Genomic DNA, 57,671 nt, shown 5'->3' on the forward strand with positions numbered 1-57,671 from the left:
CCTACTATTTTTTTATTTATTTGTTTTTCTGACTTTAAACCTAAAAAATGATTAAGTTGCTCTTGAGAATAATATCTTGTTCCACCTTGTGTTACATGAGATGGCTTTAATATATTTTTCTTATCCCAATTCCTAAGAGTTTGAATAGTCTTTCCTATTCTGTTTGCAAATTCTCCTATTGAGTAATATTTCACAACTTATCACCTCAATAAGATTATATCATAAATAGAAATATATTTTTACAGATTTTTATAGATTATTTTTAACTGTTAAAAACCTCCAAAATCAAATTCTACTAATTATACCATATTCATAATATTCTCAACAACCCTCGTCATATAAAATAAGCGATAAAGATTAAAACATAACTGTTAAAAAATATAAATAATTATCCACGTTATACATAGAAAAAAGAGAATAGTATTAATTAACACTACTCTCTATTATCTCCTTTTTGTACTTATAAGTATTAATATTAATGATAAATTCTTTAACTACGATTCTATTACTAGCTTTAGCTTACTTTATTCTTTAATCTTAATTTATCAGCAATAATTGCTATAAATTCTGAATTAGTAGGTTTTCCTTTTTCACCATGAACTGTATAACCAAATATTCTATTTATAGCATCTATTTGTCCTCTGCTCCAAGCTACTTCTATAGCATGTCTTATTGCTCTTTCAACTCTTGATGCTGTTGTATTATACTTCTTAGCTATTGATGGGTATAATTCCTTTGTTACTGCTGAAAGTAATTCCATATCATTAACTACCATTGTAATAGCTTCTCTTAAGTACATATATCCTTTAATATGAGCTGGTACACCTATCTCATGAATAATACTTGTTATCTCTGTTTCTAAATCCATAGGTTCCTTACTAGTTGCTGCTGCTTCTCTTTGAACTAATGGAACTTGATTCATTCTCTTCTCAGATTCTACTACATTATTATTTACAACTACATTTGTACTAAACATTTCTCTTATTCTCTTTGTGAATATATCCATATCAAAAGGCTTTACTACATAGTAATCAGCACCTAATGTAATTGCTTGTTGAGTTATCTTGTCTTGACCTACTGCTGATAAAACTATTACCCTTGGAGTCTTAGGTAAATCCATATTGTTTAATCTCTCAAGAACACCTAAACCATCTAAATGTGGCATAATTATGTCTAGAACTACTAAATCTGGTTGTTGGCTCTCTATTAATTCAAGAGCTTCTCTCCCATCTTTAGCTACCCCTGTTACTATAATGTCTTTTTGATTAAGTAAATAGTCATTTAAAATATTACAGAATTCTTTATTATCATCTGCAATTAAAACTGAAATTTTTGAGTTTTCCATGATTTATTACCCCTTTTCCCTTATTATAAATTAATCCTCATTTTCTATAAAAAATTTTTTTAATTAGCTTATTAAATTTTATAGTATATTATTATTATTTTGGTCATTAAATATCCTCTATTAGAATATTCTGTTTTAAAAGCTCTTCCACTATTTGTAAATTATACACCATTTTTAAAATTAAGTAAAGGGTTTTTGTTAAAATATTTAATCTTTTTACATTTATTGTTAATATACCATTTATTGTGATTTTTTATGTTCTTTTTTATAATCATCTATTCAATAACACCTGCATCTTTAAGCATCCAATCTATATATATACCATAACCTACATCAGGTTTATTAATTAAAACATGTGTAACTGCTCCTACTAATTTCCCATTTTGAATAATAGGACTACCACTCATTCCTTGAACAATTCCTCCTGTTCTCTCTAGTAATTCCTTATCTGTAACTCTTATTATCATGCTTTTAGCACTAGGTTTATCTTGATCATATAGTTTCATAATCTCTATATCATATTCTTTAGGACCTTCATTATCTATAGTTGCTATAATAGATGCTTTACCTAATTTTATTTCATTTCTAAAGCCAACTTTAATTCTTCTTATGTTATCTGATAAATCTATTGTATCATACACACTACCAAATATGCCACAATTAGTATTTTTATTTATAGTTCCTATTGGTTTGTTAGAATCTATAAACATTCCTTTCAATTCACCTGGAGAACCTTTTTCTCCTTTTTTAATGCTTATAATAGATGCATCTAAAAGTTTTCCATCCTTAATATTAAAAGCTTTGTTAGTATCTACATCTGTTACAGGATGGCCTAATGCTCCAAATCTATGAGTTCCTTCATGATAAAAAGTAAGTGTTCCAACACCTGCTGTTGAATCTCTAACCCACAATCCTATCTTATATTTATTATCCTCTTCCTCTACTAAGGATATTTTCTTATTAATTGTATTATTTTCTCTTTTTACTTCCACATTAATAGTATTGTTATTATTATCTTCTAAATAATCTATTAATGTTTTACAATCTTTTATCTCTATGTTATCAACCTTAGTTATTATATCCCCTATTTCAACACCAGCTTCTTTAGCTGGGCTTTGAAGTATCTCTTCATTTTTATACACTTCCGAGAACCCAACAACTAATACTCCTTCTGAAGATAACTTAACACCTATACAATTACCTCCTAAAACAACGTCTATATCTTTATCCGGAGATACTGATGTTGTTATAGATGACATATTAGTTGAATTATCCTTTTCACTGTCTATTTTAGGATATGTTTCTACATCCGAATATACAGTGGAACCTTTACTAGTATACATATCCTCAACAATATCTGCTGCATCTTTATTCATAGTAACTATTACCAGAATCAAAATTGAGACAACAATAAAGCCTATTAAATTTTTAAATGGTTTCCTCATGATATCTCCTCCTTTGCTTCTGTTTATAAGTTGCCCACATTACATTACTAATATGCTATATTAAGTTTTCTAACACTACCTAATGTTATATCTAATAGGAAGTTATATCATTTTATAATCAAGTATCAATAATATAGTGAAGTTATTCCATATACAATACTGTTCTTATTTACAATGAAACAAAAAAATAAAACCACCTATTCTCAGTGATTTTATTTTTCCCCTATTTCATAAATCTTATGTAGTTTTATTTGATTTTATCTCATTTTTTTTATTTTCTGAAAATCTAAGCATCTCTCTTACATTTTGTAATGTTGCATCTGTTACTTTATCTCCACCAACCATAGATGCTACTTGTTTAATTTTCTCTTCTATAGATAACAATTCAACTTTTGTATAAGTTTTTCCATTTTTCACTTCTTTTGATACAAAATAATGATGATCTGATAATATTGCAATTTGAGGTAAATGAGTTATACACAACACTTGTCTTCCAATGGAAACTTGGTACATCTTCTCTCCTACTCTCTGACCTACTTGACCACTTATTCCTGTATCTATTTCGTCAAATATAAGAGTTCCTATTTCTTCTTTGTCAGCAAATACACATTTTAATGCAAGCATTATTCTAGATAATTCACCACCAGATAAAACCTTCTCTAGAGACTTAAGTGGTTCTCCAGTATTAGTAGATATCATAAAGCACACATCATCAAATCCTCTATCATTATAATCTTCTTGAAGTTCTATAGCAATCTTCATTGAAGACTTTTCTAAACCAACATAGGATAATTCCTTAAGTATTCTCTGTTCTAGAGCCTCACTATATTTAACTCTTATATCGTGTAACTTCTTACCTACAGCCTTCATCTTATCTAAAATCTTCTGTTCTTCTTCCTTAAGCTCTTTTAGAATCTCTTCTGCATTAATAAGATCATTATATTTATTCTTTAGTTCTTCATAATATTCTAAAACTTCTTCTATAGTCTTGCCATATTTCTTCTTATATGTATTAATAACATATATTCTCTCGTTTATTTTCTCCAATCTATCTTCATCATATACTATCTCTTCACTTAAATCTCTAATATCTCTTGATATTTCTTCTAAATTATAATAAGCTTCGGATATAGCACTATTTTTCTCTTTTATTATGTCATAATGATTTTCTATAGATGTTAACTCTGATATGACTTTTGCTAAAGACTCTATTATAGAATTACCATCTTCTCTTCCATTTAACAGCTCATAACTCATATTTAATGAATTATTTATTTTTTCAGCATTCGATAATATATCGAATTCTTCCTTTAATTCTTCTTCTTCATTTATTTTAAGCTTCGCCTTTTCAATATCTTCTATTTGAAACTTAGTGTATTCTATTAATTTTTGATTATTCTCATTTCCATTTATCTTAGATATTCTATTTCTTACCTCTATTAATTCCTCTTTAAATTGTGTGAATTCTTCTAAAGGTTTAGTTATTTCTGCACCTATAAAATTATCTAAATAAGTTATATGTACGTTTCTTTGTAGTAAACTTATATTCTGATGTTGTCCATGTATATCTAATATCTTTTCTCTTATTTTTCTTAATTGTGAAACTATTAAACTTTTACCATTTACCTTTATAACACTTCTACCACTTAAAGTAGATTCTCTAGATATTATCAAGTTATCATCATAATCTATTTCAAATTCATCTAATAACTCGTTTAAGTTATCATTATCTATTGAGAAAATAGCTTCAACATAAGTCTTATCTTCTCCTGTTCTAATTAAATCTTTTGAAAACTTACCGCCTAATACATAATCAATAGCATCTATAAGTATTGATTTTCCAGCACCAGTTTCACCACTTAATATGTTAAAGCCTTCTTGAAATTCCATAGATATATCTTCTATTAATGCAAAATTTCGTATATTTAATTGAATTAACATAAAATTTTTACTCCTTATAATATTAATTTTTCTATCTCTATTACAAGTTTTTCTGCTGCTTCAATACTTCTCACCATTATAAATATTGTATTTTCTCCAGCTATTGTTCCAGCAATATCATCGAAATTAAAACTATCTATGGCTTCTGCAACAGGTGCTGCCCCTGCTGAAACAGTTTTAACAATTACCATTTTATCTATATTTTCAACTGAAACAGTTAAATTCGCTAGTACAGTTTTTAATTTTTCACTTATATCTATATCTGTTCCCTTAGGGGCTTCATATCTATAAGTACCATTCTCACCTTGCACTTTTATAAGCCTTAAATTCTTTATATCTCTTGATACTGTTGCTTGTGTAACATCAAAACCTGCTTTTTTTAATTCTTCAGCTAAATCTTCTTGAGTATTTATTGTTTTAGAACTAATTATCTCTAATATCTTATTGTGTCTTTTTGATTTCACTTTCTTCACACTCTCATTCTTTAGAATTATTTAATATTTTTGACCTTAATACATTAAAATAGTCATAATCATTAAATAAAAGTACCCCAATATGTTTTTTAGCTTTGGTTATAGTTATTATCTCTTCGCCCATAACCTTACTTGCTTTCTGTCCATCTATTGTTAAGTACATTTCTCCCATTCCATTTCTTGGGACAATCTCTATTATGCTAGAGCCTCCAACAACTATAGTTTGCATACTCTTATTATGCGGACATATAGGTGTAAGAGTTATAAGATCAAGGTTAGGATATATAAAAGGTCCTCCTGCTGAAAAACTATATGCTGTTGAACCTGTAGGAGTTGCCACTATAATTCCATCTCCCTTAAATACAGTATATAACTTTTTATCAATATATACTTCACATTCAATCATTCTTGATAACGTTCCTCTAGATAATACTACATCATTTAATGCATTTTCACTTACATCACTAGTAGTACAATTAAGCACCATTCTTCTATCTATAGTATATTCTTGATTTTTTATCTTCTCAATAGCTGAATCTATATTTGATATTTCAACGCTACTTAAGAACCCCAAATTACCTATATTAATTCCAAAAAGAGGAATGCTACTTTCTTTACTTATTTCTCTAGCCACACTAAGTAATGTCCCGTCACCACCTAGAACAATAAGTAGTTCTATATCTTTCGCTAATTGTATAGATTGTGCATCATAAGAATTAAAAACGACTATATCTTCTAGCTCAAAGTTATCTCTAAATTTTTGTTTTACTTCTTCTAATATTTCATTTTCCCTATCTTTAGATGGGTTAATAGCAATTCCTATCTTCTTCATAGCATTTATCCCCTATTATATTTCATTATGTGATGCTTCAACTACATTTTCTACCATATCTCTATTAAAATCACTATGTTTTTCTTGATCTTTTGTAAAGTATACTAAATATTCTATGTTACCTTCTGGTCCTTTTATTGGCGAATAACTTAACCCTAATACATTTAAATTATTCTCAGTTAGATAATCAACTATTCCATAAACTACTTCTTTATGAACATTTATATCTCTAACTACACCTTTTTTCCCTACTTTTTCTCTACCTGCTTCAAATTGAGGTTTAATAAGTGCTACAACCTCTCCTTTACTCTTAAGTAAATTAACTGTTGCAGGCATAATTGTTTTTAATGATATAAAAGATACATCTATTGATGCAAAATCTAAAGGTTCCCCTATATCTTCTAGTGTAACATATCTAATATTAGTTCTCTCCATACATACAACTCTATCATCAGTTCTTAACTTCCATGCAAACTGTCCATATCCTACATCAACTGAGAATACTTTTTTTGCACCATTTTGAAGCATGCAATCCGTAAAACCACCTGTTGATGCGCCTATATCCATACATACCTTATCCTTAAGTACAATAGGAAATTCTTTCATTGCCTTCTCTAACTTAAGTCCACCTCTACTAACATATTTTAATGCTTTCCCTTTAAACTCAATGTTAGCAGTAACAGGTATCTTCTCTCCTGCCTTATCTACTCTCTGTCCATCTACAAATATTTCACCAGCCATTATACTAGCCTTAGCTTTTTCTCTAGATGGTATTATTCCTCTTTCAACTAATAATATATCTAATCTTTCTTTTTTATCTGACATAATGCCTCCACCAAAAATCTATAACATCTGTTTTATTGTTCTGTATATTCCCTCATCATCTAATCCATACTCTCTATATAATTCATCAAGAGACCCTTGAGGTATAAACATATCATCATAAGCTAATATCTTCATCTTACCAGTATATCCTATATCATTTAGGGTATTTAAAACATAAGAGCCAAATCCACCTATCTTCTCGTTATCTTCAACTGTAATGATATTATAATTATTATCTGACAATTCTTTTAATATTTCAAGGTCTAATGGTTTTATAAATGTTGCATTAATCAATGTAATATCTATATTTTCTTCTTTTAGTTTCTTTATTGCCTTCGTGGCAAACTGTGTCATTTTTCCAACTGATATTACTGCAATATTTTTTCCTTTGTTAAGTATTTCCCATTTACCATATTTAATATCTTGTCTCGGCTCTAATGGTAATATATCTTGACCTTTAGGATATCTAATTGCTATTGGCATTTCAGCTTTTAATGCATATTCTAACAAAAGCTTTACTTCCTGTATACACTTTGGTGCAACTATTGTCATATTAGGCATTGAAGATAAATATGATATATCCATTATTCCTTGATGGGTTTCTCCATCATTACCTACTATTCCAGCTCTATCAATTGCAAAAATAACAGGAAGCTTCTGTATACATACATCATGTATAATCTGATCATAAGATCTCTGTAAAAAAGTTGAATATACTGCAAATACAGGTTTTATACCAGAAGCTGCCATACCTGCGCACATTGTAACAGCATGCTCTTCAGCTATTCCTACATCAAAAAATCTATCTGGATATTTCTCAGAATATTCTACAAGTCCTGTTCCACTTGGCATAGCTGCAGTTACCGCAACTATGCTTGAATCTTCCTTCGCTGCTTTAACCATGGCTGAGCCAAAAGCCTTTGAATATGTTTCTCCTACTTTTTTTATAACTTCTCCTGTATCTTTATTAAATGGAGCCACTCCATGAAACTTCTCTGGACTCTCCTCTGAGAACTCATATCCTTTTCCTTTTTTAGTGACAGTATGTATTATAACTGGTCCTGCTATTTTCTTGGCTGTATTAAACACTTCATTCATCTTCTCTATATCATGTCCATCAATTGGTCCTAAATATTTTATTCCCATATCTTCAAAAACCATTGATGGAACAACTAATTGCTTAATACTATCTTTTATTTTATTAATAGAATAGATTAATGACTTACCAAAATCTGAATTACCAAGAGAATTGTTTATATCAGCTTTAAGCTTATTATATGCAGGGTCCATACGTAGATTATTTAAATGTTTAGATAACCCACCTACATTATTACTAATAGACATTTGGTTATCATTTAATATAATAATAAGATTAGTCTTGCGAAATCCCACATCATTAAGTGCCTCAAGTGCTAATCCACCATTAAGTGCTCCATCTCCAATTACAGCTATTACATAATGCTCCTTCTTCTGTATATCTCTTGCTCTAGCCATACCTAAAGCTGCTGATATAGATGTACTACTATGCCCTGTATCAAAAGCATCATATATACTTTCACTTCTCTTTGGGAAACCGCTTAATCCATTTTTCTTTCTTAACTTGCAGAATTGATCCTTTCTACCTGTTAATATCTTATGAACATAACTCTGATGTCCTACATCATATATTATTTTATCTTCTTCAAGATCAAAGGTTTTAAATAAACTTATTGTAAGTTCTACCACCCCTAGGTTAGAAGCTAAATGTCCGCCATTTACGGATACACTATCTATAAGAAAACTTCGTATCTCTTTTGCTAGTTGTTCTAATTCTTGAATGTTTAATAATTTAATATCCTTAGGAAACTTCATTGTATCTAAGTAATTTGTCATTATTATCATTTCCTTTTTTAGTATTCTCTATCTAATAATCTAATTGTCATTTCTTTTAGATAGGTAGTATCTCTATCTATACTATCTAATATAGATATACATGATTCTGTTAATTCCTTGCACATTTCTTTACACTTATCAAGACCAAACATTGTTATAAAAGTTGTTTTATTGCCTTCTTCATCGTGATGTACATTTTTTCCTAACTTGCTAGCATCTCCTATTATATCTAGTATGTCATCTTGGATCTGAAAAGCAAGCCCAATCTTATCTCCATATTCAGATAACTTATCTATATCTTCTTCTGATGCTCCAGCTGATATTGCACCTGATATAATTGAAGCCTTAATAAGCGCACCAGTCTTCTTAGAATGCATATATCTAAGTTCTTCTTCTGTTACATTAGTTTTTTCTTCACAAAGTATATCTACCACTTGGCCACCAATCATTCCTTCACTACCTGCTGCTTCCGCTATAACCTTAGATGCTCTAAGAGCATTTTCACCATTAGCAATAGAATATCTAAACAACTCTTCCATAGCTTCATTAAGCAATGCGTCACCCGCTAATATAGCCATTGCCTCGCCAAAAACTTTATGATTAGTAGGTTTACCACGTCTTAAATCATCATTATCCATTGCAGGTAAATCATCATGAATAAGAGAATAAGTGTGAATCATCTCTATAGCTGCTGCCATCTTAACTACTTTCTTATAATCTTCTTTGTATAATTTATAAGTAAGAATTGCAAATATAGGTCTTATTCTCTTGCCACCAACATTTAAACTATAACTACTAGCTTCATATATTATTTTATTATAAGATCCTTTACCCTTATAATATTCTCTCAAATAGCCATCTATCTCTTCTTTTAACTTATCTATCATTATATCCTTTTATCTTGCTACATAAACATGTATACAAGAACTCCTTTCTAGTTATCTATATCCATATTCTAGTCTTCTGTTTCAGCTTCTACCTCTACTTCTTTATTACCCTTCACTATTGCTATTTTACCCTCTATAGTGCCTAATGTTTTATTTAGTTTGTTAACTAGTTTTACGCCTTGTTCATAAGCTTTTATAGATTCATCTAGATTAAGTTCATCTTCTTCAAGAGATCTTAGTGTTTCTTGAAGCTTATTCATCATATCTTCATAGCTTTCTTTTTTTGCCATAATTCTTCCTCCTAGTTATATTATAGCCTTATACATGAGGTGTAAACTCACCTTGTACTTTTCCATCTTTTAATGTTATAGTTATTTGCTTTGTATCTTTAAGTCTATCTTTTGTAGATATAACTCCTTCATTATCTTCTATTATAGCATATCCCTTTTGTAATAGATTAATAGGATTGTGTGCAACTAATAAACTATTCATACCTATTAATTGCTGTTTCTCTATGTCTATTTTTTTCTGCATAGATAATTGTAATCTCTTATATAATTCTTCAACCTCTCTATAAGAATTAACTACTTTAGTTATAGGTGAATTCAAGTTCAGTATTCTCATACAAGACTCAATTTTTTCCTTCTCAGAAGAAATTATATTTTCTATTATTTTATCTAATGATTTATTACAGTTATCAATATAATTACGTATATCACTTTCTAAAGGCACTGCAAACTCTGCTGCTTGAGATGGTGTAGCGGCTCTAATATCACTAACAAAATCAGCTATTGTATAATCTACCTCATGTCCTACTGCAGATATTATAGGTAACTTAGAATTGTATATAGCGATTGCTAATTCTTCTTCATTAAAGTTCCATAATTCTTCTATAGAACCACCACCTCGACCAATAATAATAAGGTCTACTGATTCTTTTTCATTAAAATATTCTATACCTTGTATTATTTCTTTATATGCGCCTTCTCCTTGCACTTTCGCTGGATATAAAACAATATCTACTAGTGAGCTTCTTTTCCTTGTAACATTTATAATATCATGAAAAACTGCTCCAGTTGCAGAAGTAACTACTCCTATTCTCTGAGGTATTCCTTGTATATTCTTTTTATGATCATCATCAAAATATCCTTGTTTATATAATTTATCCTTTAGTTTTTCATATTCAATATATAACTTACCAAGGCCTTCTTCTTCTATTTCATCACAATATAGTTGCACAGCACCACTTTGCGGATACATAGATATTCTTCCCTTAATGATAACACTCATACCTTCTTTTAACTTCATCTTAAGATTCATAGCATTGCTCTTAAACATAACACAACTTAATTTACCACTAGAATCTTTTATAGAAAAATATATGTGTCCACTATAATGATAAGTTAAATTAGAAATCTCTCCTTTTACAGAGAGATTGTTAAGGATAAAATCATTATCTAATATTCTTTTTAAGTAAGTATTAACTTCTGTTACTGTTAAAACTTTAATTTCCATACTTAGTCATTGCCTCACATGCATTTTTTATAAGTAATGTAGTTGTAAGTGCCCCTACTCCTCCTGGTACTGGTGTAACATAGCTTGCTTTATCTATTACTTTATCAAAGTCAACATCTCCTGTTATCTTTCCTTCAAAAGAAGATGTTCCAACATCTATAACTACTGCACCTTCCTTAACATAAGAAGCATCTAAAAATTTAGGTTTACCTATGGCAACTACTAATATATCTGCTTTACTACAAACTTCTTGTAAATTCTTAGTTCTAGAATGACAAATAGTTACTGTACAATTTTCTCTAAGTAAAAGCTGAGCAACTGGTTTACCAACTATATTACTTCTGCCTAAAACCACTGCATTCTTACCGCACAAATCAATATTTAAACTTTTAAGTAGAGTAATAACAGAATGTGGTGTACATGGTATAAATCCATCTTCTCCTAAATATAACTTTCCAACAGATATACTATTAAGACAATCTATATCCTTCTTAGGTGATATTCTATTAACTATTGTTTTTTCATCTATATGTTTAGGTAATGGTACTTGTAACATTATTCCATGAACATCATCATTATTATTAAGTTCATCTATTAAATTTAATAATTCCTCTTCAGTAGTTGATTCCTTAAGTATTATCTTCTTAAATAACAAACCTAAACTTGTAGCTACTTTTTCTTGACTGTTAAGATAATATATAGATCCTCCATCTTCACCTACTAATATAGATGCTATCTGAGGTCTTTTACCAGTTTTATTATAATTATCTTCTACAAAGGCTTTTATCTCTTCTTTTGTTTTTAATGCTATTTCTTTACCATTAATTATTTTCCCCATAAGTGCACCTCCTATTTTTGTTTTAGTATTTTATCTAAAACTCCATTTATAAATGATACTGATTTTTCATCTGAATATATTTTACAAATTTCTAAAGCTTCATTTAAAGCAACCTTTGCAGGAACATCATCTAAATTTTTTGCTTCAAATATTGCTAATCTTAATATGCATAAATTTACTTTAGATATTCTCTCTATCTTCCATTTTATAAGATTTGCACTTATTAATTCATCTATACTAGTTTTATTTGCATATACTCCTTCTAGTATATCTTGTATATATTTAATGTCTAGAATTTCTTTATTTCCTTCATAATTATCTAAATAATTTTCTAAAGCTTCTTGTGGATTATCTTTAGTTAACTCCATTGAAAATAAGATTTCCATTGCTTTTTGTCTTGATTCTTTTCTACTCACTGTACTTCCTCCAAAATTTTCTCCAAAATTATCATATTATAATTATACACTATTTCATTAAATAATAATCAACTTTATTAATTTTAACACATGAAGAAACACTATTCTAGTAATTTATATAATTTCCTAAAGAGTAAAAAAAAATGTACCCAAGTCGAAACCTAGGCACATTATACTTTAATCTCTATTGGCTAATTTTGACAAAACCAAATTTATTTCAGATTGTTTCTCCGTTGTCATTTTCATAATATCGTTCATATCACTTATTGTTTGTTGAATTTTTTTATTTTTTATTTCTAGCACTTTTGATACTTCTGATATATAGCCAATTTTATTTAATAATTCTTTTTGATCTTTTATATTTGTTGTAGCAACTTCATTACTTTTTTCAGATAATTTATTAACTTCTCCAGCAACAATAGAAAATCCTCTTCCATGCTCTCCTGCACTAGCTGCCTCAATTGATGCATTTAAAGATAGAAGATTAGTTTGATTAGATATAGCAACTATTTCTTCTCCTGACACCATAAATTTCTCCACTCTCTTTTTCATATCTCCAACTTTAACATTTAAATCATCAGCTATCTCTAACATGTTATTAACATCTTCTGTTATACTTGACATACCATTAACATTATCTTTCATTCCAATTGTAACTTCATTTAATGCTTTAGTTATTTCTGCAATACTATCTACTAAAACCTTGCTAGACTTCTCTTTTTCATCATTTAATACATTTATTTTATTTAAAGTTTCTTCTACTTCTTTATTTTTATTTTGTAATTCATTCAACTTGTTTTTTACTACAGCCTTATTATAATCTATACAATTTTCTTTTACGTTAACACCATTATATATAGCTTCTACCATATCATTACAACTTTTATATCCACATGCATAACAATTTATATTTCTACTTTTAGCAGTCTTTTTAAGCATATCTATATATATTTTTTCTTCTTCATCTTTAGATGGAAATTTAATTTTCTTTGTAGATTTATCTTTATAAATCCTTTTAAAATCTTCTAACTTAAGCTTTTTATCCAATTTATTCATTGTCTTTACAATAATTTTTTTATTTTTTTTGCTCTTTTCAGAATTAAGTTTTAAATCTATATCATCTATATCAATGCTTTTCTTATCAACTCCTGTTCCAATATTGCATCCATGATCGCAGTTTAATGCATCAATCAAAGTTGGAACTTTCTTTTGTGTATTAATTCTTCTTTTAAATTCATCAAAATATTTATATACTAAGTCATGCCCTTCTACTTGCCTTATCCATACATTTTCATCTAATAATTGAACATTTTCTCTAAGTCCACCTGGTCTAGGAAATAAGAACCCAAAAGCACTATTATCTTCAAAGTCTACTTCATTATAAGAATTAATATCTATGTTGTGTTCTTTCATATATTCCATTAATTTTTCTAAAGTAATATTATAGCTTATCATATTTCCGGTATCTTTAAACTCATCTTTTTTTGCAATACATGGAGATAAAAAAGCTAACTCTTCCTTTACTTTAGCATATTTTTTATAAAATATTGCTGAACACATTACTGGGCTTTGTATAGGAATTAAATTATCAATTAATTCAGGTCTACACTTCTCTATATAATTTACAACAGCTGGACACGGTTGAGATATATAGGATTTACCAGTATTATCCTTCATATATTTCATATAAGCCCAAACTGTAATATCTGCGCCAAAAGATACATCATAAAATTTTTGTACTCCTAAGCTTTTAAAAAAGCCAAATAAATTTTTATAATTACCAAAATGCACCTTTATTGCTGGTGCAACTAACATGGATATATTTTTATTTTGTTTTAAATCTTCTATAAAAACTTCAATATCGTCAGTGTAATTACGTGCGTCATGACCGCATTCTTCTATACACTTTCCACAATGAATACATAATTCTTGATTAATTGTAACTTTTGTCTCTCCTTGCTCATTTATGTAAACCTTATTAGCTCCTAAAACAGGACATGCCCTAACACAATGATTGCATCCTGAACACTTTTCTTCATCAACTTTTATTACTTGCATATCAACCATATAAACTCACCTTTTCTAAATAACTTCACCTTTTAACCATATATACTTATTAAGTACACTTCTTAAATATCGTCTTATCATTTTACTTTCTTTATATTTTTTTCTAAATTTTGTATGGTGATAGAAACAAAAAGGCCTTTATCGTATTTTAATGAAAATTTAAAATTAAAAGCACTCTTTTACTACTAATAATAAAAGAGTGCTTTTCTAAAGGATTATTAATTATACTTCTACTTTTTCTTGTTCTTTCTTTTGTAAATATATGTCTTGAACTAATACATTCACCGAATCAACTACTAACCCAGTCATAGCTTCTACTGTTTTCTTAACATTATCTTGAACTTGTGCTACAACATCCATTATCTTTATTCCATATTCTACTGACAATGTAATATCTATAAAAGCTCTTTCTCCCTCTAGTGAAACCTTAACTGCTTTACCTGAAGTTTTCTTGCCTTTTATTATCTTAGATATATTATTAGATACTCCTCCTTGGAATCCTATAACTCCTGGTATTTCTTCTGCTGCAATACTTGCTATAACGCTTACAACTTCATCTGATATCTTAACTACTCCAATATTTTCTTCAACATTATTCATATCCATATGTTCACTCGTTACCATAAAAAAATATAAGTAACAATTCTCCTTCCTTTTTTAATTATCTTATAAATAATTCATGGAAAATATTAAACTCCATCATTTAATTAATTATATCAAAAGGATTTTTATATTACAATGTATTATTTAATATACTGTATAGTTACATCTTTAATTCCTGAAGAGTTTTCTACTATTTCTTGTATAATTGCACTTTCAGTTTCATCAATATTTTCAGCCTTTATTGTTATATCAACCTTCTTATCATCTTGTGAAATCATACATATAGAATATTCATATCCCTTATTCTTAAGTGCTGATTCTATTGTTCGTTCTGTATCAACTCTTAATGTTAACTTCTGAAGCTCAGCAGCAGCTGCTGCTTTAGAAGTTTCATCAATATTAGGATTATCTAATTGATTATTTATTTCTTGAGTTGTTTGAGCTATTCTCTCATCTCTTTCACTTATAGCTTCATATATAAAATCAGATGCTGCTATAGTTTCTGTATCACCTTTTTCTTCTTCCTTATCTTTATTGCCTTGTAGATCTTGTTCAGATAAAACTGATGCTAAATCTTCATCAGCATTAAGTCCTGACTTGTTTAATTTACCGGCTAATAGAGCTGTACACACTATAAGAGCTAATAATGTAAAAATTATACCTATTTGCTTTTTTGTCATTTATATGACCTCCATTACATTTCTAATTTATTTTATGCTTCTATTTCATTGGATATACATTAACCTTATTTATAGGCAAATTATAAATATTACATATTATTTTTTCTATATCTTGTTTTATTTTTTTATCTGAAGCTCCTTCTGCAACTACTGCTATACCTATAATATTAGGTTTGTTTGTCTTTAATATATATGGCTCATCATCTGATTTAACTATGCTTGTACTTTCATTTGTTTGTTCATTCACTCTAGTTCCTCCACCATTATCCTCTTCTTCAGTAGTTGATGTTTGAGTTGTACTCTCATAAGCTGGTACCTTTACTTCATCACTTTCAAAATTTATCTTTACAGCAACTTTCCCTACGCCTTCCATTTTCTCTAATATACTAACTAATTCTTTTGTTTCCCTTTCCTCATAGTCTGATAAATTATTAGTAACTTCTTCGGCATTATTAAATATCTTTTTCTCCTTATCATTATTTTCAGGTTTTAATACACTAACTACAATCAAGAAAAACACTATTACTAAAAGTACTATAAGTACTTTGTTTATTTTTTTATCAGATAATAATTTTAATAGCTCTTTTTTTATTTTATCCTTGTCCATATTTACAATCCTCCTAAGAATAAATTGCTATTATTTTATCTTTATTTATTTCTAATTCTTCTGCTAGATAATTTTTAATTTCACTTTGAAATTCGTCATCTTCTACATTATCTTCAAAATCTACCTTTTGAATCTTTTTCACATTATTATTAAAAATATATATATTAATTCTATTTATAGAAATAGTCATTTCATTTAAATCTACATCTCCATCTACCTTACAATCAAAATCATTATCTTTATATTTTTCTTTTAATAAATCTATCAAATTATTGTTTAAGTTATTTAAAATTGTTTTTCTTCTAACTTCTGATTCGTTTGTTTGGTTCATAACACTTCCACCTTCATCAAATAATTCAGCCTTATATGCTTCTATGCTTTTAGCTATAATTTTTTCTCCCCCAGTTAGAAAAGTAACTATTGGTGATAATATAGAAGATATTAAAATCAATCCTAAAACCAACTTAATGTACTTCTTCATGCTACCTTCAGGTGAAACCAGCATTATAGAAGTTATAAATACTAGTGTAGCTACTAACGTAATAATATATTTATTAATTGACTCCATATCTATTCTCCTATATACCTACTATATACTTTCCTGCTGATGCCATAATAGCTAACAATATAAAAAACATTAAACTAACACTCATTATGCAAGAAAGAATTATTGTCATTGCTTCCCCTGATGCTTGTATAGAACTAGTTATTCTCTTATCACTAACAGGCTCTAATATTGCTGAACTTAATTTGTATATAAATGATGTTAAAACTATCTTTATAAGTGGATATACTATCATTATAATTATTACAATAAGCCCTATAGAACTTATTGCATTTTTTATTATTAATGAATATGCAGCTACCGAAGCTATTGCATCCGAAAATGATTTACCAACTATAGGAATAAAATTATCAATAGCAAATTTAGTAGTTTTTAACGTTACTGCATCAATTGTACTTCCTGTAATTCCTCTTATTGTTAATATCCCTATGAATATAGTTAAAATTATCCCTTGCATCCACATAGTACCTTGTTTAACTAGTTTACATAATCCATCTATCTTGTGTTCATTTGATAAATTATTGGCAAATTGCATAGCAAAAAAAATAAGGACTAAAGGAATTATTATGCTCTTATATATCTTAGGTACAATCATAACAACCGCTAACAATATAGGATCTATAGTAGTTGCTTCTACAACTCCTCCAGATAACGTTATCATAGATACCAATATAGGTAATATTGCAGCCATAAAATCAGATATATTAGTTATTACTTCTTTTGCAATTGATATGGATATAAGAAAACTTTTTGATAATATCATTATAAGTATGATATAACAAGAGTAAAAAGCTACGTCTGAAATTCCTTTAGAATTAAACGAATCATGCAAGCTTTTTATTAATGTGCCCATAATACCTATAGTAACTATTATCACTGCTAATTTAAGTACACTTTTTACTTCTTTAAACACTAGGCTAATTATAGCATCAAACATTTTATCAAAAGATATATTACCTTTTCCATCCTTTATGTATGATTCTACATACTCTTTAGGATTTAATTCATTCATAAGTTCAACATCTAATTTAAGTCCATCTATATAATTATATAAACCCTCCATAGATTCTTTGTTATCTTCTAATATCTCCTGCAATTCTGATATTTTATTTTGTTCATCTTCTGTTTCATCAGCAATAGTTTTAATACCACTTGTAAATGTTACAATCATTACAATAAAAATAATTATTTTGAATATTATTTTTTTCATATCATTCTCCTACAGAATTTGAATAATAGTATCTAAAACTGCCCTCAATATAGGTAATGATAAAATTAATATAAATATTTTGCCAACTAATTCTACTTTAGATGCTAATGAACCAGCCCCTGCATCTTTACATATCTCACTACAAAAAGATGATATATAAGCTATCCCCAATATCTTTATTACAAGCTCTAAATAAACAATATTTATCCCAGCTGTTTCTGACAATTCTTGAAGAAAACTAATAATACCTTTAAGTTCAGAAAATGCAAAAATAAATATACTTATCCCTGATACTAACAGAATAAGAACAACCAAATCTGACCTTTTGTCTTTAAATAGCAAAACCATAAATAGACTTATCAAAGCAAATGCTATTATCTTTAAAAACATTTTCCTTCACCTAAAACATAAATAATGTTTTCACTGTATTAAACAAATCACTAATAAGTGAAATAATCATAATAAGTATAATAACAATACCTGCAATATTAGTTATTGCTGCTATTTCACTCTTACCACTACTAGTTAATACCTTATCTAAAATCACAAGTACAATGCCTGCTCCACCTATCTTAAATAATATGCTTATGTCTAACACATACTCTCCCCCTCTAAATTATTAAAATAGAAATCATAGCACCTATGCATAATCCTAAGTTTCTATATAGCTTTGTATTTTTCTTAGATAATTCTTCACTATCTACTATATTAATCTTAAGGTTCTCTAATGTTAGTTCAAACACCTTATTTATCCCATATGAGCTTGATTCTTGAATTCCTTTAAAAAAATCTCCTATAACTACCTCATCCTCTTCTGCTAAATAAAAGTCATTCTTATACTCTATATAAACTCTGTGAAATTCAGAAGCCAAACTATCTATGTCATTGTTTTTAAGATTATTAGATAAACATAAGAATAACCTTCTTATTGTATCATTCATTTTCATTGCAACATTACTAAGTGCTATTGGTATAGGTGTATTATTATATATTATTTCACTTTGAAGATATAAAACAGCTTTATTCCATTCCTTTAGATCAATTGGTCTTTTTCTATATATTTCTCCATACAAATAACCTATTATAACAAAAACAAGAAATATACCAATACTTAAAATAACTTTAACCATTTATCTAAATCCTCCTGAGAATTGCTATATACTCCTTCAATAGTTCCTGCACCTTCTCTATTACTTAAGATTATTATTCTTTCTAATATATTATTATCTATAACATCTTTAAATATTCTTCTATTTTTTAAATCATCTATTCCATATCCATGGATAGAAGTTATTATTTTCACTCCAGAATTATAAGCCATCATAAGTGCTGCTATATCATTATCAGTTCCTAATTCATCACACACGATTACTTCTGGTGATAAACTTCTTATAGCCATAATCATGCCTTTACTTTTTATACAATTATCTAATACATCTGTTCTTATTCCTAATGTCATCTGAGGAACCCCTTCATAACAAGCTGCTATCTCACTTCTTTCGTCTACAACTACAACTTTCTTCTTATAATTCTGAGATATATCTCTCACTATATCTCTTAGAAGTGTAGTTTTGCCACATTTAGGAGGCGATATTATAAGAGTATTCTTAACTTCTCCTTCTTCTACTATATATGGAACAACTTTTTTAGAACAACCTATTATTTGTTTACATAATCTTATATTTAATGAAGTTATATTTTTTATTGTTCGAACATCATCACCATCCATAACACATTCGCCTGCTAACCCTATTCTATGTCCACCTTTCATAGTTATAAATCCTTGCTTAATCTCATCTTCAAATGCAAATAATGAATAATTAGATATTCTTTGGAGAATAAACTTTATATCTGCTCTAGTAACCTTATAATTATTAACTATTTCTCTTTCACCTAGATATAATATAACATATTTGCCTTCTTTTAATCTTATTTCTTGAAGCTTTGAATTATCTAAATACACTGCTAATTCTTTTAATAACTTTTGCGGAAATATCTTAAAAATCTCTTCTTCTAACATTATTTTTCCCTTCCTAAATTGTTTATATCTAATCTTATGTTTAGGTTACAAAAATATTACTGAATTATTTATAAGAACAAAAATTAAAATATAAGGTCTTTTCCATATAGGTAGTATACTCTAATATTACCTATACCCTATATCTAAGATACTTATTCTCAACTATAGACAAAATATAATTTCCTAAAGATCAAAAAAACGTCAAGGCAATAAATTAACCTTGACGTTTTTCTATTTAATATCTTCATTACAATAAGGACATTTGATATTTTTATTTTCCTTAAGCGTTGATTCTTCAATAAAAATAGGTTTCCCACAATTTTTACATAAGATTTCTTTATATTCATCTTCGAATTCTTCTAAATCTTCTAACGTAACTTCTTCAAAAAGTTCTTCTTGAATTCCCGAAATATCTTCATCCATATATTTAAAATTCTCTGCTAATACTGCTTGATTCTCCAAAATTTCTTCTATTTTTATAGAATAAGCATCTAACAGATTATACATTTCTGAGAATATCTTATTATATTTATCTTCTTCAACCTTGGATATATCTTCTCGTAGAACATCCAACTTATTTTTAATATCTTTCATTAATAACCATCCTTATATTAAGAATCTATTATTAGATTCTTTCCATGTATTCACCAGTTCTTGTATCTACTCTTATTGTATCTCCTTCGTTAACAAACATAGGAACTCCAACAACTGCTCCAGTTTCTAATGTAGCTGGTTTTAATGAGTTAGTAGCTGTGTTACCTTTAACTCCTGGTTCACAATGAGTGATTTGTAATTCAACAAAGTTTGGTGCTTCTACTGAGAATGCATCACCTTTATAGAATTTGATTATTGCGAACATGTTTTCCTTTAAGTACTTAATAGCTTCTTCAACTTTTTCATAGTTTAAAGGAATTTGTTCAAATGTTTCTTGATCCATGAAGTAGTATAACTCTCCATCAGAATATAAATATTGCATTTCTTTTCTTTCTATAACTGCTTCTTGGAACTTAGCTGTTGGGTTAAAAGTAGTTTCTGTAACACCACCTGAAATAACGTTTCTTAACTTAGTTCTTACGAATGCAGCACCTTTACCTGGCTTAACATGTAAAAAGTCAACTACTGTATAAACTTGTCCTTCGTGTTCAAAAGTTGTTCCTTTTCTTAAATCTCCTGCTGAAATCATAATAGTATCCCTCCAAAAATATATAAAATTGATACCTAAATTTAATGGTATATTTTCTAATTTAATAGCGTAACATAGTTATTTTATCAAAAGAAAGAGAATTTTGCAACTAACTTTGTTTAATTTAGCTTAAATGAATATTGAATAGTTATGTTTCCTGATACAACACCTTTATCTATATCAAGTTTATAACTCTTTATAGTATTATCTTTTAATCCTTTAAGTTTGGTACGTACACCTTCAATATCTCCATTAATGTCTATAATAACTTCATATCCATCATAACACGATGTAATCTTAGATATATTAAATTTTTTATTTTTCATTTCATTTATTATATCATTAATATCTACCTCTTCTGTTTCATTAATAACATCTATTGTTTCTATCACTTCACTTGAAGAATTATAATTTATAATATAATTCTCAACCATAATTAAACTTAATAACCCTATAATTATAATAAATATTTTACTCTTCATTGTCACAACTTTCTATTTCTAGTTTATAACCTCCTTCTTCTAAAGACTCCATTTCTTTAATAATAACATTACTATTATTAATTCTAATAAGTTGTTCTATATCTGATACCTCATACTTTTTCTCATCTTCTGTAATATTTGCTTTATAGGAAATCTTGCCCAATTGTAGATATTTATCTATCTCATTAATTGGTAATCCCACATCTTGCGTATATGTTTTCTTATTCTCTATATTTTTATTTCTACTAAAAGATTTAATCACTGTAGGTATCCTTATTAAAAATATAACTGATAATGCTAATATCATATTCTTATAGTACTTATACTTACGTTTATATATCTTAATAGCAATATCAGGTGGTAAAAAATCTTTGTTTAAATATCTTCTTGTCATCTATTACCTCTTTATATGCATCGATAATGTTGAAACTAATTCTGTTTGAAATCCTCTTATCTATAATGGTAATACTATCATCTATAGTTTCTTCTACCCTTCTCATAAATATATTTACTTCTGGATCAACTATGGTACTTGTAATATACTTGCCATTATAACTAACATAATAATTATTAGAGTTATATACAAACATCAAATTAAATTTATTATATTTACGTTTCAAATTATTAACCGCTATTAATTGAATAGGTTCAACTTCAACATTATATGCATTCTCACAAATTCTTCTTATATTAGATAATCCTTTTATGGCATAAACTATAGTTTCTCTCTTCTTGTTAAAAGTAAAATAATCATATACAAAATCATTATTCTCACCAAATAATCTCTTAACATCTTGCTGTACTTCTTCTTCTGAACTGTTAAGTATTCTACGAGTATATAATTCCTCATCTAATATTATAATCTTCTGTTTATGTCCAAACGTTCTATAATCAATTTCATTATATGCTATAAACTTATGGTTGCATATTACACCATCCCTTGACAATAATATAGTACTTCTCATACTCAGTATCCTTTCTCTCTAGGATATATTATTATCCTATCGTTCATAGGTTCAATTATCACATTATACAAAACTACACTCTCTTCTATAGTAGCCTCTATTATATTATTGCCAACATAATTATAATATATACCATCTATTTTTATTTTTTCTCCACTTAATAGCTGCTTTACCCTATTATTATCTTCTCTAAAATAATTATTAACTCTTGTTATACCATCTTCGTTTTTTACATTAAATCCATATAAATCTATAATTGACTCTTCTATAGCTGCACTATCATGATTATTATATGCTATAGTAAATGTAAATCCTGCTAGAATAATCACTAGCATTACTGTTATAACCACAATAATCAATGTATATCCTTTTTTCATTATAAACACCTACTTATTGAAAACTTGCCTTTCTTAATGGTTATATATATAAGTCTATCTTTATTTACAACTTGAAAGTCTTCTATTTCACCTATGACTTTCGTAGTAGTTTTATTTAATCTATTAGCATAAAATGTAACATAATCAATGCATATTTTATTATTATTTCTATAGATAATCTCATAGCTATCTTCTGCTGTATTAGTTATTATTTTATTATCCATGCTATATATATTCTTAACATGCTCTTCTCTTAATATCCTAGATATATTTATAATAACTTCTTCTAGTTCATTCATATTATTAGTTTCTTCTATATAACAATTATATTTACTTATACAATTAGCACATAAATTAGTGCATATAGATACCACTATCATTCCTATGGCTATAGAGATAACTAACTCTATTAAAGTAAATCCATGTCTATTATTCATCCATCCATTCATCCTTTATTACATCTACACTTATACACTCTTCTTCATATACTATTGATACATTTATTTTAAGACCAGTATCACTTTCAGATAGCTTTGATATCTTTATATAATTATCCTTTTTCCCCTTCTTTACATCTAATAAACTTTTTGTTTTTATAATTTCAGAGAATTTTTCACCATATTCTATATATATAGTGCCATCTATTAAGCTATCTTTTAATGATGATAAGGTTTCATTATATCTTATTTCCATGCATATAGAATATAAATCATCCTTTAATCTTCTATTAATTTCTCGTTCTCTTATAGATTTTATTATTGATGTATATCCACTTAAAGCCATTGTTATGCCTATAGTTAATATCATTATAGATATTATAATTTCTATTAATATATATCCTTTTTTCATTCCTTTAGCCTTATATTATTTTCTCCTACTGAAATAGTTATAACATGCATTTTATCTAATGAATCCTTAAATATTAATGTGCAAGATTCTACTGTTCCATCTTGCTTAATAAATATCATTTTATAATGCATCATATATTCTAATGAATAATTTTTATATAATTTTAAATTGTCTAATTCAATCTTTCGTTTTGTTTCATCATTTATAATTAAACTTACCTCCAAGATATTATCTTTCATAATAAATTTTATATTGCCATATTGTTGTGAATTAACTGAATAACTCTTTCCATAATGAATAATATCTAAAACCTCATATAATTCTTGTCTTATATACATATCCTTTTTTATTTTTAATAGATATTTGCTAGCACCTATTCCAATAGATGCTAATATTAGAATTATTGACATTGACACAACTAACTCTATTAATGTATATCCGTATTTTTTACCCATTTAATGAATTCATAAAAGGGACTATGCATTTAATAAGAATAAAACAAACTATAACAGCTAATAATATCATTAATCCTGGTTCAATTAATTTTAGTTTTTTATCTATACATTTTATTAATTCTTTGTTATTACTATTTAGTGCTTTAGTTATCATCTCCTCAACATCTCCCCCTTTCTCTCCTATCTTTATAAATGATAAGCTGTGCTTACTTAATATATCTATATTTTCTAATGTATAACTCAGTTCATTTCCTTGTATTAGTTTTTCATATATATATTCTAAATATCTTTGAACTATATTATTGTCCATAGATTCTTTAGCCAAGCATAATCCCTGAACTATATTCCCTTGACTTTTATATATTATAGATAAAATTAAAAGAAGGATATTTTCATAGTACAATCTTATAATTTTAAATTTTTTCATCTTGTTCTTATAATCTATATTATCTTTTAATATAGTAATTATAATAATACAAATAACCATACTACTTATAATTCTTCCCCAAAATAGAAGTGGATTATTATCAAGCTCAACTCTGTAATTATATAAATTTTTAATACTTCCAGTAAAATCTCTGTCTAACTCTAATAACATGTTACACATTTTAGGTAAAAATATTATAAATATAACTATAGCCATTAACAATAAAGTGCTTAAAACTATACATGGATATGCTATAGCTGCTTTTATTTTTGTTTCAATATTTTGTTTAATAGAATAATAATCCTTAAGTGCCCATAAAACTCTTGATAAACTTCCATTATCTTCTCCTATCTTGACAAAACCACTAAACATAGTTGGAAAAAATTTAGGATATCTCTTAAAAGCTTCTGATAATGTCATTCCTTTTAAAACTTCTCTATGCACTAATAAAATTATTCTTTTATATTCTTTGTTTAAATCTAATTCACTTAATAACAACAATGAAGATTCTATTGAAATACCTTCATTATATAGATTGCCTAAAGCTTCTGATATCATAATTAAATTTTCTGATTGTTTTCTCAATTAAGATCTTCCCATTCTATAAAATCTAAATAATCATAATAGTCTAACTTACCATTATTAAGTAGCTTAATAAGTATACTTAGCATCTCTTTGTTAGATAATTTTTCATTTCTATCTTCTATTCCATAAACATTTCTTGTGATTTTATCTTCTATATAGCACACAGATGATACTAATGTTCTACCTATATATCCAGTATAATTACAACTCTTACAGCCATGCTTTTTATAGTAAATTCTATTAGATACTTTTAGTTGTTCCTTACACTTATCACACAATACTCCTATTAACCTCTGTGATATTATTCCCTTAAGTGAATCTTCAATAAGATAATGCTCTATCCCCATATCTCTTAATCTAATAAAAACTTCTCTTGGGCTCTTACTATGAATAGTTGTATAAACTTTATGCCCAGTAATAGCAGCTCTTATAGCCATCTGCGCTGTATCTATATCTCTTATTTCTCCAATCATAATTATATCGGGATCTTGCCGCAGTATACTACGAAGACCACTTGCAAATGTTATACCAATCTTAGGATTAAGACTAATTTGATTAATTCCTAAAATATTTGCTTCTATAGGATCTTCTAAGGTTGTAATATTAACAGGTTCGTTTTTTAATAAATTAAGTATTGTATAAAGAGTTGTAGATTTCCCTGATCCTGTAGGTCCATTAATTATTACAATGCCACTTTTAATGTTTATTATTTTCTTAAGTTTATCTAATTGGTTATCATTAAAATTAAGTTCTTCTAATGTAGATATAAGCCTATCTTCATATATAATTCTAACTACTAGCTTCTCTCCTTCTACAACCGGAATCGTTGACAATCTAAGACTGTAGGTTCTATCCTCAATAGCTATATTCATCTTGCCATCTTGAGGTCTTCTCTTCTCTGTCATATCCATATTGGAATTTATCTTAAGCCTAGATAAAATAGTTATGAATTCACTGAGTTTGATTATCCTAAATATAACCAAATATCCATTAATTCTAAAACGTATATATACTTTATCTAACATCGGCTCAAAATGTATATCACTAGTTCTATTCTTAATTGCTAATTCTAAAATCTTATCTTCATAATGGGAGTAATTATAATCTAATACCATATCTATATATCCTAATAATTCTTCTGCAGTTACGTATATGAATTTTATGTCTTTATTATAAATGTTCCTTAAATGCTCACTACATCTCATATCGTCACAATTACAAGCTAAACAATTAAGTACAGAATCCACAATAAATATAGGCAAAATCATATTATCTAAAGCCTCTTCTCTAGTTACCATACGTGCAACATCCAAATCAATTCTATAAAGCATTTCTACATCTAGCATATTATATCTCCCATTTTCTTTACTTACTTTTGCTATTATCTCCATAATATATTTTTTTATTCATAATAAATAAATTAAAATTAATAGCATTAGTTTAAGTCAAGCTATTTATTTAATACTTTTAGAATAATATTTAAAAATATCAACATTTTCATGGAAAAGACCCTATTTCTTTAAGAAAGTTGATTTTCAGTATACTTTTTTATAACTAGAAATAAAAAAATTAAGTTATAACTAAATGCGTTTTCAACATCTAGCTAACTTAATTTTTTTACTCTAGTAAGAAATCATATAAAATTTAAGAATTCTGAACGCTATATCTTCTAACAAAATATACTTCTCCAGTACCATCTAATATAAGACTTATAGCACCTTCGTTATTGCATTTATATACAGATTGAAACTTCTTATTATTTGATCCAATAAAAAGTATATTACCATCATCACCTTTTGATAATCCCTTCTTTACATCTACATAAGATGGAAATGAATATGTAAGTCTCTTATGAATCGAATCTTTTAGATAATATAAGGCATAATCTGTATTCTTAAAACTTCCTAATATATAATAATCATCATTATTTCCATCTACAATATCATATACCTTCATTATTTCCGAAGTTAATTCTTGTGAATTTTCTCCATTTTTATCTATTGATACAAGAGTTTTTTCTCCTTCGTAGGAACTTTTTGAATATATTATCTTATCATTTAGTACCTTTATAAATTCAACAAATCCTTCATCAAACTCTACTAGTAATTTTTCTTTTTTTTCTTTTATATTATAAGTGAATATTCCATTTTTCTTATCTGTTTCACGTATACCATAATATACAATAGTATTATCATCTAACCAATCTACATATTTACCTGATATCATAACAGATATATTAAGCTTAAGTAATTTATCATCCTTCATGCTCATTATATATAAATTACATGATTCTTCATTTCTAAAAAAAGATAAATATTCTCCTCCAGGTGATAGATTAAAATAACTATCATAAGTTTCTATAGAATGTAATTCTTTTTCTTTATCTTTATACCTTGCTATATATTCTCTATCCTTCTGTCCTAAATAATTACCACTTGCAGTATCATAAACAGCGATTATTTGTTCTCCTTCAGCTTCAGAATACCTCTCATTATTGTATGTATAGTTTATATACTCTCCATTATCTTCAGTACAAATAGATCCATCATTCAGTTCTATTACTTCTGTTTCTATGTTCTTATCTTCATTTACTTCTTTTTTATCTTCGCATGATATCATTGATACAGCTATCATGCTTATGAATAATATTAATAATGTCTTTTTCTTCACTGTAATTCTATCCTTTACCCTATATAATTTTATATTTTTTTATTTACCTTCGAATTATTTCCTATACTATAATACCCCCATAAATTTATTATATCAATAACTTACTAGCCAGAACTATAATTTTATTTTTTATTAATTTTTTTTTAATAATACATCATCTTAACTTTTCTTTTATCTTATCATTTACTTAACTAAAATAACATTTAATGATATACTATGATTATTACATTGAAAGGATGAGACATATGGCTTTAGATGGTATATTTTTAAATAATTTGATATATAATATAAAACCTTATCTAATAGATACAAAAATAGATAAAATTAACCAACCAGAGAAAGATGAAATAATTTTCACTTTAAGAAAAGACAGAAAAAACTTAAAATTATTAATTTCATCATCTTCAAGTTTTCCAAGAATTCATTTTACAAAAATTCAAAAAGAAAATCCATTAAAGGCTCCTATGTACCTAATGGTCTTAAGGAAATATCTTTTAGGTGGAAAAATAACAAATGTATCTCAAGTAAACGGAGATAGAATTGTTGTCATAAATATTGAAGCTTCTGATGAAATGGGATTTAATAGTGCTTATAATCTTATTATAGAAATAATGGGACGTCACTCAAATATAACTTTAGTTCGTGAAAGAGATAACAAAATAATTGATTCAATTAAACATATAACCCCTGACATAAACAGTTATCGTACTCTACTTCCAGGTTTAGAATATGTATGGCCACCAGAATCAAAAAAAATAAACCCTTATAATTTTACTTTAGATAATTTAAAAGCTTATATAGCTTCTAATTCTATAGAATACGATGAATTATTTTATTATAATGTTTTTACAGGTATATCAAAACCTTTATCTAAAGATTTATACACAAAAACTAATTATTCTTTAGAAAACATAGATTTTTTATATAATTCTTTCTCAAAATTTATCTTAAATCTTAATAACAATTTAGAATTTAATATTTATACAGATAAAAACGGAATATACAAAGACTTCTATTCTATTCCACTAACAACTAAAGAATTTAATAAAATAACTTTTGATGATCCATCTGAATTGTTAGATGAATTCTTCAGTACCAAAGATAAACAAGAAAGACTATTAAATAAATCAGCAAATCTGCAAAAATTAATTCACAACAACATTGATAGATGCAAGAAAAAAGAAAAAATATTAAACAATACTCTAAAAGATTGTGAAAAAAAAGAAGATTACAAGATAAAAGGAGATTTACTAACTTCATTTATTTATAGTTTTAAAAAAGGTGATAAAGAAATATCCTTAAATAATTTCTTTGTAGAAGACAGTCCACTTATCACAATATCATTAGATGAAAATAAAACCCCTTCAGAAAATGTACAAAGATATTATAAGAAATATAACAAAATGAAAAAGTCAGAAATCATGGCTACACAACAATTAGCTATAAATACTGATGAACTAAAGTATTTAAATTCTGTATTATCAAACATCCTTAATGCAGAAAGCTATACAGAAATAGATGATATCAAACAAGAATTAATTACTACTGGTTATATTAAACATAAAAGAAATGCAAAAAAAGAAAAAAAATCAAAAGAAAGCAAGCCTTATCATTTTATATCTTCTACAGGATTTAATATCTATGTAGGAAAAAATAATATACAAAATGATTATCTTAGCTTAAAATTTGCAAACAAAAACGATTTATGGTTACATGCAAAAGATATTCCAGGATCACATGTAGTTATTCAAGGAAACAATATTGATGAAACCACTATAGAAGAGGCTGCAATAATTGCTGCTTACTATAGCAAGAATAAAACTAATACTAAAGTACCAATAGATTATACACTTATAAAGAACTTAAGAAAACCTAATGGTGCTAAGCCTGGAATGGTTATATATTATACAAATAAGACAATATATGTTGACCCACAATTATTTTCAACATTAAATATCACTCAAAAATAACAGGAGATGAACTTATATGAACTTAAAGGATAAACTATTTCAACATAATGTAACTTCTGAATCTGTAAGATTAGGAATTATATTAGCAGTTATAGGAGGATTTCTTGATGCTTACACTTATATAATTGAAGGAGGAGTCTTTGCAAATGCCCAAACTGGTAACTTAGTTATCTTCGGAATGAATTTATCACAAGGACATTTTCATAAAGCTTTGTTTAGTTTTTTTCCAATCCTAGCATTTATCATAGGGGTATTTGTATCTGCAACTGTAAAAAATAAAATTAATATTTTATTTGATTGGGAAATTGTAGTTATTTTAATAGAGGCCCTTGTTTTACTTCTTATAGCTGTTTTACCTTTTAATTTCCCACAATTACTAGTTACAACTTCTATATCATTTGTATCATCTATGCAGATACAAACCTTTAGAAAACTAGTAAACTCGCCTTATTCAACAACTATGTGTACTGGAAATTTAAGAAGTGGAACTGAAGCTTTGTACTTAGCTATATTCAAAAAAGATAAAGAAGCTTTAGAAAAAACAAAAAGATATTATACAATAATTTTATTCTTCTTAGTTGGAAGTGCACTTGGAGCTTATTTATCTTTACATTATGGAAGAATTGCTTTAATAGCTCCTATGATATTATTGTTATTCTGTACATTACTATTTAAAATTGATAAAAAAATGTTTACGAATTAACAGAACAAAATCGCCAAGGCTCTATAGTCACCTTGGCGATTTTATTCTGTTAAAAATAATCTTTATTTTACGCCGAAAAACTATACTTCTAAAATAAGTAGTATATTTTTCCTCCACAACATTATCTCTCTAAAAAAAGATTCATTTAGTTCTCTTTTAAGAATTCCTTATTATTTCTTGAATTACAGTACTTCCTGCATTTTTTATCTTATCATTATTAAAATATTGATAATAATAACATTTTAATTTACCATTATATAGTTTTCTATTCTTACTAGATTTTATTCCAAATACTTTTTCAAAATCTTCATATGATGTAAGAATATTATATTCCCAATTAGAGAAAGTACTCATAATCTTGCCAAACTCTCTATATAATTCTGTTATTTCGTTCTTTTCTCCAAGTCTTTCTCCATAAGGAGGATTAGTTATAACAAAACCATATTTTCTCTTGTTAGAAAACTCTCTAGCATCTCTCTTTTGGAATTCAATAACATCATCAACGCCCGCTTTTATAGCATTATCTTCAGCTGTTCTAAGAACCCATGTATCAATATCATAACCAATCATTTTTATGTCTTTTTCTTTTATAGAATTTCTAGCTCCTTCTCTTACAATATTAAAATATTTTTCAGGCATAGTTGGCCATGTTTCACATACAAATTTTCTATTAAGTCCTGGTGCAATATTTTTCATTATCATAGCAGCCTCAATAAGTATAGTTCCTGATCCACAGAATGGATCTATAAGCTCATATTCATCTGTATATCTAGATAATAAAACCATAGCAGCTGCTAATGTTTCTTTAAGAGGTGCTGCTCCTGAATTCTTTCTATAGCCTCTTTTATGTAGCCCTTCTCCTGATGTATCTATTGTAAGTGTAACTTTATCCTTTAATATAGCTACTTCTATTTTATATACAGGTCCATCTTCACTAAAATGACTTATACCATAACTTTCACTCATACTATTAACTATAGCTTTTTTTACAATTGATTGACAATCAGGCACACTATATAACTTTGACTTTACTGACTTACCAACAACATGCATAACTCCATTTTTAGGAATAATTCTAGCCCAATCAACTTTTTTTGTTCCTTGAAATAGCTCTTCAAAACTTCTTGCCTCAAATTCCGCCATTTTAATAAGCACTCTATCTGCTGTTCTTAGATGAATATTACATATAGCAATGTCCATTTCATCGCCTGAAAATTGAACTTTACTTGTGTCTGTTCTAACATCATCATATCCTAATGCTTTTAACTCTTTAGCTGTTATTCCTTCTAGCCCAAAAGTAGTTGTTGCAATCAAATCATAATTCATTGTTTCTTTCTCCTCTAATCTTCATAAATATTTACTGAATCTTCATCATCGATTTCTACTATACTTACTTCTATTTTTTCTTCTCTTGAAGTAGGTATATTTTTACCTACATAGTCTGCCCTTATAGGTAGTTCTTTATGTCCTCTATCTATTAACACTGCAAGTTGTATAGCTTTAGGTCTTCCCTTATCTATAATTGCATCTATTGCAGCTCTAACAGTTCTACATGTATATAATACATCATCAACGATTATAACAACCTTATCTTCTACATCAATATCAAGGTCTACTAATTTTGCTACAGGAATTTCTGTTTCTCTTGAAGAAATATCATCTCTATAATAAGTTATATCTAAACCAACAACTGGTAGTTCAACTCCCTCTATTTGTTTGATATTATTCATTATTCTTTTAGCAATAGGATATCCTCTTGTTTCAATACCTATCAAAACAACATTTTCAACGCCCTTATTTCTCTCTATTATCTCATGAGATATTCTTATAAGGCTTCTCTTTATAGCTTTTTCATCTAAAATGTTTGCTTTAAGTTTCATACTAAAATCACCTTACAGAACTATGCAGTTCTGAATTTTCCTTTCTTAATTATAATTATATTTTTGGGTATACATAATTCATAATAAAATCTATATAGAATCTTTTCTAAGGCTATCTATTATTGTTTGAAATTCATCTGGAAGTTCTGTAGTAAATTCCATATATTCTCTAGTTGTTGGATGAATAAATCCTAAAACTTTAGCATGAAGCATCTGTCCATTAGTCTTAATACGTTGCTTCTTAAGTCCATATACAGGATCCCCAACTAATGGATGATGAATGCTAGCCATATGAACTCTTATTTGATGAGTTCTTCCTGTTTCTAATACACACTTAACTAACGTATATCCCTTATTGTATCTCTCAAGCACATTATAATGCGTTACTGCCCTCTTGCCACCTTCAACTATTGCAAACTTAAGCCTATCATTCTTATTTCTTCCTAATGGTTTATCAATTACACCTTCATCACTTGTAATTATTCCCTCAGTTAAAGCATAATATTCTCTCTTCATTGTATGATTTTTTAGTTGTTCACTTAAAAAGTTATGCGCTTCGTCATTCTTTGCAATTACAAGCACTCCTGATGTATCTTTATCAATTCTATGAACAATACCTGGTCTTATTACTCCATTAATGCTTGATAAATCCTTACAATGATATAATACTGCATTTACCAATGTTCCATTATAATTACCTGGTGCAGGATGAACTACCATCCCTTTGCTCTTATTTACAACAATAACATCTCTATCTTCATACAATATATCAATTGGTATATTTTCTGGTTCTACTTTAAGCAATTCTGGTTCTGGAAGATTCATCTCTAGTCTATCATTAAGTCTTAACTTATAGTTACTCTTTATGCATTTATCATTAACTTTTACATATTCCTTCTCTATTAATCCTTGAAGATATGATCTCGATTTATCTTTAAATATATTATTTAGATATTTATCTATTCTAATACCAACATTCTCATCATTTATATAAAATATTTTTTTTTCACTCATATATACACTGTACTACTTAAATAAGTAGAAAATACTTTCATCTCCTTCCCTTATAGGACCTTGTTTAATAACATCTTTCTAGTTTCTTTAACATTATAATATAATGAATCCTTTTTATCAATGAACAAAGACTAAAATAACATATAACCTCTTTTATAATATCGCTTAAATACATCAACTTTTTCTTATAAAAAGACATTAAGCATTTAAATGAATTTAACTAAACTCTTCATTTTAAATAATAATCATATATTTTCTTATACATAAAAAAGGCTTGTCCCCTAAATATGGAGCCAAGCCTTTATAAATACAAATTATTTAACTTTGTGTTGTTCATCTTTCATAGCAAAAAAATTCTTTATTTCTGCAATTTCATCAGTAGTTATGCTATTTTCTATTTCTTTTATAGATTCTTCATCTATCTTTGCATCTTCTTCTACTTCATCAGAAACTGTTACTTCTTCATTTGCTACTTCTTCGTTAACCTCTTCATCTTCTAAAGTTTCTTCTTCTTCAGTTACTTCTGGAAGACCTATTTCTTCATCAATATCTTCTAAAGGTTCTATTGATATATCACTTTCTTGAGCAACAATTGAAAGATTCTTAGTAAAATCTTTTTCTAAATCTTCAAATGTTTCTAATTGAACAGTCATAAAATTTCTAAATCTTGATCTAAATTTTATAAACTCTTGTTTTATATCTTCATACTCATCATTTATTTGTAAAACATCATTATGTGCTTTATCTAATATCTTTTGAGCTGTTTCATTAGCATTTTTAACAATCATTTCTGCTTCTTTTTCAGAAGAAGCTTTTGCTTGATCAGCTGCATCTTGAGCTAATAACAAAGTATTTTGAATAGTACTTTCTATCTTTTGATAATGTTCTATTTGTTCATTAATAGATGCTAATTTTTCTTTCAATGCTGAATTTTCTTTATATATTGCTTCATAATTATCTATGATTTCATCTAAAAAATCATCAACTTCTTCAGCATTATATCCCCTCATTACTTTTTTGAATTCTTTATTATTAATGTCCATAGGAGTAAGTGTAACCTTCATTAAATCCACCTCTATATTACAAATATTTTTTTATTACAATTTTAATTTTACCACTTTTGCTATTACCAATTGTATTTCCTATAATAAACTTGCCAATACCTCTAATAGTTACTCTATTATCTTCTCCTAATTCGCTACTCTTTTCTCTTACTTTATTATAATCTAATAATACTTTCCCCTCTTCAATCATATCTTGTGCTTTACTTCTAGATACTCGCGCAAGCTTAGATACAATCGAATCAATTCTTCTTGATTGAACTAAAATAACTTCTTCTTCTAATTCATATTCTGGAATATCTACTAAGTTGTCTATAACACTTACCTTGCAAGAAACTTTCCCTATAGTTTCTAAATTACATAAAATAAAATCTTGTATTTCTTCGCATACTGGTACATAACATATATTATTCTTAACTAATAAATCACCAAGTTTACTTCTTTTAATTCCTAAAGCTAAAAGTGATCCTAAATAATCTCTGTGACTTAATGTGTGAAACTTTGATGTATTTTCAATTTTAATAATTTTATATGGAAATGGTGTACCATAATGATTATTAAATGCTATCATACGTCTCTCTGCTTCTTTAAAAAAGCCATCATCCTCTATAGTACAGTTACTATTTTGAAGATTATTTTTAAAATATCTCCAAATATTTGGCGTGTAAAAATCATTTCCAAAGACAGTAATGTCCTTGTTGTAAGAAAGATTATATTTATCTAATAAATTAATAACTTCTATTTTTTCATCATCACCAAAGTTTTCAAGTAACTTTTTCTTATCCATAAATTATTATTTCCAATTAAATAAAGCTTTTGAGCTTAATTCACTTTTAAGTTCAGTAGTAACTTCTACATTAGATGGTGTAAGTAAATATACTCCATTTTCTATTGTTTGAAGTTCTCCACCTAAAGCATAGCAAGAACCACTTATAAAGTCTATTAATCTTTGAGCTATTCTTTTTTCTAATGCTGATGTATTAATAACTACCATTTTTCTTGATTTAAGAGCATCACATATTTCAGTAGCATCTTCATATTGAGCTGGTCTAGATATAATAACTTTTGCTGATGTAGCTGTATGAATATTTACAACTTTATTATTAGCTGCATTTTTTTTGTTTTGAATAATTGGTTCAACTTCTTCTTCTTGTTCTTCTGTATCTACATCATCATCATATTCATCATCGAATTCATCATATTCGTCATAATCTCCAAAACCTAATATTGTTTTCATCTTTGTTAATACATTACTCATTACTTAATCCCTCCACATTATAATTTCTCTTTCCAAAGATTCCCTCTCCAACTCTTATTAAAGTAGAGCCTTCCTCAATGGCAACTTTGTAATCATGAGTCATTCCCATAGATAATGTTTCCATAGTTATATTTTTAAAATCTTTTTGTTTTAAATCATCAAATATCTGTTTAACTTGTTTAAAATACATCCTATTACTATCATCATCACCCTTAGGTATAATAGTCATTATTCCATGTACTTTAACATAATTACATTTTTCTATTTCAGATATTAGATCATCTAATTCTTCAACTAATACTCCGCTTTTGCTCTCTTCTCTTCCTATATTAATTTGAATAAGAACGTCAGCTGTTAATTGTTTTTTTTCATATTCTTTTTCGATAACCTTTAGAAGCTTTACACTAGATAAAGAATGTATCAAAAAAACTTTTCCTACAATGTATTTAACTTTATTTGTCTGAAGTTTACCTATAAGATGCCATCTCACATCAGAATGAAATTCTTCACTCTTTTTCATAATTTCTTGAACTTTGTTTTCACCAAAGTCTCTTATTCCATATTCGTATGCTTCTTCCATTTCCTGAATACTTTTTGTCTTAGAAACGGCTAATAATTGTACATCTTTGGGTATATCTTCAAGAATAGCTTCTATATTTTCTTTAATGCCCATAGTAGCCTCCTCCTTAAAGAGCACTTAACCCTAATTGATTATTATATTCTACATAAATACAACAAATCCTTCTGTATTTATAATTTTATTAACATTAATTATTATACAATAAAAGCAAACTATTTTCCAGTATATTCAGTCAAATTAGAATAATTAGCTAAATATCCTGCTTTTAACACTATCTCTTCCTTTTTTTCTATTGAAATGTCAAGACCTCTTGTTATTAATTTATTCAAATAACTTCCGTCTTTTGTTAATTCTGCTTCAAGGGTATCTGGGTCACCTATACAATAGAAATTAAATGTTGCATATGCTTGATCTCCATCTTCAAATCCTATAAATGCCCATCTACATGCAACTCCCGTATTATAAACAATTCTATGATCATTTATAGAAATAACTTCTGCTCCTGCATATTTTATATCATTTAATAAACATTCCACATCATTATCATGCAATATTTTATTTCTTTTTTCATAGGTAGATTCATCACTTGTATATTTTCCATCATTTATTTTAATTACTACACCAGGTCCCTTTACTTCATTAAGGCCTGTTACAAGACCATATATATTTAGCAAAGACTTCATATCTGAAACTACTTCTTCGTCTCCTTTTGTATAAGAATACTTTGAAATTCTTTCTTCAATTTCTTGATTTTCATCCATTAATGTACTTATTTGTTTTATTAATTTATTTTTTTCTTCTTGAGCCTTTTGATATTCAGAAGTTGTCATACTATTAGCAGACTCTGAACCTTTTGCATCAAAGTTAATTGCTATTAGATATCCAACTATAATCATACTTATTAAAACTAAAGTTTTAAAATGCTTTTTTTTCATTTTATACCTCTATGTTTATCTCTAATTTTATCTAAAATTAGTCTTCTTACTACTGCAAAGTTATCAAATATTCTTCCACCAAACACTATTACTGCTGCCATATATATTGGAATTCCAAGCTTATCTCCTAAAAATGCAAGTGCTGCTGCAAGTATAGCATTTCCAAAAAATCCAGATATAAATATATCTGCTCTAAAATTATCCGCTAAATTAGCTCTTATAGCTCCAAAAACTGAATCAAGACATGCTAGTATAGCTACTGACATATATGATGAAAAAGCTACTGGAATGTTAACATCTACAAGAAAGCCTAATAAAACACCTACTAATAATCCTACTACCGCTATCATATATATCCTCCTTAATTTTCTCCTGTTACTGCTGTTACATAATCATTTCTAAGTGCTTGAGTTGTTTTCTTAAGTACCAAATTATCATATTCATCAATTTTTACATCATAATAATTATAATTACCATAAGTAAATGTTTGAAAATCCAACCCTGCTTTCATAGATTTTATATCACCTATTGCCTCTATCACTATATCCTCAGTAGGAATTATTCTTCCTGCAGAACCTATCCATATGTAATTACCTGATACCTTTATTCCTGTTTGTTGAGTAATTCTATATCCATTTATTGATATTGCTTCAGCCTTTGAAAACCACAATGTGTTTACAATTGATACTAAATCTGCATCTGATAAAGTTGAAGTACTATCAGCTATGTTTGAATTGAATAGATTAGTTTTTAATGATAATTTAATTTTTATACCTGGTCCTTGTGCATCTACTAATCCTAATTGCAATCTAGAATTATCTAATTGTTTTTTTATCTCTTGTTCTACATTACCACTAACTACTTGTTGCTCTAAATCAGTTAATTTTTTGTTTAACTCGTCATTTGTTTCTTGTAATTGTTTCTTTTCCTTCTTTAAGCTCTCAACTTCATCTAATATATCACTATTAGAATAATTACCACTTTGAGCCTTTTTATTAAGTGCTAATTCTTTGTATTGATACGCTAACAAGAAACCTAACAAAGAACAAACAATTGCTACTGCGACTTGCGATTTATGTCTTTTCATATTATCCTCCTCAAAATAAATCACTTAAAATCTGGTGTTCCATCAAAGCCTACATTAATGTATTCTTTTGGTAAATCACTTTTATAAATCAAAATAGCATCACTCATTTTGTCACGAATATTCTCATCTGCTCCTAAATAAACTGTTATGTCGTTTAAGGTCACACTAAGCTTAGATAAATCTGCTAAATTTACAGATGTTATTCTAAATTCTTCTTTATTATCTTCTATAATACCTTGTTCATCATATAATTCATTTAATACTGCAATCATCCTAGAATTATCTAACACTTTATCTCCAAGCTTTTTCTTAGATAAATCCACTCCAGTTATTTTTATATATTCGTCACTATCTAATTTGTTTTTATTTTCTAGATATATAAGATCACTACTTATTATGGAATACGCATTATTATTCTCTATATAAAATAGACCTTTTGCTTCTTCCACATTTATTACTAATGTTTTCGGAAATTTTCTTGTAATCTTAAGTTGTTCAACATATGGATTTTTCTTAAGTATTTTTTCTAAATTATTTTTATTAAAAGTTACTAAATTCTTACCTTTAACTGATTCTGATTTATCTAAGATATAATCTTCTGTTATCAGATTGTTGCCCTCTAAAACTACCTTATTAATTATAAAATAATCTGTATAAAAAACAATATATAGAGCAACTCCCATTAATAGAATTAAGAAAAAAATAATTTTTTTTAATAACTTCTTTCTTTTTGCTTTTCGTATATATGCATTTTCTATTTTTTTCATACAATTTCTCCACGTTAATATAATTATATAATAATAATACCACCATAATTATTTTTTTTCATCACCTTTTATAAATATAAACATTTTATATACTTTTCTATAGAGAAAAAAAATTCGCTTACAAGTACATTTTCATCTCATTCTTGTAAGCGAATAACTTATTATAATTTATTACAAAAGTGAATTGTTATTTATAGTTGATTCGTCTCTCTGTCTAGAAATATTGAGCAGAATTCCTATTGCAGACATCGTTATTAGGATAGAAGTACCACCATAACTTATAAAAGGAAGTGGAACTCCAGTAACTGGCATCGATCCAGTAACAACTGCTATATTAATTATAGTCTGAACACCTATTACAGATGTAATTCCTATTGCCAATAATGTTCCAAACATATCTTTAGCATCAAGTCCTACTTTGATGCCTCTCCATATAAGTATCAAGAACAATATAATTATTACAAGGCATCCTATATAGCCCAATTCTTCTCCTATAATAGAAAAAATAAAGTCATTGTGTGGTTCTGGCATATATAAAGTTTTCTGTCTAGATTGACCTAACCCAAGACCAGTTATTCCTCCAGCACCTAATGCATAAAAGGATTGTATAAGTTGATATCCAGCATCTTGGGCATCTTTCCATGGGTCTAGGAAATTAAGTAACCTCTCTCTTCTATATGGTTCAAAATAGGCAAATGCTCCAACTGCTGCAAGTAATACGGGCATAATATACAAGAATAAATGTTTAATCCTTGCTCCATCACAAAAAAGCAATATAAATGTAACTATCATTATAAGTGTTGCTATACTTAAGTTACTCTGGTATAAACATAAACCTGCAAAAAAACCTCCAAAAGCTAAATAAGGAACAACTCCACTCCAGAACTTCTTGATTCCTTCTCCCTTATATGCCATATTGGTAGCTAAAAATAAAACTACTGCATACTTTGCAATTTCTGAAGGTTGAAGAGATAGTGGTCCTAATTGAATCCATCTCTGAGCCCCCTTAACTGCTGGGAATAACTTAACTACTAACATAAGAGGTACAGATATAATAGCCAAGATTCCAGAAAATCTCCTCAATATATGATAGTCAAATCTCATAAAGAAAAACATAGCTATAAAACCTAACCCTGCTGCAAGAGACTGTTTAATCAAAAAAGCAGTACTACTACTATTATTATGCATTGCATAGTATGAACTAGCAGAATACACCATAACAACACCTATTGCTAGAAGCATAACAACTGAGTAGAAAATCCCATAATCTATTCTCCCAAGTTTATTTTTTTGTTTTTGGTGTTTCTTCTTCACCATACATACCCCTCCAGTTTTAATATGTTAAAAGGCAAATAATCCTATCAAGCATAAAATACATGTTACTATAGAAAATACTGTAACTATCTTAACCTCTGACCATCCACATTGTTCAAAGTGATGATGAATAGGTGCCATTTTAAAAATTCTCTTACCTGTTTTCTTAAAATAAGTTACCTGTATAACAACAGATAATGTTTCAATTATATAAATCATACCTACTATTATAACCAAAAATGGTGATTTTAATACAAGAAGTATAGTAGATAATGCACCTCCTAGTGCCAAAGATCCTGTATCACCCATAAAAACTTTAGCCTTATATGCATTAAACTTCAAGAAACCTAATAAAGCTCCTACAAGTCCCACACAAAAAACTGCTACTGATGTATGACCAGTATTATATGATACAACTCCGAAAAATGCCATTACAAGAATAGTTATTGAAGTTGCAAGTCCATCTAATCCATCTGTAAGATTTACAGCATTTGTAATAGCTGTGAAATAGAAAATTACAAACGGAATATATAATATTCCAAAATCAACTGTTTTGTTTGTAAAAGGAATCATAATATCTGTTCCAATAACTTTATATCCATATATGGCAAATACTAATGAAAAAATAAGTTGAAGAATAAATTTTTGTTTAGATGTTAACCCTTCATTTTCTTTATGAATTATCTTAAGCATATCATCTAAAAATCCTATTATTCCAAAAGCTAACATACCATATAATACAACCATAGCTTCATCTGATAGTTTGTATCTCATAAATATCATAACCATAACAATCGATACTATAAATATAATTCCACCAATAGTAGGTGTTCCGGCTTTTTTTTGATGACTTTTAGGTCCTTCTTTTCTTATGTTTTGTCCAAATTTAAGTTTGTGTAACATAGGTATAACTATCGGTCCTAACACTAATGATATGATAAGTCCTAATACTAAAGCTATGATAATCTTTCCTGAAATAAATTCATTAATTAATTCCGTCATTTTCTATTCTCCTTAATTCATTTACTATTTCTTCATATTTCATTCCTCTTGATGCCTTAACCAATATAACATCTTCTTTTAAAATATTATTTTTTAAATTATTGATTAATTCTTGTTTTGTATTATATACCTCAATAGTATCACTTCTATACCCTGCTCTATAATCTTCTCCATAATCTCCTGTAACTATAAGTAAATCCACTTTATCTCTAGCATATTCTGCTACATCCTTATGAGCTTTTTTAGATTCCTCACCTAATTCAAGCATAGTTCCAAGTATAGCAACTTTTCTCTTGCCTTCTGCATTGTATAAAACATCTATAGCTGCTTTCATAGAATCTGGACTTGCATTATAACAATCATTTATTATTGTTATATTATCTCCTTTTATGAATTCAAGTCTCATAGAAGTATTTTCAATATTATTTAATCCTTTTTCCATCTCATCATAAGATACTCCTAACTTATTTGCTGCAGCAATCGCTAGTAATGCATTTAATACATTATGAGCTCCTATCATATTAAGTGTAAACTTATGGTTTACTCCATTATGTGATACAGTAAACTGTGTGCTTTCATTAGTTGCTATTATATCTGTAGCATAATAATCACACTCTTCATTTAAACCTGTTTTAAGCAAGGTATATTCTTTAGGTAGTAGATCATTTAAATAATCACTTTCTGCATTTACAATAAGAGTATTATCTTTAGTAAAGAAATCTGTTATTTCTAATTTTGCTTTTAGTATGTTTTCTCTAGTTTTAAGATTTTCTATATGAGATAATCCTATATTAGTTATTAATGCTATATCTGGTCTAGCACAATTAGCTAAGGTATGTATCTCTCCTAAATTACTCATACCAAGTTCTAAAACAGCCACATCATATGTACTGTCTAATTGTAATATCATAAGAGGCATTCCTATATGATTATTAAAGTTTCCTTTTGTCTTAAAGACTTTATATTTCTCGCTCAAAAAAGCTGCAACTAGATCCTTAGTTGATGTTTTCCCACAAGATCCTGTTACTCCAACTACCTTTATCCCTAACTTTTCTCTATAAAATTTTGCAAGAGATAATAAAGCTTCATTACAATTATTAACCTTTATAATTGTCTTTTTATCTCTATAATCGTCAACATCTATAAATACTTCATCTATTATAGCTATAGATGCCCCTTTATCAAATGCATCTTTTATATATTTATTACCATTAAAATTATCTCCTTTTAATGCTAAAAATATATTATTCTCTTGAATCTTCCTAGTATCAGTTGATAATTCATTAAATTCAATACTTCCCTTTGTTAATACCTCGCCTTCTAAGCCATTTACTAACTCATTAAAACTAAGTTCCAAGTGTAATCATCCTTTCAAAATCTAATAAATATTGTCAGTTAATAATATATTAACTGACATTAAAACACTTTATCTTGAAGATAATATTTCATCTATTACTTCTCTTTCGTCGAAATGAATCTTACCAGTTTTTAATATTTGATAATCTTCATGACCCTTTCCAGCTATTACCACTACATCTCCAGGTTCTGCAATATCAATAGCTTTAGCTATAGCATCCTTTCTATTTTCTACCACAACATAGTTGTCCTTGTCAATACCTGCAACTATATCATCAATAATTGCACTTGGATCTTCTGTTCTAGGATTATCTGATGTGATTATCGCTATATCACTTAAATCCACACCTATTTTACCCATTTGTGGTCTCTTTACCTTATCTCTATCTCCACCACAACCAAATACAGATATTAATCTGTTCTTTGTAAATCCTCTTGCAGTTTCAAGAATATTTTCTAATCCATCTGGTGTATGTGCATAATCTAATATAATAGTATATGGAAGATTAAACTTTTTACCTGCCATTTCACATCTACCAGGAACTACTATTTCTGATATACCTTTTTTGATACTTTCAATAGAGATACCAAGTTCATTCATGCAAGCAATTACACCTAACGCATTATATATGTTAAATTCTCCAGGCATACCAACTCTGAATTCTTCTACATTATTATTAACTTTTAATTTAAAATCAATATGAGTTGCTCCAAATGCTTCATCATATGCTTTATAAGCACTTTCATTCTTTATTGATATAGTTTTACATTCATATCCCTTTTCCTTACATAGATCATATACTTTCTCGCCATACTCATTATCAACATTTGTTATTCTTATTTTAGAATTATCAAATAATTTGAATTTTGCATTAAAATAATTTTCAAATGTTTTATGAAAATCTAAATGATCTCTTGTAAGATTAGTAAATATGCCTGCTTCAAATTCTATTCCATAAACTCTATCTAAAGCTAATGAATGAGATGAAACTTCCATAACACAATATTCGCAATTTGAATTCACCATTTCACTAAACAATTCTTGTAGTTCTAATGATTCTGGAGTAGTTCTTTCTGTATCTATTTTTTTGTTACCTATATAATTAGCTATTGTTCCTATAAGACCAACCTTTTTTCCTTCTTCTTCAAGAATTGTTTTTATCATAAATGCAGATGTAGTTTTTCCATTAGTTCCTGTCACACCAATTATCTTCATTTTTTTGCTTGGATTATCATAATAGTTAGCTCCCATAACAGCTAATGCTTTTCTAGTATCTTGAACTTTTATTATAGTTATATTTTCTTTTGTTTCTACTAGATCTTCACAAATTATAACTGTTGCACCTAGTTGTACAGCTGAATCAACATATTTATGTCCATCTGATGCAAATCCCTTTATACATACAAAAACATCATTTTCCTTTACTTTTCTACTATCATAATTGATTTTTTGTATATCTACATCTACACTACCTTTTATCACTTCATAATCTAGTCCTTGTAATACCTTACTTAATATCATATCTATCACCTCAAAATTAACTTTAATTTGTATTTTTTAATCTTCTACACTTTTTCCTAGTGTTAATACTGCTGATGTACCTTTTTGAATAAGCTCTCCTTGTGAAATACTTTGTTTCACTACAGTACCATCTGAACCAGAAATAGTATATTTAATTCCTAACGAATCTAAAAGTTTTTTAGCATCTTCTATTGTATATCCTTCAACAGCTGGCATTATTACATCTGTATTAGCTTTTCCAGATGTCTTTAAAGTTATTTTAGAACCTTCTTTAACTGTATATCCTGGATATGGAGAAGATGATAAAACTGTGCTACCACTTCCTTTAACTTCATAAGTAAGTTTAGCATTATCTAATGCTTTCTTAGCTTCATCTAATGTTAATCCTCTCACTTCTGGTACAACAACATTTTTTGCAACAGCAATATTATTTTCTTCATCATATTTACTATCTAAGTAATTAAATAATTCTGTAAATAATATTTTAGCATAAGGAACACATACCTGACCTGCATAATACACTCCAGTACTAGGTTCATCTACTGTTATCATAATAGTAACCTTAGGATCATCAACAGGAGCCATTCCAACAAATGAAGATATGTATTTTCCTGATTGATAAACACCATTTATAACCTTTTGTGCTGTACCTGTTTTTCCACCTATTCTATACCCTTCCATAAATGTCTGAGAAGCAGATCCTCCAGTTACAACTCTCTCTAAATACTCTCTTAATTCTGCTGTATTATCCTTTGATGCAACTTTTCTTGTATTAGGTTCAAATTCTCTATCTATTATAGTATTATTATTATCATCTGTATGACCTATTTCTCTCATTATATGTGGTTGAATCCAAGTGCCACCATTCGCAACAGCATTAAAAGCCGCCATATATTGTACTGAATTTACAGTATTTGTTTGTCCAAATGCTATAGTTGCAAGGTCTGTTACGGATATATCTTCTGGTTTCTTTACAATTCCTGATGCTTCTCCTGGAAGATCAATTCCTGTAAGCTTTCCAAATCCAAATTTATCAATGTATTCACATAGTTTTTCTTTACCAATTTTTTCACCTAATTGCATAAATCCAACATTACATGAGTTTTGAATTATATCTCCAAAATGTTGTGTACCATGTCCATCCGTATCCCAACACTTTATAAAATTTGATCCAAAATGCAAACCACCTGTACATGTAAATGTATCTGAATCTGAAACTAAATTTTCTTCCATTGCTGTTATAGCTGTTATAACCTTAAAGATTGAACCTGGTTCAAATGTATCATTTACAAGTCTATTTCTCCACATTTTTTGCAATTTTTCTGAATCATTTTCACCTTGATAATTTTCAATTCCATCATATGGATTATTAGGATCATAACTAGGACTATTTGCCATAGCTAATATTTCTCCTGTCTTTGGATCCATAACTAAAACTGAAGCAGCAACTGCCTTATGTTCTTCTTGTGCCCTTTTAGCTATAGTTTCTGCAAAATACTGAATATTAGAATCTATAGTTAAATATACATCTTTACCATCTACCGGGTCAGTAAATTGAGATACTGTATATGGTAAATCTTCAGCAGCATTATCAATCTCTGTTATCTTAACTCCAGGTACTCCTGAAAGCTCATCATCATATTCAAGTTCAACTCCTGTAAGTCCTTCTCCATCAATATTTGTACATCCTAATACATGAGATAAAAAATCATTATTAGGATAATATCTTTTAGTATCTGATGATACGATAACCCCTGTTATCTTAAGTGCTTTTACCTTATCTGCAACATCTTTCTCTATTCTTCTAACTAATGTTGCTGATCCAGCTGCCGAGCCATTAGATAACTTAGTATTTAACTTATCTAATACTTTTTGTTCCTCTATCCCTGTTGCTTTTGCTATAAGGGGAGCTATATCTTCCATATTATTATATTGTTTACTTGCCTTTAAATAGCTTCTTATAGAATTCAAATCAAAATCAACTCTATATACATTTGCAGACATTGCAAGAACTGTTCCATTTCTATCTAAAATATCTCCTCTTCTTGCTGCAATTGTAACTTCACTTGTCCACTGCTCATTAGCCAATGCTGAATACTCATCATGTTTTATTATCATAATGTATCCAAGTCTTATAGTTAAAGCTGTTACCAATACTGTTAATGTCCCTAATGCTATCATAATTCTTTTTTTTATCTGGGATCTATCTCTTATATTCTTTCTATTCACTTCTATTCCTCCAGATGTTTTTTTGATTCTCTTATAATATTATATTTTATAATATTAAATTTAACTATACAATTGTATAATTTTATTCTTCATGAAATTATAATATATATAAATTTTGTAGACAATATTTTTTTTAACCTAATTTAAGTTTAAAAAATGATATTGTTTTTTCAAAACTTCTACTTACTCCTATTCACACTAACTTTATGTTGCTTATAGAACTTTCTTTAATTCATAAGTAGATATTATAATGCCCTAAAGAGTGGCAAAAATATTAAATGCACTATTTTTATGATAGTGCATTTAATATCTTAGACAAAAAGCCTTTATTTTTTACTTCTGCAGCTTTTTTATCTCTGTCATCTAATTTTTGAAAATAATTTTCTGATAAATCTATTTCAACCATATTGTCCTTTGATGCAATAGTCATTCCTAAATCTTTTTCTGCTGTTGTTTTTATATTATCTAAAGATGAGCCTTTTAACAAATCTATTTTTAATGCTTCATTTTCTAATTGTTCTGCCTTAATATCGCTATTAATTTTAGCTAATTCATTTTGCATAGAAAAAACTTTAGAATCCCTAAAAATTGTTAAAACGCCCATTAAAAATATAAACATTGCTATTTGCATAATAGCCCTTCTATTCCTTTTTCTTTGTTCATTTAATCTTCTTTGTCTATTTTTTTTAGATCTTTGTAATTGTTTATATTTTTCTCTTTCTTGTTCAGTAGTTTTTCTTAAAGGTTTTCTTACAACGTTCCCATTAATTTCATATTCTTCTAATTTCTTTACTGCCATAATAAATACTCACGCCCCTCATATACTTTTATATTCTCTCAATAACTCTAAGTTTTGCACTTCTACTTCTAGGATTTTCGTCAACTTCCTCTTTTGATGGTTCTATAGCTTTTCTACTAACCAATTTTACCAAAGGCTTTTTACCACATACACATATAGGAAATTCCTTAGGACAAGTACATGGGTTTGCTAATTCTCTAAATTTTAGTTTTACTATTCTATCTTCTAAGGAGTGGAATGTTATTATTGCCATTCTTCCACCTTCATTAAGTCTATTAACTCCATCTTCTATTGCCTTATTTAAAATAGTTAATTCACTATTAACTTCAATTCTTATTGCTTGAAAAGTTCTTTTAGCAGGATGTGGTCCATCTCGTCTTGCTTTTGCCGGAATTGCTGCTTTTATTATATCAACTAGCTCTAAAGTTGTTTCAATAGCTTTTTCTTTTCTTCTATTAACAATAAAATTTGCAATTCTTTTAGCGAAACGTTCTTCTCCATAATCCTTAATTATTCTATATAGCTCTTCTTCTGAATAATTATTGACAACATCATATGCTGAAAAATCATTGTCTTTATTCATTCTCATATCAAGTGGTGCATCCTTCATATAACTAAAGCCTCTCTCTGCTTCATCTAATTGATAAGATGATACACCTAAATCCATAAGTATCCCATCAACCTTGGGTATATTTAATTCTTCTAATATTGAGTCTATATTGTAAAAATTGTTATGTACATATCTTACATTATTATATTGTTTAAGTCTTTCTCCTGCTGCCTTAAGTGCATCTGTATCTTGATCTATTCCTACTAATGTGCCTTTATTACTAAGTCTCTTAAGTATCTCACTTGAATGACCTGCTCCACCTAAAGTACAATCAACGTATATTCCATTTTCTTTTATATCTAGTGCTTCTAAGCACTCATTAAGTAATACTGAAACATGTTTAAATTCCATACATCTAACTCCTTAAATTCCTAAATCGCTCATTTTTTCTGCTATAGAGTCAAAATCTATATCTGATTCGTTGTATTCATTCCATCTCTCTTTACTCCATATCTCCACTCTTTGTAATACTCCTATACTTACTATTTCCTTTTCTATTGCTGCATATTCTTTTAAGTTTTGAGGAATTAATCCTCTTCCTTGTTTATCTATTTCCACTTCACATGCACCTGAAAAAAAGAACCTCACAAAAGCTCTGGCATCTTTATTAGTTAATGGTAAAGTTTTCATTTTGTCTTCAAGTTTCTTCCATTCATCTAATGGATAAGCATATAGGCACCCATCTAATCCTTTTGTTATAACAAATTTAGTTCCTAATTCATCTCGTAACTTTGAAGGTACAATAATTCTATTTTTACTATCTAATGAATGTTGATATTCGCCTATAAACATTTCTTGTACCCCCTCCTATATACTTTATAACTTTTTTAAACTACTTTCAACCACTTTACGCCACTTTGTGCCACAATATATTATTTATTCGATAAAAACTTATTAATCCCTTCTTTTTTTAGTGAACAAAATGTAACTAAAGAGTTAAAAAAAATAGTAAAGATACCTTAAAAAATGCTATGCTATCTGAACTTTAGTAAGTTTATAGCATTTAGGAATCTTTACTATTTTTTCTGTAGGAAATTATCCAAAACCTAAGGCTTCATAATCACCTTAACTATTTTCTTCTATTAAAAATTCTTAATGATATTATGATTATGCAATTTATAAAAACAAACAATATTAATACTAATCGTCATAAAAATTAATAGTATAAGTTTCTCTATCTCTTCCTATTATTACATCATTAAATACTTCTTTTGCATTGTTAGTATATATCTCTGGTTCCTTCATTGATTCACTAAAATGGGTAAGTAACAACTTCTTAACACCACCTCTTAATGCAAGAGTAGCAGCTTCTCTAAAAGTCATATGTTTATTCTTTATTGCTTTATCAATATCTTCATCATCTCCATATGTTCCTTCACATATGAATAAATCACTACCTTCTATAAATGGAATTATTGCATCTATTGGCCTAGTATCTGTGGTAAAAGATATCTTTATTCCCTTTCTATTGTCTCCTAAAACCATACTAGGTTCATATATTTTACCATCCTCTATACATGTTTCTCCATTCTGTAGTTTCTTCCATAGATTCTTAGGCACTCCATTATCTAATGCCTTATTTACTTCAAATTTAGGATTTCTGCTAATAGAAAAACAATATCCTAAACATTCTGCAGAATGTTTTAGTTTTAATGTATTAAGGGTAACATCGTCGTATAATTGTATATCTTTATTAGGATCTTCAATAATATTAAGTTCATAAGGAAGATAATTTATAATTATCATCATACCTTCTATAGCTTTCTTTATTCCTTTAGGGCCTATTATTGTCAAAGGTTCATCTCTACCACTATTGCCTATGGTACTTAATAACCCTGGAAGCCCTATAATGTGATCTCCATGTAGATGAGATATACATATATAATCTATTTTCTTAAATCCACTATTAATCATCTTCATAGATACTTGAGTACCTTCTCCACAATCAAGTAATATATTATGTCCATTATATTTAATAAGTGTAGCAGATAAATTTCTAGTTGGAAGCGGCATGCCTCCACCTGTTCCTATTAACGTTAAATCAATCATTTACTTCTCCTTTATCACCTTATATTCCATACATATTTTTAAGTATATCCTTACCAGTTGTTGTCTTAAATATTCTATCATAAGCATTTTTTGTAGCAATTTCATCAAGTCCATCTTCATATATATTAACTAAAAAATCCGCTTCTACTAAAATCTGATAATCAATCCCTTGAATATTGTTATATGTATGATGATGTCCTACAAGATAACATACTCTATCTATTACTTTTTCATCATAACCTAGTTTTGTTAACATATCTTTTGCAATACTAGGTCCTTCTATCTCTTGATATTTTCCTGCTGAACTATTATATTTTTCTTCACTAACCTTAATTCCAATATCATGAACTATTGCAGCAATTTCTAATATATATTGAGTATTATTATCTAAATTTTCTCCTCTTCCTATCATACTAGCAAAAGAATGTACTTTTAAAAAATGTTGAATCCTCTTTGGATCTTTAGAGTAATACTTAATCATTTCAAATATTATTTTATCAAAATTCATATTATTCCTCCTAAATAACTATATATGCCTCGTAACATATTATTACTAAAAGCTCTACATACAACAAAAGACTATTGAAAATTTTTCACAATAGTCTTTTGTAAATACATTCCATATTCTATACGTTAAATCTAAAGTTAACTACATCTCCATCTTGCATAATGTAATCTTTTCCTTCTAGTCTAAATAATCCAGCTTCTTTTGCTTTTGCTTCTGAACCACATTTAACCAAATCGTCAAAGCTTACTATTTCAGCTCTAATAAATCCTCTTTCAATATCTGAGTGAATTTTACCAGCTGCCTTTGGAGCTTTTGTTCCTTGCTTAATTGTCCATGCTCTTACTTCTTGAACCCCTGCTGTTAAGAAACTCATAAGTCCAAGTAGTGAATAAGATGCTTGAATAAGCTTATCTAGACCAGATTCTTCTAAGCCATATTCTGCAAGCATTTCATTCTTTTCATCATCTTCAAGACCTGATAATTCTTCTTCTAATCTAGCTGAAACAACCATTACACCTGAATTTTCCTTTTCAGCATATTCTTTAACTCTCTTAACATAATCATTTTCTAAATTACCACTCATTATGTCATCTTCGCTAACATTACATGCATATAGAACTTTTTTAGATGTTATTAAAAATAAAGATTTTATAAATTCTTGTTCTTCATCAGTTGCTTCCATAGTTCTAACTGGAAGATTAGCTTCTAAGTGTTCTTTTATTCTCTCTAAAACTCCGTATTCAAATTTCGCTTGTTTATCACCAGATCTTGCAAGCTTAACTGTTTTCTCCATTCTTCTCTCTAAAACTTCTAAATCAGAGAAAATAAGTTCTAAGTTTATTGTTTCAATATCTCTTATAGGATCTACTGAACCTTCTACGTGAACTACATTACCATCATCAAAACATCTAACTACATGAACTATTGCTGAAACCTCTCTTATGTGAGATAAGAACTTATTTCCTAAACCTTCTCCTTTAGATGCTCCCTTAACTAGTCCTGCTATATCATAAAATTCTATAGAAGTATAAACCTTCTTCTTAGCTTGATACATATCTTCTAATACATCTAATCTCTTATCTGGTACTGCAACAACACCTACATTAGGCTCTATTGTACAAAATGGATAATTTGCTGATTCTGCTCCTGCCTTAGTTATTGCATTAAATAAAGTACTTTTTCCAACGTTCGGTAACCCAACTATTCCTAATTTCATCTATGTACATTCCTTTCTATTCTAAAAAACTACCTTATCAAATTATACTCTACCTAATCTTTTATTTCAAGAAATATGCGTTCTGCTAATTTAAAAATGAATAATATTAGCAAATTAGAACAAACTAAAAATATAACATAATATTAAGAGGTGATTTATTAAATGAAGAAAAAAGCAGCATTATCTTATATTTTAATACTTACATTATTATTTTTAATTATGCCAACAGTTGTCACACATGCTGATGAAGATACAACTGAACTAAACTGGTATTATGTACCTAAAGGAGCAGGAATAACTCCCGAACCATGTAAAGAATCCGTTTCTTTTTTATCACAATATGATGGTTACTTTGTAGGTGACACTTCATCTAAAGTCCTATATTTAACCTTTGATGAAGGATATGAAAGAGGTAATACAAGTGCAATATTAGATACACTTAAAGAGGTAAATGTTCCAGCAGCTTTTTTTGTAGTAAAGCCTTTTATAGAATCTGAGCCAGAACTTATTAAACGAATGGTTAAAGAAGGTCATTTAGTATGTAATCATAGTAGTCACCACCCTTCTATGGCATCTATAACTGATCCTACTGAATTTAACAAGGAATTTACAGAAGTTGAAGATGCCTTCAAGAAACTAACAGGTAAGTCTATGCCCAAGTTTTTTAGGCCACCTATGGGTAAATACTCTAAAAATTCATTAGCTTTAACCCAAAAACTTGGTTATAAGACTATATTCTGGAGCTTTGCATACAAAGATTGGCTTGTTGATGATCAACCAGAAGAATCTTATGCTATAGAAAAAATAAAAAGTAACATGCACCCTGGAGCTATAATTTTATTACATGCTGTATCTGACACAAACACAAAAATATTAAAGAAAGTTATTATAGATTTGCAAAAAGAAGGATACGAATTTAAATCTCTAAAAGAATTATAGTTTTACATATATTGGTAATTTATGTTATAATGAATTTGTTATTTTTTACCATTAGGAGGTTTTATATGGACAATTTTATTTACAAAGGAACTATCCGTCCTAAAAAAGAAATAAAAAATTCAATAACAAAATTATCAAAAGATTTAACAAATGATATCTATGCTATAAATAATATTGATTCAATAGATATACTAAACGCTTTCAATAATATTTATGAAAACACAAATAATAATTATTCATCATATTTAAAATACAATTCTCTGATGGATAAAATCAAGCAAGATCTAGGCAACTTTTCTGCAAATGTCAATAATACTTGGAACAATCCTCAATGTTTTCAAGGATTTTTACCTATAGGTACTGTAGCACATATTGTTATGAAAGATAATTTTTATTCATTTGTTATAGCTATTACAGATTCGCTAATAACTAAAAACAAAACTATATGTTTAGCTTCTGATAATATAGCTGACGGTGCTTTCAATTTTCTAAACTCATTATGTGAAATCGAACCTAGACTTGCTGATTATATATTTTTCTATTCTTTAGGCGATTTGCTTGAGGAAGATAAAAAAAATATATTGTCATACTGTGATATTGTAAATGTAATAGGAGATAATAGTGATGTCTTTGACATTAACAAGTTAACTTCTAATCCAATAATACCTCACAATGACTATGTAAATATATCTTATGTAACCAAGAAAGGTGAAAATCCTAATACTCATAAATTACTTGCAAAAGATTATTTAAGTAATTCATATGGATATTACAATCCTAAAATAATATATTATGAATGCGATACTAAAAAAGAACTACTTACATTTAGTGAAAAAGTATCTGCTGCAATAACATCTCTAAAATCAGATATTGTTCCAGATTCAATATCTGATACATTTACTTCTGAATTGCCCCTTATAGATTTAGGTTTAAATAGCAATCTAGTTATTACTTGCAATAAGGAGCCATATAGAATAATTGTAGATACAAGTGATAAACTCAACATTACAAATGATTACAATACACTTATAATTAAAAAAATCTCACGAAAAAATCTCACAAAAATTTTGGAAAACAACTCGCATTTAATTAATACAGTAGCAATTGATGCATTATTAGATGAATTCTTAGAATTAACTAATACATTTTCTAATTATGATATTTTATCTTTTTGCAATATAGGAGAAATCTATAAGAATTACTCAAATGATTCATTATTAAACTATGTAAAGCCAATTAAAATAAACAATAAAGCTATTCCTTTTGGTTTAAGTTCATTGAATAATTTATTAGAACCTTCTGCTAATTATTTTGATTCACATAAAACAATTAAGGTTAATAATATATATGATATTCTTAATCTAGAAACTTCTGAAGATAAATTAAATAAGTTATTATTATCTGGATATGATAAAGAATTAGATAAACTAGCAATAATTTTACCTAAAGAAAATTATTTTACAAACTACGTTAACACTTCTAATGTATTTTCTCAAATTAACGTTAAACCATTTATTATCGCTGAAACTAATGATTTTAATTATATTTTAAAATCTATTTTTGAGAATGAATGCAATTCAATAATAGGTAATTCTTCATATATATATAATTTACTTTTTAGCAACACTGATTGGGTCAACTATTATGGAAGATTAGATAAGATATTTTATAAGGATGAAATGTTAACTTATAATGAAATAACAGCACTAAACAACCAATTAAATATTTCTTATGTAAAATCATTAGATACATTATCTATAAATGCTTTAAATTATCCTTGCAATATATATCGTCCTAATTATCCTAATTCAAATATAAAAATATTAAAATTTGATTCTAATAAAAACGTAAATAATAATGAAATAGGCCGTGTAATATATAATTTTAAGAAAAATGGTTTAACTTATGAATATGAAAGTGGAGAACTAGGTAAATGGTCCAATTATGATAATAATATAAAATGTTATGAACTAGTTGGAACAAAAGGTGATTTATTTAAATTCAACAATCTATATTTCAATTATAACGATATAAAGGATGTATTGGTTAAAGAACTTAACTATCAAGGAATATTACAAATTCTCCTTGAAAAGATAGATGGTATAGCTTCTTTTACAATTTTATTAGAACATAATTGTAATACTACAGATGCTTATTATACCTTAAGAGAATTTATTAGCAATATAAATGCATTAGAAGAATCTGCTCCTGCTACAATTAAGATATATAATTTGGATTGTAGCGAATTTTCTTATCATAGAGGGAAAGCAATTCATGTTATAAATAACTTATAAGGGAAAAAATATTTAATTAATCTTTTTTTGATTACTTATTTTTTTTACTTGATTAATATCAAAATTATTGATTTAAGTAAATATTGATAATGAAAAATCCAATGTTATTTACTTAAACATATAATTTCGATATTAATCATTAAAATATAAGTAATCAAAAAATTTCTCTATTTGTTCATAGAATCTAATATATTTGCTTTTCTTTTCTTTGAATCTATTAAAAGATATGCAATCTCTTCTTCTGTTTTAGTCTTTAACTCACCTTCTTCTAAAGACTTTAAATTAATCTTAACATTCTCTATTGCAGCTTCTATTGCAGCATTTAATAATATTGCAGCACATACTGCATCTGATAAAACCATCTTATTACCATATTTCATGGCGATATCTATATTATCGTAAAATTCGTATGCATTTCTAGCCAACTCTAAAGGTGCCATCATTGCTTTTATAGTATTCTCTGCTAATGCTTTTTTTCTCATTATTATATCTGCTTCAGTATCTTTTGGCATTTTATAACAATTCATAAGCTTTACAAATGCTTCTCTATCCTTCTCCATAGCTTGAACAGAATTATTAATAAATTTATGACTTCTTTCCTTAAAATCTAATACTAGCTTTTTATCTTCTATATCTATCTTTTCAAAAGCCTTCTTGTTAACAGTAAGTGAATATACCATAGAATTTAAACTTCCTGCAAGAGCTGCTACTAGTCCAGCTACACTACCACCACCTGGTGATGGTGATTCTGATGATAAATCACTTAGAAATTCTTGTATTTTATATTCTTTAAATTGCATTACTATTCTCCCTTATTATTCAAAATTTCATTATATTCTTTTTTTATATTTGTTATTATTGCATCTTCATTATATTTGTCTATGCATTTTCTTTTTATCATTTCATTATCATACTTCGGAATCTTATTAATAAAATTAATTAATTCTTTTGATATAGACTCTACATTGCCATTATCAGCTAATATCCCATTAAAGTTATTAACTATATCCTCTGCGCCACCATTTTTAGTTGCTAAAACAGGTTTGCCCATAGCCATTGCCTCAATATATACCATTCCAAAAGTTTCATGTTCTGACACTAAAACAAAACCATCGCAATTTGCCATTTCCTTAACAACCTCTCTTCTTGATAGTGCTCCTAAGAAATATATTTGTTTATCTAGTTGTAATTTCTTCACCATGTTTTCTAAGTTTTTTCTTTCGGTTCCATCCCCGCCAATAAACAATTGAACATTCTTTCCTTTTAAACTATTATTAAATGCTTCTATCAACAAATCCATCCCTTTTCCTTTAACTAAATATGCTAAAGAAAAAAGCTTTATTACATCTTGATTCATTTTATCTTTTTTATATATAGCATTATCCTTAAATATTGATAAATCAACCATATTAGGTATAACGTCTATCTTATTATTAGTATAATCTTGCATCTCGCACTTTAATCCATTTCCAACAGCTATTAACTTATCTGCAGAGTCATAGGAATTATAAACATATTTTCTGTAACTTTCCTTTAAATATTGACTATATTTTAATGAACTGTGTTCAGTAATTACAAAAGGAATATTGTATTTTTTTGCTATGTATGCTGCAGATATTCCCCCCCATAATGATGAATGAGCATGAATAATATCCACTTTACCTTCTTTTTTTATAATTTCCTTATATAATATATCCATCCTTCTATTAAAAAGTTTAAACATTAACGGATTCTTAGGCAAGAAATTATATTGCCTATATCTATATGTTCTAAGACCGTCCTCAATACAAAAACTTAAGCCACTTCTTTCTTTTATTTTGCCCAAAAGATTCAAAGGCCATATTTCATTATAAGCAACTGTAACTTTTTCTCCACTATTCTGTAATGCAATAAATTGTTCCTTAAAAAAACTTCCATGTACTTTATTACGTTCAGAAGAATACCAAGATGGTACAACCATAATATGCATATTAATTACACCTCTAATATTTTATTTAATCTATCAATAATATTATCCCACTCATATTTATAATTAGGCTCTAACAATAATTTTCTTGTATCTGTCTGTAGCAAATCAATTAAACAGTGCTCTATTTCATTAACATTATTATTAGAGCAAATACATTTATTATTATTTTCTACCAAGCTTTTTATTGGATCATTTTCATCACCATATATAACTAGTATCTTACCTTCTGCACCAAAATACTCATATATTTTTGCCGGAATTTGCTTAGAAGCTTTATTGCCAAACAATAGCAATACTTCTGCATTAAGCATATATGTCAATGCATCTTCAAACGGAATTCTTCCATTAACTGTTGCGACATCAATATCTTCAAGCATTTTTTTTGCCTTTATATCATCTATATTACCAAAAAATAATATATTCATTTTACTGTACAAATCTTTATATTTTTCTTTTATATTACTTATTGCTTGAA

The 57,671-nt window shown here is 27.8% G+C and carries 64 protein-coding genes (1 of these 64 running past the window's edge); 4 read left to right on the plus strand and 60 right to left on the minus strand.

Annotated features, from left to right (window positions below; genetic code table 11):
* The 35 genes from KQI77_RS04980 to KQI77_RS05150 form a co-directional block, all read right to left on the minus strand.
* Positions 1-194 (minus strand): MerR family transcriptional regulator (locus KQI77_RS04980; RefSeq protein ID WP_216389032.1); only part of this gene is annotated, 194 nt, incomplete at its 3' end.
* 320 nt (positions 195-514) lie between these two features.
* Positions 515-1,345, minus strand: coding sequence for a sporulation transcription factor Spo0A (gene spo0A, locus KQI77_RS04985; RefSeq protein ID WP_216389034.1), 831 nt, complete (start codon positions 1,343-1,345; stop codon positions 515-517).
* Positions 1,346-1,620: 275 nt separating this feature from the next.
* Positions 1,621-2,790, minus strand: a complete 1,170-nt coding sequence (gene spoIVB, locus KQI77_RS04990; protein WP_216389035.1) for a SpoIVB peptidase — start codon at positions 2,788-2,790, stop codon at positions 1,621-1,623.
* Between the two features lie 237 nt (positions 2,791-3,027).
* On the minus strand, positions 3,028-4,731 hold the full coding sequence (gene recN, locus KQI77_RS04995) for a DNA repair protein RecN (RefSeq protein WP_216389037.1): 1,704 nt from the start codon (positions 4,729-4,731) through the stop codon (positions 3,028-3,030).
* Between the two features lie 14 nt (positions 4,732-4,745).
* Positions 4,746-5,195, minus strand: coding sequence for an arginine repressor (locus KQI77_RS05000; RefSeq protein WP_216389039.1), 450 nt, complete (start codon positions 5,193-5,195; stop codon positions 4,746-4,748).
* Between the two features lie 13 nt (positions 5,196-5,208).
* Positions 5,209-6,036: an NAD(+)/NADH kinase gene (locus tag KQI77_RS05005; RefSeq protein WP_216389041.1), complete on the minus strand. Its 828-nt coding sequence runs from the start codon at positions 6,034-6,036 to the stop codon at positions 5,209-5,211.
* A gap of 15 nt (positions 6,037-6,051) precedes the next feature.
* Positions 6,052-6,861, minus strand: coding sequence for a TlyA family RNA methyltransferase (locus KQI77_RS05010; RefSeq protein WP_216389043.1), 810 nt, complete (start codon positions 6,859-6,861; stop codon positions 6,052-6,054).
* A gap of 18 nt (positions 6,862-6,879) precedes the next feature.
* A complete protein-coding gene (gene dxs, locus KQI77_RS05015) occupies positions 6,880-8,733 on the minus strand; it encodes a 1-deoxy-D-xylulose-5-phosphate synthase (RefSeq protein WP_216389045.1) in 1,854 nt (617 codons plus the stop codon).
* A gap of 17 nt (positions 8,734-8,750) precedes the next feature.
* Positions 8,751-9,617: a polyprenyl synthetase family protein gene (locus KQI77_RS05020; protein WP_216389280.1), complete on the minus strand. Its 867-nt coding sequence runs from the start codon at positions 9,615-9,617 to the stop codon at positions 8,751-8,753.
* A gap of 71 nt (positions 9,618-9,688) precedes the next feature.
* Positions 9,689-9,910 carry an exodeoxyribonuclease VII small subunit gene (gene xseB / locus KQI77_RS05025; RefSeq protein ID WP_216389047.1) on the minus strand — a complete coding sequence of 74 codons (222 nt, stop codon included), beginning with the start codon at positions 9,908-9,910 and terminating at the stop codon, positions 9,689-9,691.
* Positions 9,911-9,938: 28 nt separating this feature from the next.
* Positions 9,939-11,135: an exodeoxyribonuclease VII large subunit gene (xseA, locus tag KQI77_RS05030; RefSeq protein WP_216389049.1), complete on the minus strand. Its 1,197-nt coding sequence runs from the start codon at positions 11,133-11,135 to the stop codon at positions 9,939-9,941.
* Positions 11,125-11,973 (minus strand): bifunctional methylenetetrahydrofolate dehydrogenase/methenyltetrahydrofolate cyclohydrolase, encoded by an 849-nt coding sequence (locus KQI77_RS05035; RefSeq protein WP_216389051.1) that lies wholly within the window; start codon positions 11,971-11,973, stop codon positions 11,125-11,127. Before KQI77_RS05035 ends, xseA begins: the two co-directional genes overlap by 11 nt.
* Before the next feature lie 11 nt (positions 11,974-11,984).
* Positions 11,985-12,389: a transcription antitermination factor NusB gene (gene nusB, locus KQI77_RS05040; RefSeq protein ID WP_216389053.1), complete on the minus strand. Its 405-nt coding sequence runs from the start codon at positions 12,387-12,389 to the stop codon at positions 11,985-11,987.
* Positions 12,390-12,566: 177 nt separating this feature from the next.
* Complete coding sequence (locus KQI77_RS05045; protein ID WP_216389055.1) at positions 12,567-14,456, minus strand: [Fe-Fe] hydrogenase large subunit C-terminal domain-containing protein; 1,890 nt, start codon at positions 14,454-14,456, stop codon at positions 12,567-12,569.
* A 222-nt stretch (positions 14,457-14,678) separates the two neighbouring features.
* A complete protein-coding gene (locus KQI77_RS05050) occupies positions 14,679-15,062 on the minus strand; it encodes an Asp23/Gls24 family envelope stress response protein (protein ID WP_216389057.1) in 384 nt (127 codons plus the stop codon).
* A gap of 137 nt (positions 15,063-15,199) precedes the next feature.
* Positions 15,200-15,739 carry a SpoIIIAH-like family protein gene (locus KQI77_RS05055; protein ID WP_216389059.1) on the minus strand — a complete coding sequence of 180 codons (540 nt, stop codon included), beginning with the start codon at positions 15,737-15,739 and terminating at the stop codon, positions 15,200-15,202.
* 40 nt (positions 15,740-15,779) lie between these two features.
* Positions 15,780-16,346 carry a stage III sporulation protein AG gene (locus KQI77_RS05060; protein ID WP_216389061.1) on the minus strand — a complete coding sequence of 189 codons (567 nt, stop codon included), beginning with the start codon at positions 16,344-16,346 and terminating at the stop codon, positions 15,780-15,782.
* A 13-nt stretch (positions 16,347-16,359) separates the two neighbouring features.
* Positions 16,360-16,914: a stage III sporulation protein AF gene (locus tag KQI77_RS05065; protein ID WP_216389063.1), complete on the minus strand. Its 555-nt coding sequence runs from the start codon at positions 16,912-16,914 to the stop codon at positions 16,360-16,362.
* Positions 16,915-16,924: 10 nt separating this feature from the next.
* Positions 16,925-18,121 carry a stage III sporulation protein AE gene (gene spoIIIAE / locus KQI77_RS05070; protein ID WP_216389065.1) on the minus strand — a complete coding sequence of 399 codons (1,197 nt, stop codon included), beginning with the start codon at positions 18,119-18,121 and terminating at the stop codon, positions 16,925-16,927.
* 9 nt (positions 18,122-18,130) lie between these two features.
* Positions 18,131-18,511: a stage III sporulation protein AD gene (gene spoIIIAD, locus KQI77_RS05075; protein WP_216389067.1), complete on the minus strand. Its 381-nt coding sequence runs from the start codon at positions 18,509-18,511 to the stop codon at positions 18,131-18,133.
* Between the two features lie 10 nt (positions 18,512-18,521).
* A complete protein-coding gene (gene spoIIIAC / locus KQI77_RS05080) occupies positions 18,522-18,719 on the minus strand; it encodes a stage III sporulation protein AC (protein ID WP_216389069.1) in 198 nt (65 codons plus the stop codon).
* A 13-nt stretch (positions 18,720-18,732) separates the two neighbouring features.
* On the minus strand, positions 18,733-19,251 hold the full coding sequence (locus KQI77_RS05085) for a stage III sporulation protein AB (RefSeq protein ID WP_216389071.1): 519 nt from the start codon (positions 19,249-19,251) through the stop codon (positions 18,733-18,735).
* Positions 19,233-20,141, minus strand: a complete 909-nt coding sequence (gene spoIIIAA, locus KQI77_RS05090) for a stage III sporulation protein AA (RefSeq protein ID WP_216389073.1) — start codon at positions 20,139-20,141, stop codon at positions 19,233-19,235. Before spoIIIAA ends, KQI77_RS05085 begins: the two co-directional genes overlap by 19 nt.
* A gap of 231 nt (positions 20,142-20,372) precedes the next feature.
* On the minus strand, positions 20,373-20,735 hold the full coding sequence (locus KQI77_RS05095) for a CD1247 N-terminal domain-containing protein (RefSeq protein WP_216389075.1): 363 nt from the start codon (positions 20,733-20,735) through the stop codon (positions 20,373-20,375).
* 31 nt (positions 20,736-20,766) lie between these two features.
* The gene (gene efp / locus KQI77_RS05100) at positions 20,767-21,324 is read right to left on the minus strand and encodes an elongation factor P (RefSeq protein ID WP_216389078.1); all 558 of its coding nucleotides are present in this window, start codon (positions 21,322-21,324) and stop codon (positions 20,767-20,769) included.
* Between the two features lie 119 nt (positions 21,325-21,443).
* Entirely contained in the window at positions 21,444-21,806 is a 363-nt protein-coding gene (locus KQI77_RS05105; RefSeq protein ID WP_216389080.1) for a hypothetical protein, read from the minus strand.
* Complete coding sequence (locus KQI77_RS05110) at positions 21,796-22,200, minus strand: hypothetical protein (RefSeq protein ID WP_216389082.1); 405 nt, start codon at positions 22,198-22,200, stop codon at positions 21,796-21,798. Before KQI77_RS05110 ends, KQI77_RS05105 begins: the two co-directional genes overlap by 11 nt.
* Complete coding sequence (locus KQI77_RS05115; RefSeq protein WP_216389084.1) at positions 22,160-22,771, minus strand: hypothetical protein; 612 nt, start codon at positions 22,769-22,771, stop codon at positions 22,160-22,162. The genes KQI77_RS05110 and KQI77_RS05115 overlap by 41 nt, the downstream gene beginning before the upstream one ends.
* A 2-nt stretch (positions 22,772-22,773) precedes the next feature.
* On the minus strand, positions 22,774-23,148 hold the full coding sequence (locus KQI77_RS05120; protein ID WP_216389086.1) for a hypothetical protein: 375 nt from the start codon (positions 23,146-23,148) through the stop codon (positions 22,774-22,776).
* Positions 23,148-23,585: a prepilin-type N-terminal cleavage/methylation domain-containing protein gene (locus tag KQI77_RS05125; RefSeq protein WP_216389088.1), complete on the minus strand. Its 438-nt coding sequence runs from the start codon at positions 23,583-23,585 to the stop codon at positions 23,148-23,150. Before KQI77_RS05125 ends, KQI77_RS05120 begins: the two co-directional genes overlap by 1 nt.
* Positions 23,578-23,997 (minus strand): hypothetical protein, encoded by a 420-nt coding sequence (locus KQI77_RS05130; RefSeq protein WP_216389090.1) that lies wholly within the window; start codon positions 23,995-23,997, stop codon positions 23,578-23,580. The genes KQI77_RS05125 and KQI77_RS05130 overlap by 8 nt, the downstream gene beginning before the upstream one ends.
* Positions 23,994-24,452 (minus strand): Tfp pilus assembly protein FimT/FimU, encoded by a 459-nt coding sequence (locus KQI77_RS05135; RefSeq protein WP_216389091.1) that lies wholly within the window; start codon positions 24,450-24,452, stop codon positions 23,994-23,996. The genes KQI77_RS05130 and KQI77_RS05135 overlap by 4 nt, the downstream gene beginning before the upstream one ends.
* A complete protein-coding gene (locus tag KQI77_RS05140) occupies positions 24,445-25,464 on the minus strand; it encodes a type II secretion system F family protein (RefSeq protein ID WP_216389093.1) in 1,020 nt (339 codons plus the stop codon). Before KQI77_RS05140 ends, KQI77_RS05135 begins: the two co-directional genes overlap by 8 nt.
* Positions 25,461-26,810, minus strand: coding sequence for a GspE/PulE family protein (locus tag KQI77_RS05145; RefSeq protein WP_253289355.1), 1,350 nt, complete (start codon positions 26,808-26,810; stop codon positions 25,461-25,463). Before KQI77_RS05145 ends, KQI77_RS05140 begins: the two co-directional genes overlap by 4 nt.
* 298 nt (positions 26,811-27,108) lie before the next feature.
* On the minus strand, positions 27,109-28,134 hold the full coding sequence (locus KQI77_RS05150) for a hypothetical protein (protein ID WP_216389095.1): 1,026 nt from the start codon (positions 28,132-28,134) through the stop codon (positions 27,109-27,111).
* Between the two features lie 245 nt (positions 28,135-28,379).
* Here KQI77_RS05150 and KQI77_RS05155 point away from each other — a divergent pair, with 245 nt between their 5' ends.
* Together KQI77_RS05155 and KQI77_RS05160 are read left to right on the plus strand one after the other, a co-directional pair.
* Entirely contained in the window at positions 28,380-30,104 is a 1,725-nt protein-coding gene (locus KQI77_RS05155; protein ID WP_216389097.1) for an NFACT family protein, read from the plus strand.
* A gap of 16 nt (positions 30,105-30,120) precedes the next feature.
* On the plus strand, positions 30,121-30,807 hold the full coding sequence (locus tag KQI77_RS05160) for a YoaK family protein (RefSeq protein ID WP_216389099.1): 687 nt from the start codon (positions 30,121-30,123) through the stop codon (positions 30,805-30,807).
* A gap of 156 nt (positions 30,808-30,963) precedes the next feature.
* Here KQI77_RS05160 and KQI77_RS05165 read toward each other — a convergent pair whose 3' ends face one another.
* From KQI77_RS05165 to ychF, 22 genes are all read right to left on the minus strand, one after another.
* Positions 30,964-32,133, minus strand: a complete 1,170-nt coding sequence (locus KQI77_RS05165; RefSeq protein WP_216389101.1) for a class I SAM-dependent RNA methyltransferase — start codon at positions 32,131-32,133, stop codon at positions 30,964-30,966.
* A gap of 14 nt (positions 32,134-32,147) precedes the next feature.
* A complete protein-coding gene (pyrR, locus tag KQI77_RS05170; protein ID WP_216389103.1) occupies positions 32,148-32,687 on the minus strand; it encodes a bifunctional pyr operon transcriptional regulator/uracil phosphoribosyltransferase PyrR in 540 nt (179 codons plus the stop codon).
* Between the two features lie 90 nt (positions 32,688-32,777).
* The gene (locus tag KQI77_RS05175) at positions 32,778-33,701 is read right to left on the minus strand and encodes an RluA family pseudouridine synthase (RefSeq protein WP_216389105.1); all 924 of its coding nucleotides are present in this window, start codon (positions 33,699-33,701) and stop codon (positions 32,778-32,780) included.
* Positions 33,702-34,015: 314 nt separating this feature from the next.
* Entirely contained in the window at positions 34,016-34,765 is a 750-nt protein-coding gene (locus tag KQI77_RS05180; protein ID WP_216389107.1) for a DivIVA domain-containing protein, read from the minus strand.
* Between the two features lie 16 nt (positions 34,766-34,781).
* Positions 34,782-35,549, minus strand: a complete 768-nt coding sequence (locus KQI77_RS05185; protein ID WP_216389109.1) for an RNA-binding protein — start codon at positions 35,547-35,549, stop codon at positions 34,782-34,784.
* A gap of 6 nt (positions 35,550-35,555) precedes the next feature.
* A complete protein-coding gene (locus KQI77_RS05190; protein ID WP_216389111.1) occupies positions 35,556-36,020 on the minus strand; it encodes a cell division protein SepF in 465 nt (154 codons plus the stop codon).
* Positions 36,013-36,693 carry a YggS family pyridoxal phosphate-dependent enzyme gene (locus KQI77_RS05195; RefSeq protein WP_216389113.1) on the minus strand — a complete coding sequence of 227 codons (681 nt, stop codon included), beginning with the start codon at positions 36,691-36,693 and terminating at the stop codon, positions 36,013-36,015. The genes KQI77_RS05190 and KQI77_RS05195 overlap by 8 nt, the downstream gene beginning before the upstream one ends.
* A 119-nt stretch (positions 36,694-36,812) precedes the next feature.
* Positions 36,813-37,535 (minus strand): DUF881 domain-containing protein, encoded by a 723-nt coding sequence (locus KQI77_RS05200; RefSeq protein ID WP_216389114.1) that lies wholly within the window; start codon positions 37,533-37,535, stop codon positions 36,813-36,815.
* Positions 37,532-37,885, minus strand: coding sequence for a small basic family protein (locus KQI77_RS05205; RefSeq protein WP_216389116.1), 354 nt, complete (start codon positions 37,883-37,885; stop codon positions 37,532-37,534). Before KQI77_RS05205 ends, KQI77_RS05200 begins: the two co-directional genes overlap by 4 nt.
* Positions 37,886-37,896: 11 nt before the next feature.
* Positions 37,897-38,622, minus strand: coding sequence for a DUF881 domain-containing protein (locus KQI77_RS05210; RefSeq protein ID WP_216389118.1), 726 nt, complete (start codon positions 38,620-38,622; stop codon positions 37,897-37,899).
* 20 nt (positions 38,623-38,642) lie between these two features.
* Complete coding sequence (locus KQI77_RS05215) at positions 38,643-39,389, minus strand: cell division protein FtsQ/DivIB (protein WP_216389120.1); 747 nt, start codon at positions 39,387-39,389, stop codon at positions 38,643-38,645.
* 171 nt (positions 39,390-39,560) lie between these two features.
* Positions 39,561-40,706: a stage V sporulation protein E gene (gene spoVE / locus KQI77_RS05220; RefSeq protein WP_216389122.1), complete on the minus strand. Its 1,146-nt coding sequence runs from the start codon at positions 40,704-40,706 to the stop codon at positions 39,561-39,563.
* Between the two features lie 24 nt (positions 40,707-40,730).
* Positions 40,731-41,705: a phospho-N-acetylmuramoyl-pentapeptide-transferase gene (gene mraY, locus KQI77_RS05225; protein ID WP_216389123.1), complete on the minus strand. Its 975-nt coding sequence runs from the start codon at positions 41,703-41,705 to the stop codon at positions 40,731-40,733.
* Entirely contained in the window at positions 41,689-43,062 is a 1,374-nt protein-coding gene (gene murF, locus KQI77_RS05230; protein ID WP_216389125.1) for a UDP-N-acetylmuramoyl-tripeptide--D-alanyl-D-alanine ligase, read from the minus strand. The genes mraY and murF overlap by 17 nt, the downstream gene beginning before the upstream one ends.
* Positions 43,063-43,131: 69 nt before the next feature.
* On the minus strand, positions 43,132-44,583 hold the full coding sequence (locus tag KQI77_RS05235) for a UDP-N-acetylmuramoyl-L-alanyl-D-glutamate--2,6-diaminopimelate ligase (RefSeq protein WP_216389127.1): 1,452 nt from the start codon (positions 44,581-44,583) through the stop codon (positions 43,132-43,134).
* Positions 44,584-44,619: 36 nt separating this feature from the next.
* The gene (locus tag KQI77_RS05240) at positions 44,620-46,812 is read right to left on the minus strand and encodes a stage V sporulation protein D (protein WP_216389129.1); all 2,193 of its coding nucleotides are present in this window, start codon (positions 46,810-46,812) and stop codon (positions 44,620-44,622) included.
* Between the two features lie 289 nt (positions 46,813-47,101).
* A complete protein-coding gene (locus tag KQI77_RS05245; protein WP_216389131.1) occupies positions 47,102-47,611 on the minus strand; it encodes a cell division protein FtsL in 510 nt (169 codons plus the stop codon).
* A gap of 28 nt (positions 47,612-47,639) precedes the next feature.
* A complete protein-coding gene (gene rsmH, locus KQI77_RS05250) occupies positions 47,640-48,572 on the minus strand; it encodes a 16S rRNA (cytosine(1402)-N(4))-methyltransferase RsmH (RefSeq protein ID WP_216389133.1) in 933 nt (310 codons plus the stop codon).
* 12 nt (positions 48,573-48,584) lie between these two features.
* The gene (mraZ, locus tag KQI77_RS05255) at positions 48,585-49,013 is read right to left on the minus strand and encodes a division/cell wall cluster transcriptional repressor MraZ (protein WP_216389135.1); all 429 of its coding nucleotides are present in this window, start codon (positions 49,011-49,013) and stop codon (positions 48,585-48,587) included.
* A gap of 348 nt (positions 49,014-49,361) precedes the next feature.
* Entirely contained in the window at positions 49,362-50,270 is a 909-nt protein-coding gene (locus tag KQI77_RS05260; RefSeq protein WP_216389137.1) for a ribonuclease Z, read from the minus strand.
* Between the two features lie 19 nt (positions 50,271-50,289).
* Positions 50,290-50,778, minus strand: a complete 489-nt coding sequence (locus tag KQI77_RS05265; protein ID WP_216389139.1) for an HD domain-containing protein — start codon at positions 50,776-50,778, stop codon at positions 50,290-50,292.
* Between the two features lie 118 nt (positions 50,779-50,896).
* Positions 50,897-51,994, minus strand: coding sequence for a redox-regulated ATPase YchF (ychF, locus tag KQI77_RS05270; protein ID WP_216389141.1), 1,098 nt, complete (start codon positions 51,992-51,994; stop codon positions 50,897-50,899).
* Between the two features lie 219 nt (positions 51,995-52,213).
* On the opposite strand from ychF, the gene pdaA reads away from it, so the two are divergent.
* Both pdaA and KQI77_RS05280 read left to right on the plus strand, forming a co-directional pair.
* On the plus strand, positions 52,214-52,933 hold the full coding sequence (gene pdaA / locus KQI77_RS05275; protein WP_367397277.1) for a delta-lactam-biosynthetic de-N-acetylase: 720 nt from the start codon (positions 52,214-52,216) through the stop codon (positions 52,931-52,933).
* 65 nt (positions 52,934-52,998) lie between these two features.
* Entirely contained in the window at positions 52,999-55,227 is a 2,229-nt protein-coding gene (locus KQI77_RS05280) for an acyl-CoA reductase (protein WP_216389145.1), read from the plus strand.
* A 167-nt stretch (positions 55,228-55,394) separates the two neighbouring features.
* On the opposite strand, the gene KQI77_RS05285 is transcribed toward KQI77_RS05280, so the two are convergent.
* The 3 genes in view from KQI77_RS05285 to KQI77_RS05295 are tightly spaced (at most 5 nt apart) and all read right to left on the minus strand, a layout consistent with a single transcriptional unit that may run on beyond the window.
* Positions 55,395-56,027: a cyclodeaminase/cyclohydrolase family protein gene (locus KQI77_RS05285; protein WP_216389147.1), complete on the minus strand. Its 633-nt coding sequence runs from the start codon at positions 56,025-56,027 to the stop codon at positions 55,395-55,397.
* A gap of 2 nt (positions 56,028-56,029) precedes the next feature.
* Complete coding sequence (locus KQI77_RS05290) at positions 56,030-57,196, minus strand: glycosyltransferase (protein WP_216389149.1); 1,167 nt, start codon at positions 57,194-57,196, stop codon at positions 56,030-56,032.
* Between the two features lie 5 nt (positions 57,197-57,201).
* A protein-coding gene (locus tag KQI77_RS05295; protein WP_216389151.1) for a glycosyltransferase crosses the window boundary here: on the minus strand, positions 57,202-57,671 show its final stretch. Its footprint extends 802 nt past the window's final position; only the last 470 of its 1,272 coding nucleotides appear in the window; its start codon lies beyond the right edge, outside the window; the stop codon is at positions 57,202-57,204.

This window comes from Clostridium sp. MSJ-8, from assembly GCF_018918325.1.
Taxonomy (GTDB): domain Bacteria; phylum Bacillota; class Clostridia; order Clostridiales; family Clostridiaceae; genus Clostridium.

Bases quoted from the DNA above. Each gene is read 5' to 3' on its own strand.
- spo0A (WP_216389034.1), bottom strand. From the start codon at position 1,345: ATGGAAAACTCAAAAATTTCAGTTTTAATTGCAGATGATAATAAAGAA.
- spoIVB (WP_216389035.1), bottom strand. From the start codon at position 2,790: ATGAGGAAACCATTTAAAAATTTAATAGGCTTTATTGTTGTCTCAATT.
- recN (WP_216389037.1), bottom strand. From the start codon at position 4,731: ATGTTAATTCAATTAAATATACGAAATTTTGCATTAATAGAAGATATA.
- KQI77_RS05005 (WP_216389041.1), bottom strand. From the start codon at position 6,036: ATGAAGAAGATAGGAATTGCTATTAACCCATCTAAAGATAGGGAAAAT.
- KQI77_RS05010 (WP_216389043.1), bottom strand. From the start codon at position 6,861: ATGTCAGATAAAAAAGAAAGATTAGATATATTATTAGTTGAAAGAGGA.
- dxs (WP_216389045.1), bottom strand. From the start codon at position 8,733: ATGACAAATTACTTAGATACAATGAAGTTTCCTAAGGATATTAAATTA.
- xseB (WP_216389047.1), bottom strand. From the start codon at position 9,910: ATGGCAAAAAAAGAAAGCTATGAAGATATGATGAATAAGCTTCAAGAA.
- xseA (WP_216389049.1), bottom strand. From the start codon at position 11,135: ATGGAAATTAAAGTTTTAACAGTAACAGAAGTTAATACTTACTTAAAA.
- KQI77_RS05035 (WP_216389051.1), bottom strand. From the start codon at position 11,973: ATGGGGAAAATAATTAATGGTAAAGAAATAGCATTAAAAACAAAAGAA.
- KQI77_RS05045 (WP_216389055.1), bottom strand. From the start codon at position 14,456: ATGGTTGATATGCAAGTAATAAAAGTTGATGAAGAAAAGTGTTCAGGA.
- KQI77_RS05050 (WP_216389057.1), bottom strand. From the start codon at position 15,062: ATGGATATGAATAATGTTGAAGAAAATATTGGAGTAGTTAAGATATCA.
- KQI77_RS05055 (WP_216389059.1), bottom strand. From the start codon at position 15,739: ATGACAAAAAAGCAAATAGGTATAATTTTTACATTATTAGCTCTTATA.
- KQI77_RS05060 (WP_216389061.1), bottom strand. From the start codon at position 16,346: ATGGACAAGGATAAAATAAAAAAAGAGCTATTAAAATTATTATCTGAT.
- KQI77_RS05065 (WP_216389063.1), bottom strand. From the start codon at position 16,914: ATGGAGTCAATTAATAAATATATTATTACGTTAGTAGCTACACTAGTA.
- spoIIIAE (WP_216389065.1), bottom strand. From the start codon at position 18,121: ATGAAAAAAATAATATTCAAAATAATTATTTTTATTGTAATGATTGTA.
- spoIIIAD (WP_216389067.1), bottom strand. From the start codon at position 18,511: ATGTTTTTAAAGATAATAGCATTTGCTTTGATAAGTCTATTTATGGTT.
- KQI77_RS05085 (WP_216389071.1), bottom strand. From the start codon at position 19,251: ATGGTTAAAGTTATTTTAAGTATTGGTATATTTCTTGTTTTTGTTATA.
- spoIIIAA (WP_216389073.1), bottom strand. From the start codon at position 20,141: ATGTTAGAAGAAGAGATTTTTAAGATATTTCCGCAAAAGTTATTAAAA.
- KQI77_RS05095 (WP_216389075.1), bottom strand. From the start codon at position 20,735: ATGAAAGATATTAAAAATAAGTTGGATGTTCTACGAGAAGATATATCC.
- efp (WP_216389078.1), bottom strand. From the start codon at position 21,324: ATGATTTCAGCAGGAGATTTAAGAAAAGGAACAACTTTTGAACACGAA.
- KQI77_RS05105 (WP_216389080.1), bottom strand. From the start codon at position 21,806: ATGAAGAGTAAAATATTTATTATAATTATAGGGTTATTAAGTTTAATT.
- KQI77_RS05110 (WP_216389082.1), bottom strand. From the start codon at position 22,200: ATGACAAGAAGATATTTAAACAAAGATTTTTTACCACCTGATATTGCT.
- KQI77_RS05115 (WP_216389084.1), bottom strand. From the start codon at position 22,771: ATGAGAAGTACTATATTATTGTCAAGGGATGGTGTAATATGCAACCAT.
- KQI77_RS05120 (WP_216389086.1), bottom strand. From the start codon at position 23,148: ATGAAAAAAGGATATACATTGATTATTGTGGTTATAACAGTAATGCTA.
- KQI77_RS05125 (WP_216389088.1), bottom strand. From the start codon at position 23,585: ATGAATAATAGACATGGATTTACTTTAATAGAGTTAGTTATCTCTATA.
- KQI77_RS05130 (WP_216389090.1), bottom strand. From the start codon at position 23,997: ATGAAAAAAGGATATATATTAATAGAAATTATAATATCTATAATGATA.
- KQI77_RS05135 (WP_216389091.1), bottom strand. From the start codon at position 24,452: ATGGGTAAAAAATACGGATATACATTAATAGAGTTAGTTGTGTCAATG.
- KQI77_RS05145 (WP_253289355.1), bottom strand. From the start codon at position 26,810: ATGCTAGATGTAGAAATGCTTTATAGAATTGATTTGGATGTTGCACGT.
- KQI77_RS05155 (WP_216389097.1), top strand. From the start codon at position 28,380: ATGGCTTTAGATGGTATATTTTTAAATAATTTGATATATAATATAAAA.
- KQI77_RS05160 (WP_216389099.1), top strand. From the start codon at position 30,121: ATGAACTTAAAGGATAAACTATTTCAACATAATGTAACTTCTGAATCT.
- KQI77_RS05165 (WP_216389101.1), bottom strand. From the start codon at position 32,133: ATGAATTATGATTTGATTGCAACAACTACTTTTGGGCTAGAAGGAATA.
- pyrR (WP_216389103.1), bottom strand. From the start codon at position 32,687: ATGAAACTTAAAGCAAACATTTTAGATGAAAAAGCTATAAAGAGAAGC.
- KQI77_RS05175 (WP_216389105.1), bottom strand. From the start codon at position 33,701: ATGAGTGAAAAAAAAATATTTTATATAAATGATGAGAATGTTGGTATT.
- KQI77_RS05180 (WP_216389107.1), bottom strand. From the start codon at position 34,765: ATGAAGGTTACACTTACTCCTATGGACATTAATAATAAAGAATTCAAA.
- KQI77_RS05185 (WP_216389109.1), bottom strand. From the start codon at position 35,549: ATGGATAAGAAAAAGTTACTTGAAAACTTTGGTGATGATGAAAAAATA.
- KQI77_RS05190 (WP_216389111.1), bottom strand. From the start codon at position 36,020: ATGAGTAATGTATTAACAAAGATGAAAACAATATTAGGTTTTGGAGAT.
- KQI77_RS05195 (WP_216389113.1), bottom strand. From the start codon at position 36,693: ATGGGCATTAAAGAAAATATAGAAGCTATTCTTGAAGATATACCCAAA.
- KQI77_RS05200 (WP_216389114.1), bottom strand. From the start codon at position 37,535: ATGAAAAAAAAGCATTTTAAAACTTTAGTTTTAATAAGTATGATTATA.
- KQI77_RS05205 (WP_216389116.1), bottom strand. From the start codon at position 37,885: ATGATAGCGGTAGTAGGATTATTAGTAGGTGTTTTATTAGGCTTTCTT.
- KQI77_RS05210 (WP_216389118.1), bottom strand. From the start codon at position 38,622: ATGAAAAGACATAAATCGCAAGTCGCAGTAGCAATTGTTTGTTCTTTG.
- KQI77_RS05215 (WP_216389120.1), bottom strand. From the start codon at position 39,389: ATGAAAAAAATAGAAAATGCATATATACGAAAAGCAAAAAGAAAGAAG.
- spoVE (WP_216389122.1), bottom strand. From the start codon at position 40,706: ATGGTGAAGAAGAAACACCAAAAACAAAAAAATAAACTTGGGAGAATA.
- mraY (WP_216389123.1), bottom strand. From the start codon at position 41,705: ATGACGGAATTAATTAATGAATTTATTTCAGGAAAGATTATCATAGCT.
- KQI77_RS05235 (WP_216389127.1), bottom strand. From the start codon at position 44,583: ATGATATTAAGTAAGGTATTACAAGGACTAGATTATGAAGTGATAAAA.
- KQI77_RS05245 (WP_216389131.1), bottom strand. From the start codon at position 47,611: ATGGCAGTAAAGAAATTAGAAGAATATGAAATTAATGGGAACGTTGTA.
- rsmH (WP_216389133.1), bottom strand. From the start codon at position 48,572: ATGGAATTTAAACATGTTTCAGTATTACTTAATGAGTGCTTAGAAGCA.
- mraZ (WP_216389135.1), bottom strand. From the start codon at position 49,013: ATGTTTATAGGCGAATATCAACATTCATTAGATAGTAAAAATAGAATT.
- KQI77_RS05260 (WP_216389137.1), bottom strand. From the start codon at position 50,270: ATGATTGATTTAACGTTAATAGGAACAGGTGGAGGCATGCCGCTTCCA.
- KQI77_RS05265 (WP_216389139.1), bottom strand. From the start codon at position 50,778: ATGAATTTTGATAAAATAATATTTGAAATGATTAAGTATTACTCTAAA.
- ychF (WP_216389141.1), bottom strand. From the start codon at position 51,994: ATGAAATTAGGAATAGTTGGGTTACCGAACGTTGGAAAAAGTACTTTA.
- pdaA (WP_367397277.1), top strand. From the start codon at position 52,214: ATGCCAACAGTTGTCACACATGCTGATGAAGATACAACTGAACTAAAC.
- KQI77_RS05280 (WP_216389145.1), top strand. From the start codon at position 52,999: ATGGACAATTTTATTTACAAAGGAACTATCCGTCCTAAAAAAGAAATA.
- KQI77_RS05285 (WP_216389147.1), bottom strand. From the start codon at position 56,027: ATGCAATTTAAAGAATATAAAATACAAGAATTTCTAAGTGATTTATCA.
- KQI77_RS05290 (WP_216389149.1), bottom strand. From the start codon at position 57,196: ATGCATATTATGGTTGTACCATCTTGGTATTCTTCTGAACGTAATAAA.